Origin of the sequence: Mesorhizobium erdmanii (genome assembly GCF_013170725.1) — a bacterium.
Classification (GTDB): Bacteria; Pseudomonadota; Alphaproteobacteria; order Rhizobiales; family Rhizobiaceae; genus Mesorhizobium; species Mesorhizobium erdmanii.
The window spans coordinates 1029091-1083675 of sequence record NZ_CP033361.1 but is presented as its reverse complement, the minus strand read 5'-3'; the positions used below and the strand labels follow the sequence as shown (position 1 = coordinate 1083675).

At 63.8% G+C, this 54585-nt stretch carries 59 protein-coding genes (1 of these 59 only partly in view); 25 read left to right on the top strand and 34 right to left on the bottom strand.

What is annotated here, in order from left to right; all coding sequences use genetic code 11:
- Positions 1 to 339: 339 nt before the first annotated feature.
- The gene (gene rplS, locus EB233_RS05125; RefSeq protein WP_064991031.1) at positions 340 to 888 is read right to left on the bottom strand and encodes a 50S ribosomal protein L19; all 549 of its coding nucleotides are present in this window, start codon (positions 886 to 888) and stop codon (positions 340 to 342) included.
- 325 nt (positions 889 to 1213) lie between these two features.
- Here rplS and EB233_RS05120 point away from each other — a divergent pair, with 325 nt between their 5' ends.
- A complete protein-coding gene (locus EB233_RS05120; protein WP_064991030.1) occupies positions 1214 to 1966 on the top strand; it encodes a sulfite exporter TauE/SafE family protein in 753 nt (250 codons plus the stop codon).
- On the opposite strand, the gene trmD is transcribed toward EB233_RS05120, so the two are convergent.
- Positions 1948 to 2646, bottom strand: a complete 699-nt coding sequence (gene trmD, locus EB233_RS05115; protein WP_064991029.1) for a tRNA (guanosine(37)-N1)-methyltransferase TrmD — start codon at positions 2644 to 2646, stop codon at positions 1948 to 1950. The genes EB233_RS05120 and trmD overlap by 19 nt on opposite strands.
- A complete protein-coding gene (gene rimM / locus EB233_RS05110; protein ID WP_064991028.1) occupies positions 2643 to 3242 on the bottom strand; it encodes a ribosome maturation factor RimM in 600 nt (199 codons plus the stop codon). The genes trmD and rimM overlap by 4 nt, the downstream gene beginning before the upstream one ends.
- A gap of 118 nt (positions 3243 to 3360) precedes the next feature.
- Between rimM and EB233_RS05105 the strand changes: the two genes are divergently transcribed.
- Positions 3361 to 4299, top strand: coding sequence for a tyrosine recombinase XerC (locus tag EB233_RS05105; RefSeq protein ID WP_064991027.1), 939 nt, complete (start codon positions 3361 to 3363; stop codon positions 4297 to 4299).
- A 278-nt stretch (positions 4300 to 4577) separates the two neighbouring features.
- On the top strand, positions 4578 to 5648 hold the full coding sequence (locus tag EB233_RS05100; RefSeq protein WP_064991026.1) for a TraB/GumN family protein: 1071 nt from the start codon (positions 4578 to 4580) through the stop codon (positions 5646 to 5648).
- 3 nt (positions 5649 to 5651) lie between these two features.
- On the opposite strand, the gene EB233_RS05095 is transcribed toward EB233_RS05100, so the two are convergent.
- The 15 genes from EB233_RS05095 to EB233_RS05025 form a co-directional block, all read right to left on the bottom strand.
- Positions 5652 to 6128, bottom strand: a complete 477-nt coding sequence (locus tag EB233_RS05095; protein WP_064991025.1) for a DUF2867 domain-containing protein — start codon at positions 6126 to 6128, stop codon at positions 5652 to 5654.
- A gap of 378 nt (positions 6129 to 6506) precedes the next feature.
- A complete protein-coding gene (locus EB233_RS31640; protein WP_179948857.1) occupies positions 6507 to 6887 on the bottom strand; it encodes a hypothetical protein in 381 nt (126 codons plus the stop codon).
- 71 nt (positions 6888 to 6958) lie between these two features.
- Positions 6959 to 8365 carry a dihydrolipoyl dehydrogenase gene (gene lpdA, locus EB233_RS05085; protein ID WP_064991024.1) on the bottom strand — a complete coding sequence of 469 codons (1407 nt, stop codon included), beginning with the start codon at positions 8363 to 8365 and terminating at the stop codon, positions 6959 to 6961.
- Positions 8366 to 8389: 24 nt separating this feature from the next.
- Entirely contained in the window at positions 8390 to 9145 is a 756-nt protein-coding gene (locus EB233_RS05080; protein ID WP_064991023.1) for an SDR family oxidoreductase, read from the bottom strand.
- Positions 9142 to 9651: a hypothetical protein gene (locus tag EB233_RS05075; protein WP_027055135.1), complete on the bottom strand. Its 510-nt coding sequence runs from the start codon at positions 9649 to 9651 to the stop codon at positions 9142 to 9144. The genes EB233_RS05080 and EB233_RS05075 overlap by 4 nt, the downstream gene beginning before the upstream one ends.
- Entirely contained in the window at positions 9651 to 10379 is a 729-nt protein-coding gene (locus EB233_RS05070; protein WP_064991022.1) for a DUF4241 domain-containing protein, read from the bottom strand. The genes EB233_RS05075 and EB233_RS05070 overlap by 1 nt, the downstream gene beginning before the upstream one ends.
- Positions 10380 to 10395: 16 nt before the next feature.
- On the bottom strand, positions 10396 to 11667 hold the full coding sequence (odhB, locus tag EB233_RS05065; RefSeq protein WP_064991021.1) for a 2-oxoglutarate dehydrogenase complex dihydrolipoyllysine-residue succinyltransferase: 1272 nt from the start codon (positions 11665 to 11667) through the stop codon (positions 10396 to 10398).
- A 46-nt stretch (positions 11668 to 11713) separates the two neighbouring features.
- Positions 11714 to 14701, bottom strand: coding sequence for a 2-oxoglutarate dehydrogenase E1 component (locus EB233_RS05060; RefSeq protein ID WP_064991020.1), 2988 nt, complete (start codon positions 14699 to 14701; stop codon positions 11714 to 11716).
- A 136-nt stretch (positions 14702 to 14837) separates the two neighbouring features.
- Positions 14838 to 15740 carry a succinate--CoA ligase subunit alpha gene (gene sucD / locus EB233_RS05055; protein WP_064991019.1) on the bottom strand — a complete coding sequence of 301 codons (903 nt, stop codon included), beginning with the start codon at positions 15738 to 15740 and terminating at the stop codon, positions 14838 to 14840.
- A gap of 11 nt (positions 15741 to 15751) precedes the next feature.
- Positions 15752 to 16249: a DUF1579 family protein gene (locus tag EB233_RS05050; RefSeq protein ID WP_064991018.1), complete on the bottom strand. Its 498-nt coding sequence runs from the start codon at positions 16247 to 16249 to the stop codon at positions 15752 to 15754.
- A gap of 3 nt (positions 16250 to 16252) precedes the next feature.
- Complete coding sequence (locus EB233_RS05045) at positions 16253 to 16624, bottom strand: cupin domain-containing protein (protein WP_064991017.1); 372 nt, start codon at positions 16622 to 16624, stop codon at positions 16253 to 16255.
- 4 nt (positions 16625 to 16628) lie between these two features.
- Positions 16629 to 17822, bottom strand: a complete 1194-nt coding sequence (gene sucC / locus EB233_RS05040) for an ADP-forming succinate--CoA ligase subunit beta (protein ID WP_064991016.1) — start codon at positions 17820 to 17822, stop codon at positions 16629 to 16631.
- A 30-nt stretch (positions 17823 to 17852) separates the two neighbouring features.
- Entirely contained in the window at positions 17853 to 18821 is a 969-nt protein-coding gene (mdh, locus tag EB233_RS05035) for a malate dehydrogenase (protein WP_027055143.1), read from the bottom strand.
- A 354-nt stretch (positions 18822 to 19175) separates the two neighbouring features.
- The gene (gene zapE / locus EB233_RS05030) at positions 19176 to 20375 is read right to left on the bottom strand and encodes a cell division protein ZapE (protein ID WP_064991015.1); all 1200 of its coding nucleotides are present in this window, start codon (positions 20373 to 20375) and stop codon (positions 19176 to 19178) included.
- Positions 20376 to 20484: 109 nt separating this feature from the next.
- Complete coding sequence (locus EB233_RS05025) at positions 20485 to 21024, bottom strand: protease inhibitor Inh/omp19 family protein (protein WP_064991014.1); 540 nt, start codon at positions 21022 to 21024, stop codon at positions 20485 to 20487.
- 282 nt (positions 21025 to 21306) lie between these two features.
- Here EB233_RS05025 and EB233_RS05020 point away from each other — a divergent pair, with 282 nt between their 5' ends.
- The 10 genes from EB233_RS05020 to EB233_RS04975 all read left to right on the top strand — a co-directional run bounded on the left by EB233_RS05020 (position 21307) and on the right by EB233_RS04975 (position 29963).
- On the top strand, positions 21307 to 22311 hold the full coding sequence (locus tag EB233_RS05020) for an MBL fold metallo-hydrolase (protein WP_064991013.1): 1005 nt from the start codon (positions 21307 to 21309) through the stop codon (positions 22309 to 22311).
- 75 nt (positions 22312 to 22386) lie between these two features.
- A complete protein-coding gene (locus EB233_RS05015; RefSeq protein WP_064991012.1) occupies positions 22387 to 22953 on the top strand; it encodes a hypothetical protein in 567 nt (188 codons plus the stop codon).
- A 95-nt stretch (positions 22954 to 23048) separates the two neighbouring features.
- The gene (locus EB233_RS05010) at positions 23049 to 23210 is read left to right on the top strand and encodes a DUF1328 family protein (RefSeq protein ID WP_010912345.1); all 162 of its coding nucleotides are present in this window, start codon (positions 23049 to 23051) and stop codon (positions 23208 to 23210) included.
- A gap of 122 nt (positions 23211 to 23332) precedes the next feature.
- The gene (locus tag EB233_RS05005) at positions 23333 to 23770 is read left to right on the top strand and encodes a VOC family protein (protein ID WP_064991239.1); all 438 of its coding nucleotides are present in this window, start codon (positions 23333 to 23335) and stop codon (positions 23768 to 23770) included.
- A 73-nt stretch (positions 23771 to 23843) separates the two neighbouring features.
- Entirely contained in the window at positions 23844 to 24728 is an 885-nt protein-coding gene (dapF, locus tag EB233_RS05000; RefSeq protein WP_064991011.1) for a diaminopimelate epimerase, read from the top strand.
- Positions 24728 to 26068 carry a tRNA (N(6)-L-threonylcarbamoyladenosine(37)-C(2))-methylthiotransferase MtaB gene (gene mtaB, locus EB233_RS04995; protein WP_064991010.1) on the top strand — a complete coding sequence of 447 codons (1341 nt, stop codon included), beginning with the start codon at positions 24728 to 24730 and terminating at the stop codon, positions 26066 to 26068. The genes dapF and mtaB overlap by 1 nt, the downstream gene beginning before the upstream one ends.
- A gap of 12 nt (positions 26069 to 26080) precedes the next feature.
- Positions 26081 to 27883 carry a signal recognition particle-docking protein FtsY gene (gene ftsY / locus EB233_RS04990; protein WP_064991009.1) on the top strand — a complete coding sequence of 601 codons (1803 nt, stop codon included), beginning with the start codon at positions 26081 to 26083 and terminating at the stop codon, positions 27881 to 27883.
- Between the two features lie 45 nt (positions 27884 to 27928).
- Positions 27929 to 28603, top strand: a complete 675-nt coding sequence (locus tag EB233_RS04985) for a septation protein A (protein ID WP_064991008.1) — start codon at positions 27929 to 27931, stop codon at positions 28601 to 28603.
- A gap of 76 nt (positions 28604 to 28679) precedes the next feature.
- Positions 28680 to 29300, top strand: coding sequence for a pyridoxamine 5'-phosphate oxidase family protein (locus EB233_RS04980; RefSeq protein ID WP_064991007.1), 621 nt, complete (start codon positions 28680 to 28682; stop codon positions 29298 to 29300).
- Positions 29301 to 29417: 117 nt separating this feature from the next.
- The gene (locus tag EB233_RS04975) at positions 29418 to 29963 is read left to right on the top strand and encodes an NADPH-dependent FMN reductase (protein ID WP_064991006.1); all 546 of its coding nucleotides are present in this window, start codon (positions 29418 to 29420) and stop codon (positions 29961 to 29963) included.
- Between the two features lie 204 nt (positions 29964 to 30167).
- Here EB233_RS04975 and EB233_RS04970 read toward each other — a convergent pair whose 3' ends face one another.
- Both EB233_RS04970 and EB233_RS04965 read right to left on the bottom strand, forming a co-directional pair.
- Complete coding sequence (locus EB233_RS04970; protein ID WP_013892236.1) at positions 30168 to 30374, bottom strand: tautomerase family protein; 207 nt, start codon at positions 30372 to 30374, stop codon at positions 30168 to 30170.
- Between the two features lie 179 nt (positions 30375 to 30553).
- Entirely contained in the window at positions 30554 to 31474 is a 921-nt protein-coding gene (locus tag EB233_RS04965; RefSeq protein ID WP_064991005.1) for an SMP-30/gluconolactonase/LRE family protein, read from the bottom strand.
- Positions 31475 to 31767: 293 nt separating this feature from the next.
- On the opposite strand from EB233_RS04965, the gene EB233_RS04960 reads away from it, so the two are divergent.
- Complete coding sequence (locus tag EB233_RS04960) at positions 31768 to 31932, top strand: hypothetical protein (protein ID WP_081294228.1); 165 nt, start codon at positions 31768 to 31770, stop codon at positions 31930 to 31932.
- Between the two features lie 166 nt (positions 31933 to 32098).
- On the opposite strand, the gene EB233_RS04955 is transcribed toward EB233_RS04960, so the two are convergent.
- The 4 genes from EB233_RS04955 to ccmA all read right to left on the bottom strand — a co-directional run bounded on the left by EB233_RS04955 (position 32099) and on the right by ccmA (position 34455).
- A complete protein-coding gene (locus EB233_RS04955; protein WP_027055158.1) occupies positions 32099 to 32677 on the bottom strand; it encodes a DsbE family thiol:disulfide interchange protein in 579 nt (192 codons plus the stop codon).
- A complete protein-coding gene (gene ccmD, locus EB233_RS04950) occupies positions 32674 to 32844 on the bottom strand; it encodes a heme exporter protein CcmD (protein ID WP_027055159.1) in 171 nt (56 codons plus the stop codon). The genes EB233_RS04955 and ccmD overlap by 4 nt, the downstream gene beginning before the upstream one ends.
- A gap of 124 nt (positions 32845 to 32968) precedes the next feature.
- Positions 32969 to 33634: a heme exporter protein CcmB gene (ccmB, locus tag EB233_RS04945; protein WP_064991004.1), complete on the bottom strand. Its 666-nt coding sequence runs from the start codon at positions 33632 to 33634 to the stop codon at positions 32969 to 32971.
- A gap of 212 nt (positions 33635 to 33846) precedes the next feature.
- A complete protein-coding gene (ccmA, locus tag EB233_RS04940) occupies positions 33847 to 34455 on the bottom strand; it encodes a heme ABC exporter ATP-binding protein CcmA (RefSeq protein ID WP_064991002.1) in 609 nt (202 codons plus the stop codon).
- Positions 34456 to 34740: 285 nt separating this feature from the next.
- Between ccmA and acnA the strand changes: the two genes are divergently transcribed.
- Entirely contained in the window at positions 34741 to 37431 is a 2691-nt protein-coding gene (gene acnA, locus EB233_RS04935; protein WP_081294227.1) for an aconitate hydratase AcnA, read from the top strand.
- Between the two features lie 77 nt (positions 37432 to 37508).
- Here the strand turns inward: acnA and EB233_RS04930 are convergent, their stop codons facing one another.
- Positions 37509 to 38189, bottom strand: coding sequence for a ceramidase domain-containing protein (locus EB233_RS04930; protein WP_081294226.1), 681 nt, complete (start codon positions 38187 to 38189; stop codon positions 37509 to 37511).
- Positions 38190 to 38366: 177 nt separating this feature from the next.
- On the opposite strand from EB233_RS04930, the gene EB233_RS04925 reads away from it, so the two are divergent.
- Entirely contained in the window at positions 38367 to 39152 is a 786-nt protein-coding gene (locus EB233_RS04925) for a DUF1223 domain-containing protein (RefSeq protein ID WP_027055165.1), read from the top strand.
- Positions 39153 to 39726: 574 nt separating this feature from the next.
- Positions 39727 to 40113, top strand: coding sequence for a DUF2794 domain-containing protein (locus EB233_RS04920; protein ID WP_027055166.1), 387 nt, complete (start codon positions 39727 to 39729; stop codon positions 40111 to 40113).
- Positions 40114 to 40164: 51 nt separating this feature from the next.
- Here the strand turns inward: EB233_RS04920 and EB233_RS04915 are convergent, their stop codons facing one another.
- The 4 genes from EB233_RS04915 to EB233_RS04900 all read right to left on the bottom strand — a co-directional run bounded on the left by EB233_RS04915 (position 40165) and on the right by EB233_RS04900 (position 45089).
- The gene (locus EB233_RS04915) at positions 40165 to 40734 is read right to left on the bottom strand and encodes a GNAT family N-acetyltransferase (protein WP_064991001.1); all 570 of its coding nucleotides are present in this window, start codon (positions 40732 to 40734) and stop codon (positions 40165 to 40167) included.
- A 120-nt stretch (positions 40735 to 40854) separates the two neighbouring features.
- Positions 40855 to 41628, bottom strand: coding sequence for a Bax inhibitor-1/YccA family protein (locus EB233_RS04910; protein WP_064991000.1), 774 nt, complete (start codon positions 41626 to 41628; stop codon positions 40855 to 40857).
- 216 nt (positions 41629 to 41844) lie between these two features.
- Positions 41845 to 44394: an ABC transporter permease gene (locus EB233_RS04905; RefSeq protein ID WP_064990999.1), complete on the bottom strand. Its 2550-nt coding sequence runs from the start codon at positions 44392 to 44394 to the stop codon at positions 41845 to 41847.
- On the bottom strand, positions 44394 to 45089 hold the full coding sequence (locus EB233_RS04900) for an ABC transporter ATP-binding protein (protein ID WP_064990998.1): 696 nt from the start codon (positions 45087 to 45089) through the stop codon (positions 44394 to 44396). Before EB233_RS04900 ends, EB233_RS04905 begins: the two co-directional genes overlap by 1 nt.
- 86 nt (positions 45090 to 45175) lie before the next feature.
- Between EB233_RS04900 and EB233_RS04895 the strand changes: the two genes are divergently transcribed.
- Both EB233_RS04895 and thpR read left to right on the top strand, forming a co-directional pair.
- The gene (locus tag EB233_RS04895; RefSeq protein ID WP_064990997.1) at positions 45176 to 45820 is read left to right on the top strand and encodes an arylesterase; all 645 of its coding nucleotides are present in this window, start codon (positions 45176 to 45178) and stop codon (positions 45818 to 45820) included.
- 128 nt (positions 45821 to 45948) lie between these two features.
- Complete coding sequence (thpR, locus tag EB233_RS04890) at positions 45949 to 46545, top strand: RNA 2',3'-cyclic phosphodiesterase (RefSeq protein ID WP_027055172.1); 597 nt, start codon at positions 45949 to 45951, stop codon at positions 46543 to 46545.
- Here thpR and EB233_RS04885 read toward each other — a convergent pair.
- The gene (locus tag EB233_RS04885; protein ID WP_064990996.1) at positions 46449 to 46961 is read right to left on the bottom strand and encodes a low molecular weight protein-tyrosine-phosphatase; all 513 of its coding nucleotides are present in this window, start codon (positions 46959 to 46961) and stop codon (positions 46449 to 46451) included. The genes thpR and EB233_RS04885 overlap by 97 nt on opposite strands.
- Before the next feature lie 103 nt (positions 46962 to 47064).
- Here EB233_RS04885 and EB233_RS04880 point away from each other — a divergent pair, with 103 nt between their 5' ends.
- The 3 genes from EB233_RS04880 (at position 47065) to EB233_RS04870 (ending at position 48939) form a co-directional block, all read left to right on the top strand.
- Complete coding sequence (locus EB233_RS04880; RefSeq protein WP_064991238.1) at positions 47065 to 47358, top strand: 4a-hydroxytetrahydrobiopterin dehydratase; 294 nt, start codon at positions 47065 to 47067, stop codon at positions 47356 to 47358.
- A 441-nt stretch (positions 47359 to 47799) separates the two neighbouring features.
- Positions 47800 to 48162, top strand: coding sequence for a YkvA family protein (locus tag EB233_RS04875; protein WP_064990995.1), 363 nt, complete (start codon positions 47800 to 47802; stop codon positions 48160 to 48162).
- 273 nt (positions 48163 to 48435) lie between these two features.
- Positions 48436 to 48939 (top strand): invasion associated locus B family protein, encoded by a 504-nt coding sequence (locus EB233_RS04870; RefSeq protein ID WP_027055175.1) that lies wholly within the window; start codon positions 48436 to 48438, stop codon positions 48937 to 48939.
- Positions 48940 to 48992: 53 nt separating this feature from the next.
- Here EB233_RS04870 and EB233_RS04865 read toward each other — a convergent pair whose 3' ends face one another.
- Positions 48993 to 50363: a chloride channel protein gene (locus EB233_RS04865; RefSeq protein ID WP_064990994.1), complete on the bottom strand. Its 1371-nt coding sequence runs from the start codon at positions 50361 to 50363 to the stop codon at positions 48993 to 48995.
- A 124-nt stretch (positions 50364 to 50487) separates the two neighbouring features.
- A complete protein-coding gene (locus EB233_RS04860; RefSeq protein WP_064990993.1) occupies positions 50488 to 50787 on the bottom strand; it encodes a hypothetical protein in 300 nt (99 codons plus the stop codon).
- Positions 50788 to 51026: 239 nt separating this feature from the next.
- Here EB233_RS04860 and rlmN point away from each other — a divergent pair, with 239 nt between their 5' ends.
- The 3 genes from rlmN to EB233_RS04845 are packed head-to-tail and all read left to right on the top strand — an operon-like array spanning position 51027 to position 53187.
- The gene (rlmN, locus tag EB233_RS04855; RefSeq protein WP_064990992.1) at positions 51027 to 52262 is read left to right on the top strand and encodes a dual-specificity RNA methyltransferase RlmN; all 1236 of its coding nucleotides are present in this window, start codon (positions 51027 to 51029) and stop codon (positions 52260 to 52262) included.
- Positions 52259 to 52708 (top strand): hypothetical protein, encoded by a 450-nt coding sequence (locus EB233_RS04850; RefSeq protein WP_027055179.1) that lies wholly within the window; start codon positions 52259 to 52261, stop codon positions 52706 to 52708. Before rlmN ends, EB233_RS04850 begins: the two co-directional genes overlap by 4 nt.
- A complete protein-coding gene (locus EB233_RS04845) occupies positions 52705 to 53187 on the top strand; it encodes a hypothetical protein (protein WP_064990991.1) in 483 nt (160 codons plus the stop codon). Before EB233_RS04850 ends, EB233_RS04845 begins: the two co-directional genes overlap by 4 nt.
- On the opposite strand, the gene EB233_RS04840 is transcribed toward EB233_RS04845, so the two are convergent.
- Together EB233_RS04840 and EB233_RS04835 are read right to left on the bottom strand one after the other, a co-directional pair.
- The gene (locus tag EB233_RS04840; protein WP_027055181.1) at positions 53159 to 53800 is read right to left on the bottom strand and encodes a LysE family translocator; all 642 of its coding nucleotides are present in this window, start codon (positions 53798 to 53800) and stop codon (positions 53159 to 53161) included. The genes EB233_RS04845 and EB233_RS04840 overlap by 29 nt on opposite strands.
- Positions 53801 to 53864: 64 nt before the next feature.
- Positions 53865 to 54585: the final stretch of a putative bifunctional diguanylate cyclase/phosphodiesterase gene (locus EB233_RS04835; protein ID WP_064991237.1), read on the bottom strand. It continues 1334 nt past the right edge of the window; 721 of the gene's 2055 nt are visible here — the last part of the coding sequence; its start codon lies off the right edge, out of view; its stop codon occupies positions 53865 to 53867.

Here is a 54585-nt window from a genome sequence, read left to right as displayed (position 1 = left end):
CTTCGTCATTCTAGGGTGAAGCAGTCGCGAAGCGACGTCGCGGAAACCCTAGAATCCATGCCGTGACGGCCGGTACAAGCGCAGCGGCTCAGAATGAAGGTCGCGCTCACCGGAGCCAGTTCTGCGCCGTAGGATCGCACAGACGGCACGGAATGGATCCCCGGGTCTGCGCCGCGTCGCTGCGCTCCTTGCTTCGCCCGAGGATGACGAAGCACAGATGTCTCGGCCGATTGCCAAGGTGTCCACAAACACGAAAGACCATGGTCGAATGCCCTGCCTGTTCGCCAAAACGAAAAAAGGCGGCCGAAGCCGCCTTTTCAGAACTCGTCTCTCGAAACCTTATTCGGCCGGGGTCGCTTCAGCAGCCTTGGCAGCAGCTTCAGCCTCTGCGGCGGCCTTCTTCTCGGCGGCTTCCTTGGCGGCGGTCTCGGCGGCCAGCGCCTGGGCGGCCGCGACCTTCTCGGCCTCGATGCGCGCCTTCTCGGCGTTCAGCGCGTCGCGCTCCTCATCGTTCAGCTTGCGGGCGCGCACGCCGGTGTTTTCCGAAATACGGGCCGACTTGCCGCGACGATCGCGCAGGTAATAGAGCTTGGCACGACGCACCTTGCCGCGACGCACGATCTCGACGCCTTCGACCATCGGCGAGTAGACCGGGAACACGCGCTCGACGCCTTCGCCGTAGGAGATCTTGCGGACGGTGAAGTTTTCCTGGAAGCCGGAACCGGCGCGGGCGATGACAACGCCTTCATAGGCCTGGACGCGGGTGCGGGTGCCTTCGGTCACGCGGACCTGGACGCGCACGGTGTCGCCGGGCTGGAATTCGGGAAGCTTGCGCTTGGCTTCGATCTTGGCGGCCTGTTCGGCCTCGAGCTGACGGATGAGATCCATCTGGTAATCCACTTCTTGTTCTTCCGACAGTCAGAGCGCCCTACGCTCGCCTTGCAGTTCCATTGACCGCTCGGCTATGTCCTTTGCCTCTAAGACGTTCGTCCGCAAGACATCGGCAGGGGCGACTACACCGTCATTGTTGACGGGTCCGCAAGATTGTTCTTGCCGGTACGGGCGGGCACATACAGCTATTTCGGCCCTTTGTCACGCCCGGCCCAAGCATTTTTTGCCGGCATGGCATCATGGTAATTGCGCCGTGCCGGGTTGCGTCAGGCTTTCGTGCTGCCTAAGCCGGAACAAGTACAGTTTTCGGTGGCCGCTTTCCATGTCTGTTTTCGACGCCATCCTGCTTTTCCTCGCGGGCTTTGTGTCGGGCGCCGCCAACGCGGTTGCCGGCGGCGGCACCTTCATCACATTCGGCGCCATGACCTTGGTCGGGGTGCCGCCAATCGTCGCCAACGCCACCTCCTCGGTCACGCAATTCCCGGGCTATATCACCTCGACGCTCGCCTATTGGACCGACATCAGGCATTTCTGGCGCGGGGCCCTGCTGCTTTGCGTCATATCGGCGATCGGCGCACTGGCCGGCGCGCTGATCCTGTTGGCGCTGTCCAACCCATCCTTCCGCGTCATGGTGCCGTGGCTGCTGTTGGCCGCAACCGCCCTGTTTGCCGCCGGGCCGTGGCTTAAGCCGGCGCCAAAACCCGGCCATCAGGCGGCGGTCGGATCGCTAGCCGGATCGCTGGCGCAATTCGTCACCGCCATTTATGGCGGCTTCTTCGGCGCCGGCATGGGCGTGATGATGCTGGCGACGCTCGGCCTGACGCAGAGCGGCGACTACCACCGGCTGAACGCGCTGAAGAACATGCTGGCCGTGGTCATCGCGGCTGTCGCCATCATCGTCTTCGTCTCGGGTGGCGTCGTCGCCTGGCCGCAGGCGATCGTCATGATCCCCGGCGGCGCGCTCGGCGGCTATGCCGGCGTCTGGATCGCCAAGCGCGTGCCACAGAACGCCGTGCGCGGCTTTGTCATCGCCGTCGGCCTGTTTCTGGCGTTCTATTATTTCGGCAAGGGGTGAGCGCCGAGCAGATCCGGCCGCCGCTCCCTTGTCAGCGCTTCCGACTCCGCCCGCCGCCAAGCCGCGATCTTCTTGTGATTGCCGGAGATCAGCACCTCGGGAATCTCCCGCCCCTCGAACTCCTGCGGCCGCGTGTAGTGCGGATGTTCGAGCAGGCCGTTTTCAAAGCTCTCTTCCTCGCCCGACACCGCATTGCCCATCACGCCGGGCAACAGCCGCACCACGGCGTCGAGCAGCACGAGCGCTGCCGGTTCGCCGCCTGAGAGGATGAAATCGCCGACCGAGACTTCCTCCAGCCCCCGTGCCTCGATCAGCCGCTGGTCGACGCCCTCGAAGCGGCCGCACAGGATGACGGCACCCGGCCCCGCGGCAAGCTCGCGCACGCGCGCCTGCGTCAACGGTTTGCCGCGCGGACTCATCAGCAGGCGCGGACGCGGATCACCAGGCGGCGAGGTGTGGTCGATCGCCCTGGCCAAGACATCGGCGCGCATCACCATGCCGGCGCCGCCGCCGGCCGGCGTGTCGTCGACGGTGCGGTGTTTGTCCTGAGCGAAATCGCGGATCTGGATCGCCTCGAGAGACCACGTGCCGGCCTCCAGCGCCCGCCCGGCCAGCGACAGGCCGAGCGCGCCCGGAAACATCTCGGGATAGAGCGTCAGTACGGAAGCGGAAAAGCTCACCGGTTGCCCCCGGCGTCGCGCGGTCCGCGCGGCCTGCCTTTCGGGTCAAAATCCTCGTCGCGCGGCGCCTCGCCATCCTCGTCCTCGACCAGTCCTGCTGCCACCGGGTCGACGCGGACAAAGCCCTCCGATATCGCCACTTGCGGCACGGCGGCCTGCGTGAACGGGATCAGCACGCCCTTGCGACTGCCCAGCGTCACATCGAGAATATCGCCGCCGCCGAAATTATGCACCGCGACCACCTTGCCGAGCGCGGTACCGGTGTCGTCCCGAACCTCCAGTCCAACGAGGTCGGCATGGTAGAATTCATCCTCCTCGCCGTCGTCGGGCAGCATCGAGCGGTCGACGAACAGCTCGGTGCCGGCGAGCGCCTCGGCGGCGTTGCGGTCGCCGATGCCCTTGAAACGCACCACAACGACCGTGTTGGCGGGCCTTATATCAATGATCTGGAAGGCGCGGCCGTCCCTGGCATAGAGCGGCCCATAATCGGCCAGCGCCATCGGCTCGCCGGTGAAGGTCTTCACCCTGAGTTCGCCCTTGATGCCATGGGCGGCGCCGATCACGGCCATCTGGACAGGGTTTTGCGGCTTGGCCATCGGAAAAAGTCCTTTGGCCTGCTCTAACCCCAGCCCGGCGTCATTTCAATGATCGCCCTTGGCATTTCAATGACGCGCTCTTCACGCCTTCCTAACCCCGATACCCGAAAATGCCGCCATGCAGGAATTCCTCATCCCGGCAAAGCCCGATCTCCAGGCGGCACGCGAGAGCTGGTTGAAGATGCTGGCGCGTGAACGTCGCCTGTCGCCCGCGACAGTGGAAGCCTACGAGCGCGACTCACGTCAGTTCCTGCATTTCCTCACCGGCCATTGCGGCGGCTCGCCCGGCATTTCCGATATCGCCAATCTGCGCCCGGCGGACCTGCGTGGCTTCCTCGCGGCGCGCCGCAACGAAGGCGCCGGCGTTCGCACGCTTGGTCGAGGTCTGGCCGGCATCCGCTCGCTGCTGCGGTTCCTCGAACGGCGCGGCCTCGCCAATGCAGCGGGCGCCGCAGCACTTCGCGCGCCGCGTCAGCCCAAATCGCTGCCAAAACCTCTTACCGCGAGCGACGCCAGACAGGTCGTGTCGGTGGAAGGCCAGCTGGCGGAGGAGCCCTGGATCGCCGCCCGCAACGCCGCCGTGCTGACGCTGCTTTACGGTTCCGGCCTGCGCATTTCCGAGGCCCTGGGTCTTGCCGCCGCCGATCTGGCATCGGAGACCGACACCGTGCTGCGCGTCACCGGCAAGGGCGGCAAGACACGGCTGGTGCCGGTACTGCCGGTTGCGCTGAGAGCAATCGCCGAATACCGCCGGCTCTGCCCCTATCATCTCGATCCGAAGGGACTGCTGTTTCGCGGCGCGCGCGGCGGCCCGCTCAATCCGGCCATCGTCCAGCGCGATATGGCCAAGCTGCGCTCGGCGCTCAACCTGCCCGACACCGCGACGCCGCACGCGCTGCGCCATTCCTTCGCCACACATCTGCTCGGGCGCGGCGGCGATTTGCGCACCATCCAGGAACTGCTCGGCCACGCCAGCCTGTCGACGACGCAGATCTACACCGGCGTCGACACAGCAAGGCTGCTGGAGATTTACGAGGCAGCGCATCCGAGGGCGTGAGCTTGCCGCAGTCGCGATTGGCTGAAGCCTCCCAATTTCGTCATACTAGGGCGGAGCAGCGGCGTAGCGGAGACCCTGGTATCCATGCCGTGACAGTTGTCGAGGAATGCCACGGAGCGAATTTCTGCGCCGCGTCGCTACGCTCCCTGCTCCGCCAGTGGATGACGACCGGCGTTTACGCCAATCACCGGCCCATCAGCGTCAGCACATAGCCGGTCAGGACAATTTCTCGGCGCCAATTAACCGTTTTGCCGTTTTTTGCGCCTACGGATGATGTCATGAAACGCGTCATAGCCATCGCCGATCGTGCGGCGTCCCTGTCGCTGAAGCTGCTCGTTGCGCTCAACGTGCTGTTTTTCCTGTCCTTCCTCGCCGTGCTGCTGTTCGCTGCGGGCAGGGCGCATGCGGAAATCCCGACCTGCGGCGGCGCCGACATGCTGTCGGCCTTGCAGAAGAGCAATCCGGCCACCTACAGCAAGATCGAGGCGGAAGCTGCCGCCACGCTCAATGGCAAGGGCCTGCTGTGGAGGCTGGAAAAGCCGGGCGAACAGGCTTCCTACCTGTTCGGCACCATGCACATGACCGACCCGCGCGTCACCACGCTGCCGCCGGAAGCGCAAAAGGCGTTTGACGCCGCCGGCACCCTCATCATCGAAACCACCGACGTGCTCGACAAGCAGAAGATGATGACGGCGATGCTGAAAGAGCCGGACCTGATGATGTTCACCGACTCCACGACGCTGTCCTCATTGCTGACGCCGGACGAGGCGGCGGCGATGAATGCGGCACTCGACGCGCGCGGCATTCCGCCGGCGACCGTCGCCAAGATGAAGCCGTGGATGCTGTCGGCGATGATGGCGCTGCCGGCGTGTGAACTCGCCCGGCAGTCCGGCGGTGCGCCGGTGCTCGACGTCAAGCTGGCCGAAAGCGCCAAGGCGGCCGGCAAGCCGGTGGAAGGACTGGAAACGGCCGAGAGCCAGCTGCGCGCCATGGCCTCGCTGCCGCTCGCCTTTCACATGAAGGGCCTGGTCGACACGCTGAAGCTCGGCGACAAGGTCAACGACATCAACGAGACCATGATCGTGCTCTACCAGCGTGGTGACACCGGCATGTTCTGGCCGCTGTTCCGGGCCGCCATGCCCGAGGAGCAGAATGATGCGGCCGGCTATGCCGCCTTCGAGGAGACCATGATCACCAGCCGCAACAAGGTGATGGTCGATCATGCCGGGCCGATCCTGGCCAAGGGCAATGCCTTCATGGCGGTCGGCGCGCTGCACCTTCCCGGTCCGCAGGGACTGGTCGAGGATTTCCGCAAGGCCGGCTATACTGTCACGGCGGCGGGGCTTTAGCCCTTATTTGATCAAAACCTGAGCCAGCATCGCCGGAACGATGATCCGGTGAAACGGCATGATGACGGCAAGATATGTCCGCCCAAGCAGATTGTGTGTCTTGACGATCGTCGACACAGCCACCTGCTGACGGCCCGCGCCGAGGTCGTTCACCTCCACCAGGATGCGGAAATCGAGATGTCGGTCGTCCAGACCAAGGACGGCCCTGCCTTGTGCCTGGCTGATGAGCGGAAAGATGCCGATCCTGGTTTCCGGCGGCGCGTCGGGCTCCGCCCCCGCTTTCAGCCCAAATGGCCTCACGGCAAGATTGCGGAGCTGCGTAAGCCGGCCGACCCATCGCGGTGACCGCCCCAGGATGCGTTCGGCCGCGCCAATGGCGGTGAGGGCAAGACCATCGGTTGTCAGCACATATCGATCGGCGAACTGAGCCCCGGCAAGAGCGCTTTCGGGATCGGGAAAAATCTGTGCAGTGGGCGTCATGCCGGCAACTCCCTCGCAACCAACGATAGCATCGGTTGGCTTGGCTCGCTGCGTTGCGAAACGCCGCCAGTCAGGTTGCTCGAAATCAAGCTGGCGGGAGGCGTCATTTCCCCGGGCTTGGGCGACTGGTCGAGGATTTTCGCAAAGCCGGCTATACTGTCAACGCCGTCAATTGAGTCGGATGGCAGCGGGAGGCTCAAACGCCGCGTTTTCGGCGCTTTCCTTCGCTAGCGTGAAACCCATTCGACGCTTGCGCGTTGATGGCTGTTGATTGATCATTTTCATCCACGGAGGACACTTTTATGGCGAATCCATCGAACGACACTCCCAGGCCGAGCGGCGGGGGCGGCAGCCCTTGGCTGATTGCGCTGGTCGTCGTTATCCTGGCGATTGTCGCGTATTACGTTTTCGGAAGAAAGGGCGAGCATCCGGCACCGGCCGAGCCGCCAGCGGCCAGCACTCCGGCCCCGGCGCCCGCACCGGCTGAACCGATGAAGCCGGCCACGCCTGCTCCGGCACCTGCGCCCGCTCCGGCCCCTGCGCCAGCACCCGCGCCAGCCCCTGCTCCTGCACCGGCCCCCGCGCCTGCTCCGGCACCAGCACCGGCTCCGGCCAACTGATCGGCTCGATATCGAATACGAACGGTCCGCTGAAAAGCGGGCCGTTTTTTTGTAAGTCAGTGCCCTGAAAGGCCTTTCCAGAAACTCGCTCCGGTGAGTCAGCTGGTGTGGTTTTCGAGAACCGGAGCGCAGCGGACACTAGTTCCGTGAGCACCGGAAGCGCAGAAAACCGCGCCAGATGGCCACCGGAGTAGAGTTTATGAAAGGCCTTTAAATGTGGATCGGCTTGAAGAAGGTGGCCAGCGCCGCTTCCTTCACCGCTTCCGACATCGTCGGATGCGCATGGCAGGTGCGGGCGAGGTCTTCCGACGAGCCGCCGAACTCCATCAGCACCGCCGCCTCGTGGATCATCTCGCCGGCGCCGAAACCGACAATGTGCACGCCGAGCACGCGGTCGCTGACCTTGTCGGCGAGGATCTTCACGAAGCCGTCCGTGTGCAGCATGGCGCGCGCCCGGCCATTGGCGCTGAATGGGAATTTTCCTACCTTGTAGTCGATGCCGGCCTTCTTCAACTCTTCCTCGGTCTTGCCGACCGACGCAATTTCCGGGCTGGTGTAGACGACGCTCGGGATGACCTCGTAATTCACATGGCCAGCCTGGCCGGCAATGGTTTCGGCCACCGCCACGCCCTCGTCCTCGGCCTTGTGCGCCAGCATCGGCCCGGCGATGACATCGCCGATGGCATAGATGCCGGGGACATTGGTCTTGAGATGAGCGTCGGTCTTGACCCGGCCACGCTCGTCGACCTCGACGCCGGCTTCTTTCAGCTCCAGACTGTCCGCAAAGGCGCGGCGCCCGGTCGAGATCAGCACCACGTCGGCGTCGATGGTCTCGGCCGCACCGCCCTTCACCGGCTCGAAAGTAACGCTGGCGCCCTTTTTGGCCTTGGCGACGCCGGTGACCTTGGCGCCGAGCTTGAACTCGAAGCCCTGCTTGGCGAGCAGCCGCTGGAACTGCTTGGAGACCTCGCCATCCATGCCGCCGAGGATCGTATCGAGGAATTCGACCACGGTGACCTTGGCGCCGAGCCGCGCCCACACCGAGCCGAGCTCGAGCCCGATGACGCCGCCGCCGACCACCACCAGATGGCCCGGAACCTTCTCCAAGGCCAACGCGCCGGTCGACGACACAATCACCTTCTCGTCGAAATCGACCTTGACGCCGGGAATGCCGGCGACGTCGGAACCGGTGGCGATGACGATGTTCTTCGTCTCGATCTGCTCGACCTTGCCGTCCTCGGCGGTGACCGACACCTTGCCCGCCGCGAGCACCTTGCCGGTGCCGCGGAAACTATCGATCTTGTTCTTCTTGAACAGGAAGGCGACGCCGTTGACGTTGGACGCCACCGTCGCATCCTTGTGCGCCATCATCTTCTTCAGGTTCAGCTTGGGCGCGGCGATCTCGACGCCCAGCGTGTCGAAGGAATGGCCGGCCTCGGCGAACATTTCGGAGGCATGAAGCAGTGCCTTGGACGGAATGCAGCCGATGTTGAGGCAGGTGCCGCCGAAGGTGGCGTTCTTCTCGACCACCGCCACCTTCAGCCCGAGCTGTGCCGCCTTGATGGCGCAGACATAGCCGCCGGGTCCCGATCCGATGATAACGACGTCATAAGCCATGTTCGTTGTCCTCTTATTTGGCGCTCAGCGGCCGCCGCTGACATTCAGGATCGCGCCCGTCGTATAGGACGCGGCATCGGATAGAAGATAGAGAACAGCGCTGGCGACTTCATCCGCGGTGCCAGCTCTTTTCATCGGCAAGGTATCCTGGATCAGCGCCACCCGGTCCGGCTGTCCGCCGGAAGCATGGATGTCGGTGTCGATAATGCCCGGCCGCACGGCATTGACGCGCACGCCTTCGGCGGCCACCTCGCGCGCGAGCCCGACGGTGAACGTGTCGATGGCGCCCTTGGACGCGGCATAGTCGACATAATTGTCGGGCGCGCCCAGCACCGCCGCGGCCGACGAGATATTGACGATCGCTCCGCCCTTGCCGCCATGGCGGGTCGACAGGCGCTTGACCGCCTCGCGGGCGCAGAGAATGGAACCGACGACATTGATGCGCATCATGCGTTCCAGCCGTGCCGCGCTCATCTCGTCGACGCGCGCCTTGGCGTCGACGATGCCGGCATTGTTGACGAAGGCGTCGAGCCGGCCATAGGTGCGATCCACCGCCTCGAAGATGGCCAGGATATCGGCCTCGCTGCCGACATCGCCCTTGACCGCAAAAGCGTTGCCGCCGCCGGCCTTGATCTCGCCGACCAGCGCGTTGGCGGCCGCCTGGTTCGAAGCATAGTTGACGACGACGCGATAGCCGGCCTTGGCGCCGAGCCTGCAGACGGCGGCGCCGATGCCGCGACTGCCGCCGGTGACCAGCAGCACCTTTTGCACATCGCTCATTCCTGGCATCCCTTCAGCGTGAAAACATCCGACGGCACTTTCGAAAATCCACTGCCGCCATAGGCCGTGGACTGATGCAGCATCGGGCCGAGATCCGGCAAGATCAGCGTCTTCGGCGCCTCGACGCCTTCCGCCGGCAACAGCCCGATGCTGCCCTTGTCGTCCGACGTATAGATGACGCCGTGCCAGGGGGTACAGGCGGCGAGTTCATCGCCCGTGGTGTCGCCTTCCGGGCATTTGTACATCAGGGAGCCGTTCGGCCGCGCTTCACCCGAGCTCCACATGACGATGCCGTTCAGCACCACATTGTTGTCGAGGATCATCCGGAAGCTGTTGGTGACGGTGGCCGAGGTGCCGGTTGGGGTAAAATCGATCTCGCTGCCGCTCTGCGCGTCGCCATAGACGGCGAGTTCGATCGGACAGGCGGCATGGGCGGCGGAATTCGCCGCCGTGAGAGCCAGCGACCCGGCCACAAATCCAATCATAGGCGAGGCGGCATTGGTCATCAGTTCGTCTGGTTGCTTTCTCGGCCGTCAGCATTTTCGAGCACTTCGAAGTCGGTCATCAGGAGAAGTGGTTCGCCGGCCGCGTTCAATCCCCAGAAGGACCGATATGAGCCGTCGCCATAGCCGGTGTCGAACATGGCGACATTGAGGGGGTTGCCTTCAATCGGACTATCGATACAAAACCTGTCGATAGTGCAAGCGACATCGGCGAGATAGTCGTCGAGTTCCTGCTGGTCAGACATCAGCGTCAGGACCGATTTGTCCATGAATGACGCAACCGCGTCATCGACAATAAATTCAAGAAATTCCGACTTATAAACCGGTGCACGATCGGGAACGAAGGTCGCCAATTCCCAACGCATCGGCAAGCCAGGGCTGAATCGCAAGACCGCCGCGGCAACGCAGCCCTGTGCTTGAAGAAGCGTGACCGGGTAGCGCCCCGGCTTCACCTTGCGGCTGAAAGCGGGCCGGCTTAGTCCGGTAATGAGCGGATCGCAGGCGACGATTTCGCCGGTCGGCAGTTCAAGCTCACCGATCGTGATCGCGCTGATCTTCCGTTTAGCCATCTCAGCATCGCTGAGAGCGAAGACACCGAGATTACTGCTTCCTAGCGCTGGGCTCGATTCAAGCGATTTCGCCGGCGAAGCCGCAACGGCCGAGGCCGTTGGCCGAAAAGTCCGAAGAGCGCGACCCAGCGCAAACCCGAACCGTTCCAGCCAGCCGCTCATTGCGGATCAGCCCCGCTCACAGATCGAGCACCAGCCGCTCCGGATCCTCCAGGCTTTCCTTGACGCGCACCAGGAAGGTGACCGCTTCCTTGCCGTCGACGATGCGGTGATCGTAGCTCAGCGCCAGGTACATCATCGGCCGGATCACGATCTGCCCACCGACCACGACAGGACGGTCCTGGATCTTGTGCATGCCCAGAATGCCCGACTGCGGCGCATTGAGGATCGGCGTCGACATCAGCGAGCCATAGACGCCGCCGTTGGAAATGGTGAACGTGCCGCCCTGCATGTCGGCGACCGACAGCTTGCCGTCGCGCGCGGCGATGCCCAGCCGGCCGATGTCCTTCTCGATCTCGGCGATGGACATCTGGTCGGCGTCACGCACGACCGGCACGACGAGGCCCTTCTCCGTGCCGACGGCGACGCCGATATGGGCGTAGTTCTTGAAGATGATGTCAGTGCCGTCGATCTCGGCGTTTACCGAGGGAATCTCCTTCAAGGCATGGGTGACAGCCTTGGTGAAGAAGCCCATGAAGCCGAGCTTCACGCCATGCTTCTTCTCGAACACATCCTTGTACTTGCTCCGCAGCGCCATCACCGCCGACATGTCGACCTCGTTGAAGGTGGTCAGCATGGCTGCGGTCGACTGCGCTTCCTTGAGCCGCCGCGCAATGGTCTGGCGCAGCTTGGTCATGCGCACGCGCTCTTCGCGCGAGGCATCGTCGCCTTGGGATGGCGCACGCACCGCAATCGGTGCCGGTGCCGCCTTCGGCGTTTCTGCCGGCTGCGACGGCGCGCCCTTGGAAATGGCGTCGAGCACGTCGCCCTTCAGCACCTGGCCGCGCTTGCCCGAGCCGGAAAGCTGGTCGACCGACAGATTGTTCTCGGCGATCAGTTTCGCGGCGGCCGGCGCCGGCGGCATGGTGCGCGACTCGACCGCGCCGTCGCCGGCGATCTTGGCGGTCTCGGCCGCGGCCTGCCTGGTGGTCTGCGCCGCGTCGGGGCTGGAGGCCTGCGCCACCGCTTGCGGCTTGGTCACCGGGGCAGCGCCACCGGCCGAGATCGAGCCCAGCAGCGCGCCGACACCAACCGTCTCGCCTTCCTTAGCGACGATTTCGCCGAGCGTGCCGGCAGCGGCGGCGGGCACCTCGATCGTCACCTTGTCGGTTTCGAGTTCGACCAGCGGCTCGTCGGCGGCAATGGCATCGCCGACCTTCTTGAACCATTTGCCGATAGTCGCCTCGGTGACGGATTCGCCGAGAGTGGGAACGCGGATTTCGGTAGCCATTGTGCCTGTCCGTTATTTTCGGTTCTGTTCTTGTTCGCCCAGTTTTCTATTCGCCAAGCGCGTCTTCGAGCAAGGCAGCGAGCTGGGCAAGGTGCTTGGACATCAATCCGGTCGCCGGCGACGCGGCCGCCGGCCGGCCGGTGTAGCGCACCCGCTGATGCTTGGCGTCGATATGCGCCAGAACCCATTCCAGATACGGGTCGATGAACGACCAGGCGCCCATGTTCTTGGGCTCCTCCTGGCACCACACCATCTCGGCGTTGCGGAAACGCGACAGTTCGGTGATCAGCGCCTTGGCCGGGAACGGATAGAGTTGTTCGACGCGCAGCAGATAGATGTCGTTGATGCCGCGCTTCTCGCGCTCTTCGTAGAGGTCGTAATAGACCTTGCCCGAGCACAGCACGACGCGGCGGATCTTTGAGTCCTTGGTGAGCTTGATCGCCTGGTTGGGCAACAGCTGGGCGTCGTCCCACAGCAGCCGGTGGAACGAGCTTTCGCCCGAGATTTCCGGCAGCGTCGACACCGCCCGCTTGTGGCGCAGCAGCGACTTCGGCGTCATCAGGATCAGCGGCTTGCGGAAGTCGCGTTTCAGCTGCCGGCGCAGGATATGGAAATAGTTGGCCGGCGTCGTGCAGTTGGCGACTTGCATGTTATCTTCGGCGCAAAGCTGCAGGAAACGCTCCAGCCGGGCCGACGAATGTTCCGGACCCTGGCCTTCATAGCCATGCGGCAGCAGGCAGACGAGGCCCGACATTCTGAGCCACTTGCGCTCGCCCGACGAGATGAACTGGTCGAACACCACCTGGGCGCCGTTGGCGAAGTCGCCGAACTGCGCTTCCCACAAGGTCAGCGCCTTCGGCTCGGCCAGGCTGTAGCCATACTCGAAGCCCAGCACCGCCTCTTCCGACAGCATCGAGTTGATGACCTCGTAGCCGGCTTGCGCCGACGACAGATTGTTGAGCGGGATGTAGCGGGTCTCGTCGCGTTGGTCATAAAGCACCGAATGGCGCTGCGAGAAGGTGCCGCGCTCGGAATCCTGCCCGGAAAGCCGGATCGGGTTGCCGTCGAGCAGGATGGCGCCGAAGGCGAGCGCTTCGGCCGTCGACCAGTCGATGCCTTCGCCGGACTCGATCGCCTCGCGGCGGTTCTCGAGGAAGCGGATGATCGTCTTGTGCGCTTCGAAACCCTTCGGCACCTCGGTCAGCTTCTTGCCGATTTCCTTCAGCGTCTTGACCGGCACGGCGGTCTTGCCGCGCCTTTGTTCGTCCTGGTTGTCGGCCGTGCGCAGGCCCGACCAGGCGCCGTCCAGCCAGTCGGCCTTGTTGGGCTTGTAGTGCTGGCCGACTTCCCATTCGGATTCCAGATGCGCGCGCCAGTCGGCCTTGAGCTTGTCGAGCTCGGCCTGGCTGATGTGGCCCTCGGCGATCAGGCGCTCGCCATAGATCTGCACCGTCGTCTTGTGGGTGCGGATGTTGCGGTACATGAGCGGTTGGGTGAAGGACGGTTCGTCCCCCTCATTGTGGCCGAAGCGGCGGTAGCAGAACATGTCGACCACGACAGGCTTGTGGAACCTCATGCGGAATTCGATCGCCACCTTGGTGGCGTGGACCACGGCTTCCGGATCGTCGCCATTGACGTGGAAGATCGGCGCTTCGATCATCTTGGCGACATCGGAAGGATAGGGCGACGAGCGCGAGAAGCGCGGATTGGTGGTGAAGCCGATCTGGTTGTTGATGATGAAGTGCAGCGTGCCGGCGACGCGGTGGCCGCGCAGGCCCGACAGGCCTAGGATTTCGGCGATCACGCCCTGGCCGGCGAAGGCGGCGTCGCCGTGCAGCAGGAGCGGCAGCACCTTGGCCCGCTCTTCCAGCGGCACGATCTCCTCGCGGCCGCGGCCGAACAGATAATCCTGCTTGGCGCGCGCCTTGCCCATCACCACCGGGTCGACGATTTCCAGATGCGACGGGTTGGCCGTCAGCGACAGATGCACCTTGTTGCCGTCGAACTCGCGGTCCGACGAGGCGCCGAGATGGTACTTGACGTCGCCCGAGCCCTCGACCTCGTCAGGGGCCGCCGAGCCGCCCTTGAATTCGTGGAAGATGGCGCGGTGCGGCTTGGCCATCACCTGGGACAGCACGTTGAGCCGGCCGCGATGCGCCATGCCGAGCACGATTTCCTTCATGCCGAGCTGGCCGCCGCGCTTGACGATCTGCTCCAGCGCAGGGATCAGCGCCTCGCCGCCGTCGAGGCCGAAGCGCTTGGTGCCCTTGTACTTGACGTCGATGAACTGCTCGAAACCTTCCGCCTCGATCAGCTTCTGCAGGATCGCCTTCTTGCCGGTGGTGGTGAAGGAGATTTCCTTGTCGGCGCCCTCGATGCGCGCCTGGATCCAGGCCTTTTCCTCGGGATCGGAGATGTGCATGAATTCGACGCCGAGCGTCGAGCAATAGGTGCGGGTCAGGATCTCCAGCATCTGCCGGATGCTGCCGAATTCGAGCCCGAGCACATTGTCGAGAAAGATCGGCCGGTCGTAGTCGGCCTCGGTGAAGCCGTAATTCTCCGGCGACAATTCATTGTAATCCTCAAGCGGCTTGGCGATGCCGAGCGGATCGAGATTGGCGTGCAGGTGGCCGCGCATGCGGTAGGCGCGGATCATCATGATGGCGCGCACCGAATCGCGCGTCGCCTGGTGCACGTCGGCATCGGAAAGCACGACGCCATTGGTGACCGCCTTGTCCTTGACCTTCTTCTCCAGATGCTTCTCGACGATGCCCCAATTGCCGTCGAGCGCCGACACCAGCTCGCCATTGGCCTGCAGCGGCCAGGAGGGCTTGGCCCAGGAGGCGCCCTTGGCATTCTTTCGCACATCGCCGGCATCGTCCTTCAGGCCAGCGAAGAACTCCTGCCATTCGGGATTGACAGAGGCGGGATCATCCTCATAGGCGGCATAGAGCGCGTCGATGTAATCGGCGTTGCCGCCATAGAGGAATGAGGTGAGCGAAAATTGGTCGTTGGCCTGATCTTGTCTTGCCATGTCGTTTCAGCGGAGCAGCGCTCCGTCTCCTTACGTTTGCGGCAGAGCCGCGATAGTGGACGGTTCACCCGCCCTTCTTGTCCCCTCAAAAGCCAACGAACCGTCGCTGGCCCTCATTCCATAACCGGCGCCAGATTCAGCCCTTGATGGCTTCAACCAGCGTCGTGCCAAGCCGGGCCGGCGACGGCGAAACCTTGATACCGGCCGATTCCATTGCCGCGATCTTGTCCTCGGCGCCGCCCTTGCCGCCGGAGATGACCGCGCCGGCATGGCCCATGGTGCGGCCGGCCGGCGCCGTGCGCCCGGCGATGAAACCGGCCATCGGCTTCTTGCGGCCACGCTTGGCTTCGTCCTTGAGGAACTGCGCGGCGTCTTCCTCGGCCGAACCGCCGATCTCGCCGATCATGATGATCGACTTGGTCTCGTCGTCGGCGAGGAACATCTCGAGCACGTCGATGAACTCGGTGCCCTTGACGGGATCGCCGCCAATGCCGACGGCGGTGGTCTGGCCGAGGCCGACATTGGTGGTCTGGAACACTGCCTCATAGGTAAGCGTTCCCGAGCGCGAAACAACGCCGACCGAGCCCTTGCGGAAGATGTTTCCTGGCATGATGCCGATCTTGCATTCGTTGGGGGTGAGCACGCCCGGGCAGTTCGGGCCGATCAGCCGCGAGGTCGAGCGGTCGAGCCGCGCCTTGACCTTGATCATGTCCATCACCGGTATGCCTTCGGTGATGCAGATGATCAGCGGGATCTCGGCCTCGATCGCTTCCAGGATCGCTTCGGCTGCACCCGCCGGCGGCACATAGACCACCGACGCATTGGCGCCGGTCTTTTCCTTGCCCTCGGCGACGGTCGCGAAGATCGGCAGGCTCTCGCCCTTCGACCCGGTCCAGGTCTCGCGGCCCTTCTTGGGATGGATGCCGCCCACCATCTTGGTGCCGTGATAGGCCAGCGCCTGCTCGGTATGGAACGTGCCGGTCTTGCCGGTCAGGCCCTGCACCAGCACCTTGGTGTTCTTGTCGACGAGAATGGACATCGGAGCCCTTTTTAAAAACCGTTGAGTGTGGAAGGCAAAACGCGCCGGTAGAGCCCGCTCACCATGTCTTGCCAGCCATCGCTGCCGGCAGGTTTGAAATGCAATCGCATGCGGTAGGTATCTGCATCGTCGAAAACATAGGTCACGCGTGCGGCGCCGCGCGGCGACGAGCGTTCCAGAACCAGTTCGTCGCCGTTCCACGTGCCTGTCGCCGGCGAAGCCGGCACAAAGCCCATCGAATCGAACTGATGCATGGTGACGAGGCTGTTCTGCTGGTCGAAGCCGAACACTGAGTGCGATCCGAACGAGATCGTGCCGTCGCGGCGCTGGCGATAGCGCTGCACCACGAACTGGCCGCCGAACTCAGCCTCTGCCAGCACTTCAGACGTCGCTGGGCCGCCATCGGCCCATTGCGTGTCCGAGACCTCTTCCCCGCCGCGCCACGCGCCGACCAGCGCCTGCAGGCGTTTGTGACCGTCCGAGAGCGAAGAGAAGGACGCCGTGTTCATCGGTCAGAGCCGCTTCAGGTCGGTGACGGTGAGGTCGCTCTTGGCGTTGCCGGTGTTGAGCGTCGTCGCCGGCTCGAACATCAGCACCACGGGCTCTGGCGTCAGCGAACGCGGCCGGTGCTCGACACCGCGCGGCACGACGATGAAGTCGCCCTCGCCGAGCTCGACCGGACCGTCGCGGAAATCGATGGCGATCCTGCCGCGCAGCACGAGGAAGGCTTCGTCCTCATTGTCATGCGCGTGCCAATCGAAAGCCTCGCCGAACTTGGCGACCTTGGCCTGGCTGTCATTGACGTCGCCGGCGATGTGCGGATCGAAGACCTTGGCGATCTTTTGATCCGCTGCCTCGACGAGGCTTATCTTGCGCGGAGGCATCCGCTCAGCCCTTCACCGCCGCCACGATCTTCTTGGCCGCATCGTCGAGATCGTCGGCCGACACCACGTTGAGGCCGCTGTCGTTGATGATCTTCTTGCCGAGCTCCGCATTGGTGCCTTCGAGCCGCACCACCAGCGGCACCTTCAGCCCGACTTCCTTGACCGCGGCGATGACGCCCTCGGCGATGATGTCGCACTTCATGATGCCGCCAAAGATGTTGATCAGTATGCCTTTGACCGCAGGGTCCTTGGTGATGATCTTGAACGCCGCAGTGACCTTCTCCTTGGAGGCGCCGCCGCCGACATCGAGGAAGTTGGCCGGTTCGGCGCCATAGAGCTTGATGATGTCCATCGTCGCCATGGCAAGGCCGGCGCCGTTGACCATGCAGCCGATATTGCCGTCGAGCGCGACATAGGCGAGGTCGTATTTCGACGCCTCGATTTCCTTCTCGTCCTCTTCGGTGGTGTCGCGCAGTTCGAGCACGTCGGGGTGGCGGAACAGCGCGTTGTTGTCGAACGACACTTTCGCGTCGAGCACGCGCAGGCGGCCATTCTTCATGACGATCAGCGGGTTGACCTCGAGCAGGCTCATGTCCTTGTCGACAAAGGCCTTGTAGAGGATCGGGAACAGCGTGCCGCCGTCCTTGGCAGCAATGCCGTCGAGCTTCAACGCGCCGTTCAGTGCCTTGACGTCATCCGCCGTGACGCCCTTTTCCGGATCGATGGCGACGGTGATGATCTTTTCCGGCGTATCATGCGCCACCGATTCGATGTCCATGCCGCCTTCGGTCGAGACGACGAAGGCGATGCGGCCGACTGAACGGTCGACCAGGATCGACAGATAAAGCTCGCGCTCGATGTCGGCGCCGTCCTCGATGTAGAGGCGGTTGACCTGCTTGCCGGCCGGACCGGTCTGCTTGGTCACCAGCGTGTGGCCAAGCATCTCGTTGGCGTTGGCAACGACTTCGGCGACCGACTTCGCCAGCCGCACGCCGCCCTTGGCGTCGGGCGACAATTCCTTGAACTTGCCCTTGCCGCGGCCGCCGGCATGGATCTGGCTCTTCACCACATAGAGCGGACCGGGCAGTGCTTTTGCCGCGGCTTCCGCCTCGCTTGCCTTGAACACCGGCACGCCTTCGGCCACCGGCGCGCCAAAGCTCTTCAGCAGCGCCTTGCCCTGATATTCATGGATGTTCATTGGGGATTATCTCCAGGTCAGCGACTGGGTTTACTTCGAAGCGAGCTGCGGCGCGATCTTGACGCAGGCCTCAGTCAGGCCCTGCACCGTCGCCACCGAGCTGTCGAACATCTTCTGTTCGCTCTTGTTGAGGTCGATCTCGATGATGCGCTCGACGCCGCCGGCGCCGATCACCACGGGAACGCCGACATAGGTTCCCTTGACGCCATACTGGCCGGAGAGATGCGCCGCGCAGGGCAGCACGCGCTTCTTGTCCTTGAGGTAGGATTCGGCCATCTGGATCGCCGAGGCCGCCGGCGCGTAATAGGCCGAGCCGGTCTTCAGCAGGCCAACGATCTCGGCGCCGCCGTCACGGGTGCGCTGGACGATCTGGTCGAGCTTCTCCTTCGAGGTCCAGCCCATCTTGACGAGATCGGGCAGCGGAATGCCCGATACCGTTGAATAACGGATCATCGGCACCATGGAATCGCCGTGGCCGCCGAGCACGAAGGCGGTGACGTCCTCGACCGAAACCTTGAACTCCTCGGCCAGGAAGTAGCGGAAGCGCGCGCTGTCGAGCACGCCGGCCATGCCGACGACATGGGTCTTGGGCAGGCCCGAAAACTTCTGCAGCGCCCACACCATGGCATCGAGCGGGTTGGTGATGCAGATGACGAAGGCCTTCGGTGCGTACTTCTTCAAGCCGGCGCCGACCTGTTCCATGACCTTCAGATTGATGCCGAGCAGATCGTCGCGGCTCATGCCCGGCTTGCGCGGCACGCCGGCGGTGACGATGCAGACATCGGCGCCCTCGATGCCGGCATAGTCGTTGACGCCGGTCAGCCGGGAATCGAAACCATCGACCGGCGACGACTGCGCGATATCGAGCCCCTTGCCTTGCGGAATGCCCTCGGCAATATCGAACAGCACCACGTCGCCGAGATCCTTGAGGCCGATCATGTGGGCGAGCGTGCCGCCGATCATGCCCGAGCCGATAAGCGCTATCTTGTTGCGTGCCATGTGAGGATGTTTTCCCTTTGTCTGTGACTGCGCCCAAATCTTTGACGATCTGATGACGGTGCCGAGGAAGAGGCCGGAATGCTGCGGAAAACCCGCGAGATTTCGCCGCACCCAATAGCTCCGGTGCGGAATAAATTCAAACGATTATTTCGACCCCAGCATTTTCAATCGGTTAGATGGTTTGGGATTTACGTAAACGTCAAAGTCTGTGAGCCGACTTTCTAGATATTATACAACTAGGGTGACAATTGGAGGGCTTGAAGGGCCGATGACGCCGTTGTGATGGGCTTCGCCAAGGACGTGTTCCACTTGAGGACGTCCGCGGGACAGCGCGAAGGATCGCTACCTTCGTCTTTAGGCCTGCGCCTGCTGCGCTTCAGCCGCCGCCTTCGCGTTCCGCCGCTCCGCCCATTCCTCCAGCCAGTCGCGGCTCTGCATCTCGATCAGCCGGGAGGCCGTACGTTCGAACTCGAACACCTCGACGCCGCGCTTGGCCACATAAAGCTGCGGTGGCGGGGCCTCGGCGCTCACCACCAGCCGCGTGTGGTGGTCGTAGAGCGTGTCGATCAACAGGATGAAGCGCTTGGCCTCGTTGCGCTTGCCTTCGCCCAGCACCGGCACGTGATCGATGAAGATGGTTGAAAACCGCGCGGCGATCGCCAGGTAGTCGCGCGCGCCGAGCGGCTTTTCGCACAGTTCGGCAAAGGTGAACCGCGCCGCGCCATCCGCCGCGCGCGGCACGACCACCTGCCGCCCCTTGATGGTCAGCGACGTTGCCATGGCCGGCTCACCACGCGTCATCGTGCGCCATGCCTCGTCCAGCGCCCGGTCGGCGGCCGCGTCGGCCGGCGTGACGTAGACCGGCGTGCGGGCTAGCTTTTCCAGCCGGTAATCCTTGTCGCTGTCGAGCGACAGCACCAGCGCATGGCGTTCCAATATGCGGATGAATGGCAGGAAGAGCTGGCGGTTCAGCCCATCGCGGTAGAGATTTTCCGGCGCCACGTTCGAGGTGGCGATCAACACGACGCCATTGGCGAACAGCGCCGAAAACAGCCTGGACAGGATCATCGCATCGGCGATGTCGGTGACCGAGAATTCGTCGAAGCACAGCACCCAGGCCTGCTCGGCCAGCGCCTTGGCCACCGGTGGGATGGGGTCGTCTTCCTTGACGTCGCCATTCTTGCGCGCCTGCCGGTGTCTCTGGATGCGGTCCTGCACATCGGCCATGAAGTCGTTGAAATGGACGCGGCGCTTGCGCCGGACCGGCAGCAGCTCGAAGAACATGTCCATCAGCATGGTCTTGCCGCGGCCGACACCGCCATGGATGTAAAGGCCCCTGACGATGTCGCGCGTCTCGCGCTTGCGGGCAAATAGCCAGCCCAGCGCACTGGATTTGTGCGCCAACCTTTTTGCCGAGATTTCCGCTGTCAGCCGGTCGAGTGCCGCGGCGACGCGCTCCTGCGCCCCGTCGCGCTCGATCGCGCCGGTGTCCACCAGATGGTCGTACCGCTGCCTGACGGTCGCATGAGTCTGGAGGCCGTCACGCAGATGCATCGGTCACGTCGTTTGTTCAGAGCAGGAATGCTTCAGAGGGACTGGGGGTGCCAAGATTCAGGTCGGGCTGCGCGCAGGCCGGCATCACCTGAATATCTGCATACCTAGCCTACCTTGTAAGCGAAATCGGCTGACCGTTGGAAGTCTGGCCGTCGAATTTGGAGCCGCCCGAGGAATAGAGCCGGGCCAGCGAGCCGCCATTCTCATCATAAAGCGTCAGCTGCTTGCCAGCGACGTTCCAGGACTTGATGCCGTCGATAGGCGCCGGGCAGTGCAGCGGTCCGGCGCGGAAGCCGGCGCCGAACTTGGTCTGCGGCGTCGCGATCTTGCAGCTCTGGCCGGAAACGCTGGCATTCCAGACGCCGGCGACGCTTGCCGCGCTGAGATCCGAGGCACCGGCGGGCGCCGAGCCGTCTGGCGGCAGGGACGCGACCTGTGTGTTTGCCGGCGCGGTCGGGAATTGCGACGGATCGGTGGCGCCGGGCGAAGCTGGTGGCGGCAGCTGGTTGGAACTCACCTGGCCGGCCGGAGCAGCCGGCAGCGGTGCCGGCTGCTGGTCGTCCATCGACGAGAAGCGTGAGGTTGAGCAGCCGCTCGCAACGAGCGCAGCCAGCGATACGGCCACCAGGCCGCTTTTCGAAAAATTCATTCCAACCTCCGTCGGATCCGGCTGGGGGGGAAGCCGTCCGCGCAATATCGCCTCCACCAAGATGGAGAAGGTGGCGAAATTTCAACCCGATATGGTTAAAATTGGGTTTGCGGCAAGATTTGTTGCAAATTTATCGCAATCTCGGCGTGCCTGATCTCCCCGTCGCTCAAGTCCGTGGATGTCGACCGCTGCGGCGCCCGCTTCCGCATTCGCCTCGCGGATGCTTGCGCCAACCGGCGCAAGGCCTATGTCTAGGAGCCGAAATCCGCTGGAGCACAGACCTTGCCCGCGAGCAAAAGAGCCGCCAACCGCTATTACAGCGGCCCGCCCAGCGACCATTTCGACGGCGCCTTGTTCTTCAATCCCGGCGGCCAACTGCCCGGCCGCTTCACCGATCTGCTGAAATGGCAGTTCAACGGCCAGCGCTCGAAATGGCCGGCCGCCAATCCGAGCCCTTTCGCGCGGGCAAGGCCTGCCGCCCGGGTCGACGGCGCCGGCCTCACCATAACCATGGTTGGTCACTCGACGCTGCTGGTCCAGACCGCCGGGCTGAACATCCTCACCGATCCGGTCTGGTCGCAACGCACCTCGCCGTTTTCCTTCGTCGGGCCAAAGCGCGCCAACGCGCCGGGCATCGCCTTCGACGACCTGCCGCAGATCGACCTCGTTCTGGTCAGCCACAATCACTATGACCATCTCGACCTCGCCACGCTGAAGCGGCTGAAGGAAAAACACGATCCGCTGGTGGTGACGCCGCTTGGCAACGACACCATCATCGCCGCCGCCGTGCCAGGCATGCGTCTGGCGGCGCATGATTGGGGCGACAGGGTCGAGGTCGGCGCCCACTCTGCTATCCATGTCGAGCCGGCGCATCACTGGTCGGCGCGCGGCGGCCGCGATCGGCGCATGGCACTGTGGGCCGGCTTTGTTATCGAGACACCGGGCGGAAAGATCTATTTCGCCGGCGATACCGGCTTCCACGACGGCATCAACTACCGGCTGATGGCCGAGAAGCATGGCGGCTTCCGCTTCGCCATCCTGCCGATCGGCGCCTACGAGCCACGCTGGTTCATGGCGCCGCAGCACCAGAATCCGGAAGAAGCCGTGCAAGGCATGAAGCTGTGCGGGGCTGCCTTGGCCGCCGGCTGCCACTGGGGCACTTTTCAGCTCACTGACGAACCGATGGACGAGCCGGTGCGCAAGCTGGCCGGTGCGCTTGAGGCGGAAGGCCTGCCGCAAGAGTGCTTTCGCGCCTTGCAGCCGGGAGAGGTGTGGGACGTGCCTTGAGTTCCGGCAAGGTTTGACGTTTACCCCAGGGCGGTTTTCGCCCACCATGGGGTATCACGGAACGGAGAGGCGCTTATGAAATCGATCCTGGCTGCGCTGCTTGCCGCGGCAATCTCGACCTCGGTCGCCCATGCCGGCGACATCGCCGATCGCGCCGCCGACGCCGAAAAGGCGCTGCAGGCGGGTGACGGTGCCGCGGCGCTGGAGAAATTCCGCGGTGCCGAGGAGGCGCTTTGGAAGGCAATGCCGCTTGCCGTGATGAATGTCAGGCAGGTCGATTCGGCCAGCGGCTTCGGCATCTACAGCGAGCGGGCCAATCACATTTACAAGGCCGGCGAGAAGGTGGTGCTCTATATGGAACCGGTCGGCTATGGCTATGGCTCGGACGGCCTCGGCAACAGCCAGATCGGGCTTTCCGTCGACCTCACCGTGCTTTCCGAGGCGGGCGAGAAACTCGGCACATTCGAGAAGATCGGCAGCGTTCAGGTCGCGTCCCGCTCGCACAATCGCGAGCTGTTCTTCAAGCTGGATCTGTCCCTCGATGGCTTGCCGGCTGGCAAATACCGGTGCGACTTCCTCATGCACGACCAGAATTCCAGCAAGACGGCGCCATTCAGCACGGACATCGAGATCGCCGGATAATTCGCCGCTGGCACGCGTCGCGGCCAGTGGGAACCCAAGCCCGACAGAAACGTTTTGATGCGGTTTCAAGATCTATCGGCTTGCGAGGCATTCCCATGATCAAATGGATCATCATTCTTCTGATCGTCGCCGCCGCGGCGAGCCTTCTAGGCATGCCGGCATTGGCCGGAGCCGCCGCCACCGGCGCGCGCATCCTCATCGGCATCGTTCTGGTCATCTTCCTGCTGGTGGTGCTTGGCATTTTCGCGGTGACGTAAGCCCGGTGCCTTTACGTCCGACCGTTTGGCAATAGTGGCGGTTTGAGGCCGTCCATGGTTCAAGCTTCCGATGTGGGCGATAACGTAACGGCCGGATGGCCACCATCTTGGAGATTGCGATCATGGCGCTCAAGCGCATGGACAACGTGGGAATCGTTGTCGAGGACCTCGAAGCTACGATCGATTTCTTCCTCGAACTCGGCCTTGAGCTCGAAGGGCGTGCGACGATCGAAGGCGAATGGGCGGGGCGTGTCACTGGACTGGGCGATCAGCATGTCGAGGTCGCCATGATGCGCACTCCGGACGGCCACAGCCGGCTCGAACTCTCTCGCTTCCTCAGGCCGGCTGTCATCGCCGATCACCGGAACGCGCCGGTCAACGCCTTGGGCTACCTTCGCGCGATGTTCACCGTGGACAATGTCGACGATACGCTGGAAAGGCTGGGCACGCGCGGCGCCGAACTCGTGGGCGAAGTCGTCCAGTACAAAGACGTGTATCGGCTCTGCTATATCCGTGGGCCTGGAGGGCTTCTCATCGGACTTGCCCAGGAACTCGGCTGAACCGACGCCGGACTGGTAATTCCCGCCCGTTTCCGCCATATAGCGCCAAACGGACATGGAATGTCGCGGAGCCATGGCAAGCACTGCCCCTTTCGCCAAGATGAACGGCATCGGCAACGAGATCATCGTAGCCGATATGCGCGGCCGTGCCGACAAGGTGACGGCGGCGGCGGCCCTTGCGTTGAATGCCGATGCCGCGACCCGCTTCGACCAGATCATGGCGATACATGATGCGAAGACGCCGGGTACCGCCTATTATGTCGACATTCTTAATTCCGACGGCACCGGCGCGCAGGCCTGCGGCAACGGCATGCGCTGCGTCGTCCAGGCGCTCGCCGCCGAGACCGGCCAGAAGACTTTTACTTTCGAGACCCGTGCCGGCATCCTCAACGCCCGCGAACATGCCGACGGCACGATCTCGGTCGACATGGGCATTCCGCATTTCGGCTGGCAAGAGATTCCGCTGGCCGAGGAGTTCCGCGACACCCGCATGATCGAATTGCAAATCGGCCCCATCGATGCGCCGGTGCTGCATTCGCCTTCCGCCGTCTCGATGGGCAACCCGCACGCCATCTTTTGGGTCGACCGCGACGTCTGGTCGTATGAACTCGAACGTTTCGGCCCGCTGCTCGAAAACCACCCGATCTTCCCCGAGCGCGCCAACATCACCATTGCCCAGGTGACGTCCCCCGAGAGCATGATCATCCGCACCTGGGAGCGTGGCGCCGGCCTGACCAAGGCCTGCGGCTCGGCAGCCTGCGCATCGGTAGTGGCCGCAGCCCGCACCAGGCGGACCGGCCGCAGCGTCAGCCTTCTGACCCCCGGCGGCGGCACGCTGCATGTCGAATGGCGCGACGACGACCACGTCATCCTGACCGGCGCCGCCGAATGGGAATTTTCGGGCAGTTTTGATCCCTCGACCGGAACATGGGCCCGTGACACCGAAAGCGCGGCCTGATGTCGGTTGCTCTGTCCAAGAGCCCGGACTTCGACGGCTCTCGTTCCGGGGCCTCCAGCCGCATTGACGTGGTGACCTTCGGCTGCCGGCTGAACACCTATGAATCCGAAGTGATGCGGCGTGAAGCCGAAAGCGCCGGGCTCGGCGCGCTGCAAGGCGGCGCCGTCATCTTCAACACCTGCGCCGTCACCGGCGAAGCCGTGCGCCAGGCCAGGCAGGCGATCCGCAAGGCGCGCCGCGACAACCCTGAGGCGCGCATCATCGTCACCGGCTGCGCCGCCCAGACCGAGCCCGAAAAATTCGCCTCCATGGATGAAGTCGACCTCGTGCTGGGCAATGAGGAGAAGCTGAAGGCAAACGCCTATCGCGCTCTGCCGGATTTCGGCGTCAACGACACCGAGAAGGCCCGCGTCAACGACATCTTTTCCGTGCGCGAGACCGCCGGCCACATGGTCGACGCCATCGAGGGTCGCGCCCGCGCCTTCGTCCAGGTGCAGAATGGCTGCGACCACCGCTGCACCTTCTGCATCATCCCTTACGGCCGCGGCAATTCGCGTTCGGTGCCGATGGGCGCCGTGATCGAGCAGGTCAAGCGGCTGGCCGGCAACGGCTACGCAGAGATCGTGCTGACCGGCGTCGACATGACGTCCTTTGGCGCTGACCTGCCGGGCGCGCCGAAACTTGGTAAACTGGTGAAAACCATTCTCAGGCAGGTGCCTGACGTAAAGCGGCTGCGGCTGTCCTCCATCGATTCGATCGAGGCCGATGACGATTTGCTCGACGCCATCGCCACCGAACCCAGGCTGATGCCGCATTTGCATCTGTCGCTGCAGTCAGGCGACGACATGATCCTGAAGCGCATGAAACGCCGGCATCTGCGCGACCAGTCGATCCGCTTCTGCGAGGATGTGCGCAAATTGCGTCCTGCGATCGTTTTCGGCGCCGACATCATCGCCGGCTTCCCGACCGAGACCGACGCCATGTTCGAGAACTCGATAAGAATAGTCGAGGAGTGCGGCCTGACCCATCTCCATGTCTTCCCATTCAGCCCGCGCGAAGGCACGCCCGCCGCGCGCATGCCGCAGCTGCGCCGCGAAGTGGTCAAGCAACGCGCCGCTCGGCTGCGCGCCGCCGGCGAAGCCGCGTATGTCAGCCATCTGTCCTCGCTTGCCGGCACCCGCCAGTCGATCCTGATCGAGCGTGACGGCCTTGGCCGCACCGAAGGCTTCACGCTTGCCGCACTTGTCGTCGGCGCGCCGGGCGAAATCGTCGAAGCGACAATTACCGGCCACGATGGCGCCAGGCTGATCGCAGCCCCCCTTGCCGCCCGCGCCGCCTGAGAAACGCAAAGCATGGCTGGTTTTTTCAAGAAGATATTTTCGTTCGGCAAGAAAGAGGTTGTCGAGGAGCAGATCGACGAGACCGCGCCGCTGCCGCCGATCAAATGGGACCAGCTCGATGCGCTGAAGCCGGCGGCCGAGCAGGTTGTTCCGGAGTTCTTGAAACGCGAGGAGCCACAGCCCGCGGCGAAGGTAGCGCTGGCGCCCGCCGAGCAGGAGGTCGCCCTTTCACCCGAACCGGCACCTGTCGAGGAGCCGGTGCCAGAGCCCGCACCGACCATTCCGTCGGAGCCGGAACCGCTGCCGGTCCCCGTGCCGGAAGAAGAACCGGCACCCGCTCCAGCGATCCCGGAACCGCCGGCGCCCGAGGAGATTCCGCTTCCTCCGGCCGCTCCGGAGCCCAAGCCCGAACCGCTGCCGCAAGAAGTCCCTGCTCCCACGCCGGAAGAGCCAGAGATCGCGCCGCGTCCCGAAAGGCAGCCGGAACCGGCGCCGATCGAAGTGCCGGCTCCGCCTGTCGAGATTCCGGTTGAGCAGCCTGCGCCGGCCGAAGTACCGCTGCCGCCGTCGCCTTCCGTGCAACCAACTTTGGAGGCCGGCGCCGCCCCTCATCCGGCTGCCGCCACCTTCTCCCCTTATAGGGACGGGGCGGAGGAAGAAGTTCCGGCGCCCGCGCCCGAGCCGGAAGCCCCGGCTGCCGAAATCGCGCCACCCATCCGCCAGCCGGCGCCGGTCGAGCCGCAGCCCGTCATTGCCGAGATCGCGCCCGAGCCGCAGGCTGTCCCGCAACCGGCGCCCCAAGCCTCGGCGGAGCCGAAACCCGTTCCGGGCAAGGTGACCGTTAGCAAGAAAGTCGAGCAGAAGGCCGAGCCGGCGAAAGCGCCGGAGCCGGCGCCGCGGCGCTCCTGGTTCCAGCGCATGCGCGACGGGCTTGCCCGTTCGTCGCGCGAGCTCACCGGCAACATCGCCGGCGTCTTCACCAAGCGCAAGCTGGACGAGGACACGCTGCAGGACCTGGAGGACGTGCTGATCCGCGCCGATCTCGGCGTCGAAACGGCACTGCGCGTCACCGATTCGCTCGCTTCCAGCCGCTATGGCAAGGATGTCTCGGATTCGGAAGTCCGGGCTGTCATGGCGGCGGAGGTGGAGAAAGTGTTGACCCCGGTCGCAAGGCCGCTCGAGCTCGATCTCTCACACAAGCCGCATGTCATCCTGGTGGTCGGCGTCAACGGCACCGGCAAGACCACCACCATCGGCAAGCTGGCGGCAAAACTGACCGATGGTGGCCTGTCGGTGATGCTCGCCGCCGGCGACACCTTCCGCGCTGCCGCGATCGAGCAATTGAAGATCTGGGGCGAGCGCACGAAATCGCCTGTCATCGCCTCCAAGCTCGGCGCCGATGCCGCCGGCCTCGCCTATGATGCCTTCGAGAAGGCCAGGGAAGCCGGCTCCGACGTGCTGATCATCGACACCGCCGGCCGCCTGCAGAACAAGACCGAATTGATGGCCGAACTGGAAAAGATCGTACGCGTGCTCGGCAAGCTCGATCCGGAAGCGCCGCACACCGTGCTGCAGACGGTCGACGCCACCACCGGCCAGAACGCGCTCAACCAGGTCGAGATCTTCCGCAACATCGCCGGGGTCAACGGCCTTGTGATGACCAAGCTGGACGGCACGGCGCGCGGCGGTATTCTGGTGGCGATCGCGGCAAAGCACAAACTGCCGGTCTATTTCATCGGCGTCGGCGAACAGGTCGACGACCTCGAGCCTTTCTCGGCAAGCGAATTCGCCAGGGCGATCGCTGGAATGGCGTAACGGCGTGATCCCCTTTGACCGGGATCGTGCGTAAGAAGGAAGATCATGAACCCACCCATTCTCGAACGCGATCCGTCCGACCCGCAGAAAGAGAAGAAGGAAGGCGTCAACCCCGTGCTCAAGCTGGTGCTGGAGCTCGGGCCGCTACTGGTCTTCTTCTTTGCCAATGCGCGCGGCGAGTGGCTGGTGCAGAAATTCCCTGTCCTGGGCGAATTCGGCGGTCCGATCTTCGTTGCCACCGGGCTGTTCATGGCCGCCACGGCCATCGCGCTGATCGCCTCGTGGCTGCTGACGCGCACGCTGCCGATCATGCCGATGGTGTCGGGCGTCGTCGTCTTCATCTTCGGCGCGCTGACGCTCTATCTGCAGGACGACATCTTCATCAAGATGAAGCCGACCATCGTCAACACGCTGTTTGGCGGCGTGCTGCTCGGCGGCCTGTTCTTCGGTAGGTCGCTGCTCGGCTATGTCTTCGATTCCGCCTTCAAGCTGGATGCCGAAGGCTGGCGGAAACTCACCTTCCGCTGGGGCCTGTTCTTTATCTTCCTGGCCGTCGTCAACGAAGTGGTGTGGCGCAATTTTTCTACCGATGCCTGGGTTACCTTCAAGGTTTGGGGCATCATGCCGATCACGCTTTTGTTCACCTTCAGCCAGATGCCGCTGATCCTGCGCCATTCGCTGGACGACAAGGCAGGCGGGGAAGAGAAGGCCGGCAAGTAGGGTCTGCAAAAGCAATTCCAGGAAAGTGTGTAGCGGTTTTCCCACAGGAATTGCGTCAAAACCAAAGGGGAGAGCCATGGAATTCGTCACCACGCGCGAGGAATTGCGGACGATCTACAAGACGCCGCGCCCGACCGATGGCTCGATCCGCAAGGAGTTGACGGCGCTCGACGGCCATTGCCGCTCCTTCATCGGCAAGAGCCCTTTCGTGCTGATCGGCTCCTCTGACCGCGAAGGCAATGCCGACGTGACGCCCAAGGGCGACAAGCCCGGCTTCGCCGCCATTCTTGACGACCGGACCATCGCCATTCCCGACCGGCCCGGCAACAACCGGCTGGACACGCTGGAAAACATCCTGCGCAATCCCTCGGTCGGCCTGCTCTTCCTCATCCCCGGCATGAACGAGACGCTGCGCGTCAATGGCGATGCCCGCATCACCGTCGACGCCACCTTGCGCGAGCGCCTGGCCGTCGACGGCAAGGAGCCGCAAAGTGTCATCGTCGTCGCCGTCAAGGCCGCCTACATGCATTGCGCCAAGGCCTTCATGCGCTCCGATTTGTGGAAGCCCGACACCTGGTACGACCGCGCGACGCTGCCGACGCTCGGCCAGATCCTGCGGGACCAACTGGCGCTGGCCGATTCGGCCGAGGCCACCGACCGCTGGCTGGACGGGGAATACAAACAGACCATGTGGTAGGCTCGGAGCAATTCCGAGAAAAGTGTGAAATGGTTGTCCCGGAAAAGCGCGTAGCGTTTTGCCTCGGAATTGCGTCAAAACAAATAGACGGCGATTCGTCCTGACTGGGTCCATACCTTGCTGAACATCCTTGCCATCTCCGGCAGCCTGCGGGCAGCCTCCACCAATTCGGCCCTGGTCGCGGCGCTGGCCCGCAATGCGCCTTCAGGCTGCAGCGTCACCGTCTATGACGGCCTCGGCCACGTGCCCATCTTCAACCCCGACGATGAGGGCGAGCGGACGCCGCATGAGGCCGCCGCGCTGATCGACGCGGTGACGCGGTCCGACGGCATCGTCGTCTCCTGCCCCGAATATGCCCATGGCGTGCCAGGCGGGCTGAAGAACGCGCTCGACTGGCTGGTCTCGCGCGACGCCGCCATCGCCAAGCCGGCCATGCTGGCACACGCCTCGCCGCGCTCGCTGTTCGCCCGTGCCGCCCTTGCCGAGATCATGCGGACCATGTCGTTCGCGCTTTGCGAGGGCGAGCTGGAGATTGCGCTGCTGGGGAAGAAGCCGCCGGAGGTGGAGATGATTCTAGGGGAGGAAGCGAACCAGCAGGCCATGCGGGAAGCACTGCAGGGCTTTGTGAGTTTTATACGCGCAAACGCAACTTCGTCATCCTAGGGCGGAGCAGCCGCGAAGCGACGCGGCGCAGACCCCTGGAGCTGCTCCGCAGCCCAAGGGATCCATGCCGTGACCCTAAAGCGTTGCAACGGTTACAGATTCTGCGCCGCTGTGCTTGACGTCAGAGACCACGGCATGGATCCTCGGGGCAAGCCCGAGGAGGACTAAAAAAGGGAGCGCCCGAACCCCAAACGTGCCGGCGACCTACCCCTTACGCAACGTCTCGACATCGGTCTTGCCGACATACCAGTCGCGGGCATTGACCTCCTCGAAGACCACCCAGACATCGTCATTGCCGAGGCCGGTGGCGTCCATGATCGCCGCCGTGACCTTCTTGGCGATGTCAGCCTTCTTGCCGGCCGGATCGGCGGCGATCACTTCCTTGACGATGCGGATGTTGACGAATGGCATGACGTCCTCCCCTTCAAATAGCTAACACCGGCAAGAGACCGTTTCGAAATTCGCTCTGGCGAGTCATATGGTGGTGGTTTCGAGAACCGGAGCGCAGCGGACATTCGGGTCCGTGAGCACCGGAAGCGCAGAAAACGCCATCAGATGGCCGCCAGAGTAGAATTTCCAAACGGTCTCACTCAAAAAGTCTTGGCCCCGTTGACCATCAGCCGCACCGAGTAGAGCGAGGTGGTGCCGGCGATGTAGAGACAGTTCAGCTTGGCCCCGCCGAACACGCAATTGGCGGTCACCTCCGGCACCTTGACCTTGCCGATCAGCGTCCCGTCAGGATCGTAGCAATGGATGCCGTCGGCGGCGCTGGTCCAGATGCGCCCGTCGGCGTCGAGCCGGAAGCCGTCGAACAGGCCTGACGTGCAGTCGGCGAACACTTTTTCGCCGGACACCTTCTTGCCGTGCTTGCCGACATGGAACACCCGCATATGCGCCGGGTTCTCGGCGCCATGGGTACGGCCGGTGTCCACGACATAGAGCAGGCTCTCGTCGACCGAGAAGGCAAGCCCGTTGGGCCTCACCATGTCGGTGATGACAGCCTCGATCTCGCCGCTATCGGGATCGACCCGGTAGACATGACAGGCGCCGATCTCGCTCTCGGCCTTGTCGCCCTCATAGTCGGTGTCGATGCCGTAGGTCGGGTCGGTGAACCAGATCGAGCCATCGGACTTCACCACCGCGTCGTTGGGCGAGTTCAGGCGCTTGCCTTTCCATTTGGCGGCGATGGTGGTGACCGAGCCGTCATGCTCGGTGCGGCTGACGCGGCGGCCAGAATGCTCGCAAGTCACCAGCCGGCCCTGCCGGTCGACGGTGTTGCCGTTGGAATTGCCCGAGGGTTGGCGGAAGACGCTGACGCTGCCGTCGGTCTCGTCGTAGCGCAGCATGCGGTTGTTCGGAATGTCGGACCAGACCACGTAACGGCCGGCGGCGAACCAGGCCGGTCCTTCCGCCCAGCGGCATCCGGTGAACAGCTTGTCCACCTGCGCGTTGCCGTTGAACAGGCGCGCGAAGCGCGGATCGAGAATCTCATAATAGTCTGCGGCCGCCATGCATTTCCTCCCGGCATCACGTGACGCCGGATCAAGCCAGCCCGCGATCGATCTGGCAAGACGGGGCCTTCGCAATTTGTATGACAAAACAGAGAGGAAGCGCCGCCCGCCCTGGTTCAGCGGTGCTCGCTTGGGCGCGAAGCGCTTTAGGACGCCATTAACCGGCTATGCGTCCAGTGCAATGGTGCATTGCAACATCTTCTTTTTGCAACGCACCATTACTATGTCATGCTTCGAACTGATCAAGGGAGGAACAACCAGCCGCGAAAATGCGGTGCAAAAGGGAACTCGCTATGATCTCCGACCTCATGACCCGCGCTCGCAACAGCATCGCCAAGCGCAAGCACTACAACCGCCTCGTCGCCGAAATCGACAGCTTCACCAGCCGTGATCTGGCCGACATGCGCGCCGACCGCTCGGAAATGCTCTACCAGATCCACAAGCAGATCTACGGCTGAGCCCTACCGCGCTTCGTAATCCTCGGGCTCGACCCGAGGATCGCGGCGAAGAGTCCCTAATCCTGAACCGCCTTGCCTGTCACGACTGTCGCGGCATGGATTCTAGGGTCTGCGCGGCGTCGCTTCGCTCCTTGCTTCGCCCTAGAATGACGAAGAAGGGCTGCGCCTAACCCGGCGCCGCCAACGCCTTCTCGATCTGCGGCAACAGCAAATCCCGCGCCGACTCCGCCGTCAGCGGGCCGACATGCTTGTAGGCGATCTTGCCGTCCTTGCCGATGACGAAGGTTTCCGGCACGCCATAGACGCCCCAGTCGATCGCCGTGCTGCCTGCTTCGTCGACGCCGATCGCCTGGAACGGATTGCCGAGGTCGCCGAGGAATCGGCGGGCATTTTCCGGACGATCCTTATAGTTCAGTGCCGCCATCACGAACCGTTTGTCCTGCGACAGCGCCAGAAGCACCGGGTGCTCTTCGCGGCATGGCGCGCACCATGACGCAAACACATTGACCAGCGTGACCTTGCCGGCAAAGGCTTTCGAAGCGAGCCCGGGCAGGTTCGACCCCTCCAGCGCCGGCAGATTGGTCTGCGGCGCCGGCAGGCCGATCAGCGCCGACGGCACTTCCGAGACATCGCGGCCGGACAGCAGTTGCGACAGGAACAGGCCGGCAAGGCCGAGAAAGATCAGCAGCGGCAGCAGCACGAACAGGCGGCGGCTGGGTGGTGGCGTTTCGGTTTCGCTGCTCACGGCTTCGCACCCGTCTTGTCGGAACGCCGCCGCACCCCGGCGGCTTCAAGCTCGGCAAGCTCGCGCTTGCGCGCCCGCTGGTCGACCAGGATCCAGCCGATCAGCCCGGCCAGCACGATCGCGGTGATGCCGTAAGCAGCGGTGACATAGAGCGCATGAGCACTCATGCGAGGCACCCCACATCGCCTTCCGCTGTTGCTTCGCCGTGATTGATCATGGCCTTCCTTAGCTTCACGCCACAGGCTGCGCAATCGGACGCCGCGTCGCGGCCTTCATAACGCTGCGGCCACATCAATCCGTTCCATGACGCAGCGCCAGCGCCGCAGAAACCGGCCCCAGCACGGCAAGAAACAACGTCAGCGCGGCAAGAATGAGGAAAGGCTGCAGGAACGGGTCTGGATCGGCAGTTGCGCCGTAGCTCGCCGAAACGCCGAAGATCAGCACCGGGATGGTCAGCGGCAGCACCAGCACCGAGATCAGCAGCCCGCCGCGCGGCAGCGCCACCGCCACGGCGGCACCCGCGGCCCCGATGAAGGTGATGGCCGGGGTGCCGACCAGCAGCGTCAGCGCCGTGGCGCCTATTGCCACCGGCTCCATGTTCATGAACAGGCCGAGCAGCGGCGCGGCTATGACCAGCGGCAGCACGCTGCCCGCCCAATGCGCCAGGCATTTCACCAGCACCGTCAGCGCCAGCATGTGGCGATCGTTGCCGAGCACCAGGAGATCGAGCGAGCCGTCCTCGCGGTCGGCCTGGAACAGCCGGTCGAGCCCGAGCAGGCAGGCAAGCAGCGCGCCGATCCACAGGATCGCCGGACCGATGCGGGCAAGCAGCTTCAAATCCGGTCCGACGCCGAACGGAATGGTGGCGATGACGGCAAGGAAGAAGATCACGCCGGTCAGCGCGCCGCCGCCGGCACGGATCGAAAGGCGGATGTCGCGGGCGAAGAGGGACCACATTTACGATATGGTCCCTAGTTGAGGCTGGTGTTCCTTCGCGCCCCCCTCTGTCCTGCCGGACATCTCCCCCACGCGGGGGGAGATTGGCAGCTTCGGCGCTCCGCTCACCTTTGCGACGCTGGTCATTGGCGAAATCGCCGGAGACAGCTGATCTCCCCCCTTGTGGGGGAGATGTCCGGCAGGACAGAGGGGGGCGCCGTAGAGTGCTGTCATCAAGACGCCTGCCCCATCCTCAATTCCTTCGCCCCTTCCAGCCCCAACGGCAGATGCGTCGCCGCAACGATCATCCCACCCCCAGCGCAATGTTTCCCCATCAACCCGGAAAACCGCCCCTCCGAAGCCTTGTCCAACCCCGCTGTCGGCTCATCGAGCAGCCACAACGGCCTAGGGCTGACCAGAAGCTTGGCGATCGCCGCCCGGCGCCTTTGCCCTGTCGAGAGGTAGCCGAACGGAAGATGGCCGATGCCGGCTAGCCCGACGGTTTCCAGCGCGTCTTCGACGCTCGCATCGCCACCGCCATTGAAGTCGCGCCAGAATCGCAAATTTTCCGCCACGCTGAGCGCCGGCTTCATCGCGTTCTGATGACCAAGATAATGACAGGCCGCGGCGATCGAAGGAAAGTCGTCGCCGCCCCCTTCGATCCGCAGCTGGCCTTCGGCCTTCGGCAGCAGCCCGGCGATGATCCTGAGCAAGGTCGATTTGCCTGACCCGTTCGGCCCTGTCACCACCAGCGCCTGCCCGTCCTCGAGCGCAAAGCCGGTGCCGGAGAAAACCGTCTCGCCGCCGCGTTCGCCGCCCAGATTTTCGGCGATAAGCCGCATCCCTCGCCTGCCCTGAAAACAATGTTTCGCGAGCGCTGCCGCATCGCACAAATTTGCTCTCCAACTGTCTAGAACTATTCCAGAAAATTCTCTATATGCGGTGCATCCGTGCCAGCGGTCGGCGCGGGAACAGAATTTGCGCCGAACCAGCGCACGCGCCGCCTTGAACGGCTCGGGTTGCTTGGGAACGGACAGCGGAAATGGCCGTACCCGCACCTTTGCGCGTGATTGCATGCCATCGGCGTCCGTTCCCTTTCAGGCTGAACAGACAAGGACGGATCGCACGTGTCAAAATCCCTCGATAGCTTCAATTGCCGCCGCACACTGACCGCGGGTGGCACCGAATATGTCTATTTCGACCTCGTCGAGGCCGAGAAGAACGGCCTCACCGGCATTGCCCAGCTACCCTATTCGATGAAGGTGCTGCTGGAGAACCTGTTGCGCAACGAGGACGGCCGCTCCGTCACCAAGGAGAGTATCCAGGCGGTTGCCGGCTGGCTGACCGACAAGGGCACCGCCGGCGTCGAGATCGCCTATCGCCCGGCCCGCGTGCTGATGCAGGATTTCACCGGCGTTCCGGCCGTGGTCGACCTCGCCGCCATGCGCGACGCCATGGCCTCGCTCGGCGGCGACCCGCAGAAGATCAACCCGCTGGTTCCCGTCGACCTCGTCATCGACCACTCCGTCATCGTCGACGAGTTCGGCACGCCGATGGCCTTCGCTCGCAATGTCGAGCTCGAATATGAGCGCAACGAGGAACGCTACAAGTTCCTGAAATGGGGCCAGCAGGCCTTCCGCAACTTTCGCGTCGTGCCGCCCGGCACCGGCATCTGCCACCAGGTCAACCTCGAATATCTCGGTCAGGTGGTGTGGACCAACAGCGAGGACGGCGAAACGACAGCCTACCCCGACACCTGCGTCGGCACCGATTCGCACACCACCATGATCAACGGCCTTGGCGTGCTCGGCTGGGGCGTCGGCGGCATCGAGGCCGAGGCCGCCATGCTCGGCCAGCCCGTTTCGATGCTGTTGCCCGAAGTCATCGGCTTCCGCCTCACCGGTAAGCTGAAGGAAGGCGTCACCGCCACCGATCTCGTTCTCACCGTCACCCAGATGCTGCGCAAGAAGGGCGTCGTCGGCAAGTTCGTCGAGTTCTTCGGCCCCGGTCTTTCCAACATGACGCTGGCCGACCGCGCCACCATCGGCAACATGGCGCCGGAATATGGTGCGACTTGCGGTTTCTTCCCGGTCGATTCGGAAACCATCCGTTACCTGACAATGTCCGGCCGCAGCGAGGACCGCATCGCGCTGGTCGAAGCCTATTCGAAGGCGCAAGGCATGTGGCGCGAGGCTGGCTCCGCCGACCCGGTCTTCACCGACCTGCTCGAACTGGAGCTGAGCAGCGTCGTCCCGTCGATGGCAGGCCCCAAGCGCCCCGAGGGCCGCGTCGCGCTGGAAGGCATCCCGGCTGGCTTCGCCAAGGCCATGGAGACCGAATACAAGAAAGCCGCCGAGATTTCCAAGCGCTACGCCGTCGAAGGCACCGACCATGATCTCGGCCATGGCGACGTCGTCATCGCCGCCATCACCTCCTGCACCAACACCTCGAACCCGAGCGTGCTGATCGGCGCCGGCCTCCTGGCGCGCAACGCCAACCGCCTCGGCCTCAAGCAGAAGCCATGGGTCAAGACCTCGCTGGCCCCGGGCAGCCAGGTGGTCGCCGAATATCTGGAGAAGTCGGGCCTGCAGAAGGAGCTCGACCAGATCGGCTTCAACCTGGTCGGCTTCGGCTGCACCACCTGCATCGGCAATTCCGGCCCGCTGCCGGCGCCGATCTCCAAGACCATCAACGAGAAAGGCCTGATCGCCGCCGCGGTGCTCTCCGGCAACCGCAATTTCGAGGGCCGCGTCTCGCCCGACGTCCAGGCAAACTACCTCGCCTCGCCGCCGCTGGTCGTGGCGCACGCGCTGGCTGGAACCGTGACAAAGGATCTCACGTCAGAGCCGCTCGGCGAGGACAGGAACGGCAACCCGGTCTACCTCAAGGATATCTGGCCGAGCTCGGCCGAGATCCAGGAGTTCATCGAGAAGAACGTCACCCGCGAGCTGTTCGCCCGCAAATATGCCGACGTCTTCAAGGGTGACGAACACTGGCAGAAAGTCCAGGCGCCGGAAGGCCAGACCTATGCCTGGGACGACAATTCGACCTATGTGCAGAACCCGCCCTATTTCGCCGGCATGACCGCCGGGTTCGGCAAGATCGGCGACATCAAGGGCGCCCGCGTGCTCGGCCTGTTCGGCGACAAGATCACCACCGATCACATCTCGCCGGCGGGTTCGATCAAGGCCGCTTCCCCGGCCGGCAAGTACCTCACCGATCATGGCGTCGGCGTTGCCGACTTCAACCAGTACGGCACGCGGCGCGGCAACCATGAAGTGATGATGCGCGGCACCTTCGCCAATATCCGCATCCGCAACCACATGCTGGGCGAGAACGGCAGGGAAGGCGGCTACACCATCCACTACCCCAGTAAGGAAGAGGAATCGATCTACGACGCGGCGATGGAATACAAGAAGGAGGGCGTGCCGCTGGTCATCTTCGCCGGCGTCGAATACGGCAACGGCTCATCGCGCGACTGGGCGGCCAAGGGCACCAACCTGCTCGGTGTCCGCGCCGTCATCGCCCAGTCCTTCGAGCGCATCCATCGCTCGAACCTGGTCGGCATGGGCGTCATCCCCTTCGTCTTCGAGGACGGCACCTCATGGGCCTCGCTCAACCTGAAGGGCGACGAACTGGTCGAGATCGACGGCCTGAGTGCCATCAAGCCGCGCCAGACGATGACCGCCAGGATCACCTATGGCGACGGCACGGTGAAGAACGTGCCGATCATCTGCCGCATCGATACGCTGGACGAGCTCGACTACTTCAAGAACGGTGGCATTTTGCAGTACGTGCTGCGAGACTTGGCTGCCTAAGGCAGCAAGGGAATAAGGCAGTAGGGCAGTAAGGCAGTAGGAAAGAGGACACCCTACTGCCCTACTGCCCTACTGCCCTACTGCCCTACTATCCTCCCTTTCGGCGCCCCATACCGCGCCGTCGCCGCCAGCAGCACCCCCAGCATCAGCCCGTTGAAGATGTGCCAGAGGAAGTGCGTGCCGAGCGGAAAGCTGGCGCAGACCACCGGGTCGATCATGCGGCAGATGGCGGACACGATGAAGATCGCCGACCCCGTCAGATTGTACCAGCCGGCCCGGTTGCCGGTGGCCGTCACCCAGAGACCGAAGAAGGCGAGCGCCAGGAATGGCGGCAGGTAGCTCGTCGTGCCGTTCGACGCCTGGCGCAGCCAGTCCGGCACGGCGAAGGTGAGCGCGCCGGCCACTGCGTAGAAGATGACGAAGATCGCGATCGCCTTGCCCCAGCCCATGCCGAGGAAGCGGCGCAGGTTGAACAGCGTATAGGCGAGCGTGAAGCCGGCGATCGGCAGGATGTCGGCCCAGATCGTGCCCCTGGTGGCAAAGGTATGGAAGATGGTCGAGCCGACGCCGATCGCCACCACCCACCAGGCCAGCACCTCCGAGAATGTACCGGCCTTGCATCGCCGTACTTCCCGCACACCCCATAATCCTGCCGCAATGAAAACGAGGTTGGTCAAAGCATTCGTCGGCTCGGCCCAAAGTTCCGGCCCGGTCCGCTCGCAATAGAGATCGACCGGGGTCAGGAGAGTTTGCCACATGGTGATGATGCCACTCCCAATCGAACCGCGCCGTGAAATGCAATGTCACTCCTATTGCGGCCTTACCTGTGGCTGCAATGGCAAAATTTCACCGCAACGTGACTTCCCGTTGACTTCCGCTTCTGCCACATATTTCAGACAATCAGAACAAAGCCGGCGCCACCGGCGGGAATTGGAATGATCATGGCCTGGCGAAGATCACTTTGGCTGGCGGCTTTTGCGCTGGCCTTACCGGCTTTTGCCGGCGCCGGCCATGCCGGCGAGGCCGAAAGAACTCAGGCCGAAAAATCCCTACCCGACAAGCCGCTCGGCGTGGTGGAACTGTTCACCAGCCAGGGCTGCAGTTCCTGCCCGCCGGCCGATGCATTCTTCGCCGAACTCGCCACCAAGGAAGACATCGTCGCGCTCTCCTATCACGTCGACTATTGGGACTATCTCGGCTGGAAGGACACGCTGAGCCGCAAGGAAAACACCGAGCGGCAAAATGACTACATGCGTGCCTTCGGCAGCCGCTCGGTCTATACGCCACAGGCAGTGCTCAATGGCCGCGTGCACGTCAACGGCGCCAATCGCGGTGAGGTCGACGGCGCGCTCGCCCGCATGGCGAGATCCGGCGAAGGCATGCATGTGCCGGTCAAGGTCAGCCGCACCAGCGACCGCGTGATCATCGATGCCGGCGATGCCGGCGCCGGTCCGAGCGACGCCCATGTCGTGATCGTCTATTTCGATGCGCCGCAGACGATCAAGATCGCCCAGGGCGAGAACTCCGGCCGCAAGATGACTTACTGGAACGCGGTCACCGGCATCCAGACCGCCGGCATGTGGCACGGCAAGGCGCAACGCTATGAATTGCCGCTGAGCGAGATCACCAAAAAGGGCGGTTGCGCCGTGCTGTTGCAGTCCGTCGGCAGGGACGGCATGCCGGGGCCCATCCTCGGCGCCGCCGTTGTTCATAAGCCGTAGAGACGCCCTTGTCCTTCTCCCTTGTGGAAGAAGGTGGATCCGCGCGCAGCGCCGAAACGGTTGAGGGGTGCGTGACGGATTGAGGCGGCGACGATTTCAAGCAAATCGCCAAGCTGGAACGCCGCTCATCCGACCTCGCTTCGCGAGGCCACCTTCTCCCGCAAGGGGAGAGGGACAGGCGGCGCCGGAACCCGCTCAACAAAAAACCGACGTCAGCTTGCTTCTGACGCCGGTCATTTAGGTTTTGGGATCGTCGCACCCGATTCTTCCGAGGAAAAACCGAGGTTGGTTCGATCCGACGCAGACCCGTGGGCGGGGGGCTTGGGGTTTACGAGCCGGTGCCGGACCGAACCGTCTCAGGCAACGCCGGTAAATTCGTCGGACATTGGGGCATGAGCGCGGATAAAAAAAGGCAGAAATGTGGCGAAGCATCACCAATTCCAACAAGCAACGTTACAAAAGTGACTGGACGCATCGGAAACCGCGCACCCCTGCCCTCTCGCCACGGCTCTTGCAATTGCAGCGCGAAGGGGCCAATTTTGGCTGGCAAAGATTCATTTTGAAGGATCGAGGCATGACTGACGACAGCGGCGGGACGGGGGATGGTGACGCATCCGCGATATTGATCCCGCTGCACGAGGCGCGCAGCGCACGCCTCGACCAGCCGGTGCGCTTCGATCGGCGTGAACTGGACCAGATCCTCAGGCTCTACGGACGCATGGTCGCCGCCAATGAATGGCGCGACTACGCCATCGACCATCTCACCGACAGGGCGGTGTTTTCCGTCTTCCGCCGCGCCAGCGAAGTGCCGCTGTTCCAGATCGTCAAGGATCCGAAACTGGCCCGCAAACAGGGCGCCTTCGCCGTCATCGCTGCCGGCGGGCGCATCCTCAAACGCGGCCAGGAGCTTGGCCGCGTGCTTGGCGTCTTCGACAGCAAGCTCAGGGTTGTCGAGGCTTGAGCTGGAAGGCGAAAGAGGACATCCGTCAGTCTTCAACTCCCTTCCTTTCAATTACCTTCCCTGCCGAAATCTCCGTTCCGGCAGCGAATCCGGATCGGGCGCGACCGACGCGCCGCCATTCAGCGACAGCTGCATGAACACCGTATCCAGCCAGCGTCCATGCTTGTAGCCGGAGCCTTCGAGCCGGCCCGAATGGCGAAAGCCGAGCTTTTCGTGCAGCCTTACCGAGGCGCTGTCGGGATGCCCGTCGCCGATCACCGCGACGATCTGGCGGAAGCCTGCCACCTCGGCCGCGGCGATCAGGCCCTTCATCAGCTGGAGGCCGACGCCCTGGCCCTTGGCCTCGGGCGCGACATAGACCGAATCCTCGACGATGAAGCGATAGGCCGGGCGTGGCCGGAAGGCGCCGGCATAGGCGTAGCCCAGCACCGCGCCGTCCTTCTGCGCCACCAGATACGGGAAGCCGCCGGCCGTGAGCGTGGCGAATCGCGTGCCCATCTCGGCGCGGCTGGGCGGCTCCAGCTCGTAGCTCGCCGTGCCATGCGTCACCGCGTCGGCATAGATTTCGGTGATGGTATCGAGGTCGGCCGCACTGGCCGTCCGAATGACGATATTGCTCATTCTTTATGCAAGCCTTCTGTCTGCCTCGGATAACAGCAAACACCGGCGCAAAAGAAAAGGGCGGCCGTTGGGCCGCCCCTTCAAACCCGATGGTCCAGTCAGACCACGATGCGGACTGCCTTAACGGCGGTCGCCCATGAACTGCAGCAGGAACATGAACAGGTTGATGAAGTCGAGGTAGAGCCTCAGCGCGCCCATGATGGCCTTGCGGCCGGCGACATCGGAAGCGTCTCCGTCGAAATACATCTCCTTGATCTTCTGCGTGTCGTAGGCGGTGAGGCCGGCGAACACCAGCACGCCGATCGCCGAGACGGCGAAGGACAGCGCCGACGACTGCAGGAAGATATTGATCACCATGGCGATGATGATGCCGAACACGCCCATGATCAGGAACGAGCCCATCGCCGTCAGGTCGCGCTTGGTCGTGTAGCCGTACAGCGACAGCGCGCCGAAGGCGGCGGCGGTGGCGAAGAAGGTCTGCGAAATGCTGGCCGTGGTGTAGACCAGGAAGATCGACGACAGCGACAGGCCGACGAGGCCGGCATAGACCCAGAACGTGGTCTGCGCGGCGGCGACGCTCATCGACTGGATCCTGAACGACAGGAAGAACACGGCGGCCAGCGGCGCCAGCATCACCACCCAGCGCAGCGGCGAGCCGAAGATCGCGTAGCCGAAGGAGGTCAGCATTTCGCCGCTCGGCAGCGTTGCGACAGCCGAGGCCGGATCGGTGGTGGTGGCCAGCATGATCGTGCCGATGGCGGCAAGGCCGGTGATGACGAGGCCGAGCCCCATCAGATTGTAGACCTTGATCATGTAGGCGCGCAGGCCCTGATCGATGTCTGCGCGAACGCCGGGCACCGCCGACGTCTGATAGTTGCGAATGGGATCAGCCATTGGAATCCTCTATTGCTTCTGTCCCGTCCGGTGTCGGGCCTCTTGCGGACCCAGGCGCCGCTGGCGGGACTCCAGCATGCCTGTGGCGAAATATGATGGTTATTCGCGTCAAGAACAAGACCGTAACGGCATGTAACGGTTCGTGAGGCCCCAAATCGCGGTTTCCGGGGCTTTCCAGCCCGCATCCTTACCAAGATTTAATCCGCGACGGCCGCTTTAGAGGTCGCGAAGCACCGGTGCTGCCTTGTGGCCAAGCACCCGCCATGTGCCGGCGAGGCCGATGCCGACCGTGATCACCAGCGCAAAGACGATGGTCGCCACCGCCACCTCCGGCATGAAATGCGACGGCAGGGTCATGATGCGGGCGACGATGTACCAGGCCGCGATGCCGCCGGCCGCCAGGGCGAAGACAGCCGTGGCCAGGCCGATCAGCATGTATTCGAGCGAGAATGCCGCGATCAGCGTGCGCCTGGTGGCGCCGAGCGTCTTCAGCACCACCGCGTCGTGGATGCGGGCGCGGTTGCCGGCGGCCAGCGCGCCGGCCAGCACCAGCACCGAGGCGATCAGCGCCACCCCGGCCGCGGCGCGGATCGCCGTGCCGAGCTGGCCGACCAGCCGGTTGACGACGTCGAGCGCGTCCTTGACCCGCACTGTCGTCACCGCCGGAAAGGCGCGGGTGACGGCATTGAGGATGCGCGCGTCGTCGGCCGTGGTGGCACTCTTTTCGGTCAATGTCGCCATCCAGCCATGCGGCGCGCCGGCAAAAGTGTTGGGGGAGAACACCATGACGAAATTGACGCCCATCGTTTCCCATTGGACCTGGCGGAAATTGGCGATCCTGGCCGTCACGTTGCGGCCAAGCACATTGATGGTGACGGTGTCGCCGAGCTTCAGCCCTATCTCCTTGCCTTCCTGTGCCGAGAACGAAACCAGCGGCTCCCCGGCATAATTGTCCGGCCACCATTTGCCCTCGGTCAGCGTCGCATTTTGCGGTTGCCTGGCGTCATAGGTCAGGCCGCGATCGCCTTTCAGCACCCAGGCGCCTTCGGCCGGCACCTTGACCTTGTCGACATCGACGCCGTTCAGCGCCATCACCCGGCCGCGCAGCATCGGCACCTTGGCCAGCGTTCCCTGCGGCGCCTCTTTGCCGATCAGCGCGGAGAAGGCATCGACATCGCTGCCCTGAATGTCGACGAAGAAGAAGTTCGGCGCCCGCTCCGGCAGGCTGCCGGAGATCTGCTGCCGCAGATTCCCATCGATCAACGCCAGCGTCACCAGCAGTGTCAGCCCGAGCCCCAGCGACAGCACCACCGACGGCGTCAGCGCGCCAGGCCGATGGATGTTGCCGACGGCCAGCCTGAGCGCCACGAAACGCACGCGCGGGCTGTTTTTGGCGACCCACTGAACCAGCGCACCGACCAGGCGCAGCACCAGGAAGGCAAAGATCGTAGCGCCGACGAAGATCGAGGCGATGCGCTGGTCGCCGGAGAACAGGATCGCCAGCGCGGCCAGCAGCAGCGCGATGCCTATGGCCGATGCGACATAGATCGGACGCGGCAAGCCACGGCCTTCGAGCCCCATCTCCCGGAACAGTGCGGTTGCCGGCACATCGCGGGCGCGGCCGAGCGGCAGCAGCGCGAAGGCCAGCGTCACCAAAAGGCCGAACAGCGCCGCCATGCCGAGCGCGCCGGGATAGAAGCCGCCCTCCGCTGGTACCGGAATGATGGATTGAAGTGCGGCGCTTGCCACGAAAGGCATCAGCGCGCCAAGCACCAGGCCGGCAACGATGCCGAGCGCGGCAATGATCAGGATCTGCACGAGATAGACGGCAAAGACGAAGCCGCCGGAAGCACCGAGGCTCTTGAAAGTGGCGATGACGCCGCGCTTGCCGTCGAGATAGGCGCGCACCGCATTTGCGACGCCGACGCCGCCGACCACCAGCGCCGTCAGCCCGACCAGCGTCAGGAATTGCGAGAAGCGTTCGATGTTGGACGACAGCGCGGGTGCTGCATCGCCGCGCGTGCGGATCGACCAGCCGGCCTCGGGAAAATCCTTCGCGGCCTGATCCTGGATGGCCTTGAGCCGCGCCTCGTCGGCGTCGGCGGGCAGCCGCACCTTGTAGGCATTTTCGACCAGACTGCCCGGCTGCACCAGTCCGGTGGCGGCCAGGCCTTCGGTCGAGATCATCAGCCTTGGCGCGAAGCCGAAACCGTCGGACACGGCGTCCGGTTCGGTGACCAGCCTGGCCCGCAGTTCGAACGTGGCGGTGCCGAGTTTCAGCCGGTCGCCGAGCTTGAGATGCAGCCGTTCGAACAACAGATCGGGCGCCGCCGCACCGAAGACGCCAAACTCCTCGCCGAACAGTTCCTGCTTCGACAGCTTCGGCTCGGTTTCCAGCATGCCGTAGAGCGGATAGGCTTCATCGACCGCCTTCGCCTCGACCAGCGCCTGGTCCGAACCGTCGGCCAGACGCGCCATCGAGCGCATGCTGGCGGTGCGTGAAACGGTGCCCAACCCATCGAGGAATCCGCGCTCCGCTTGGCTGGCATCGCGCTGGTTGATCTGGAAACGAAGATCGCCGCCGAGAAGCGTCTGGCCCTGGTCGGCGACGCCGGCACTGATTGAGCGCGCGACCGAATTGACGCCGCCGATCGCCGCGACGCCGAGCGCGATACAGGCGAGGAAGATCAGGAAGCCGGACAGGCCGCCGCGCATCTCGCGCAGCGAGAAGCGGACCGCGAGCTTCAGCGTCTGCGCCAGCGGCATCAGGCAGTGACCTTCAAGGGCGCCGGCGCCTCGATCCGTCCCGAGCGCATCGAAACCTGGCGCGTGCAGCGCGCCGCCAGCGCGGGATCGTGGGTGACCAGGACCAGCGTCATGCCGCGCTCCGCCGCCTTGGCGAACAGCAGGTCGGCGACCTGCCGCCCCGTTGCCTGGTCGAGATTGCCGGTCGGCTCGTCGGCGATGAGGATGCGCGGTGACGGCGCCAGCGCCCGGGCGATCGCCACGCGCTGCTGTTCGCCGCCGGAGAGTTCGCCGGGATAGTGGGTGACGCGGTCGGAGAGGCCGACTGCCGCCAGTTCTCGCGCCGCCACCGAAAACGGATCGGCATGGCCGGCCAATTCCAGCGGCACCGCGACATTTTCGAGCGCTGTCATGTTCGGGATGAGGTGAAAGGATTGGAACACGATGCCAATGTTTCGGCCACGAAACGAAGCAATCCGGTCCTCGCTTTTGCCGTTGAGCAGCTCGCCGGCGATCCGTATCGTACCCGAATCGACCCGTTCCAGGCCCGCCAGCACCATCAGCAAGGTCGACTTGCCGGACCCCGACGGACCGACGATGCCGGTGGCCTCGCCGAGCGCCACCTCGAGGCTGACACCCTTCAGCACGTGGACCGACGAAGCGCCTTCGCCGAGTGTCAGGGATACGTCTTTCAGCGCGATGACGGCTTCTGTCAAAATGAAAGCGTCCTATATCAGGGATGAAGGCTCTGCTTGCCGGAAGCCGTCGCCGGAAGAGTTTTCTGTCATATGGGGCCTGCCGCATGTCTTTCAAACGCCAGATAGCCGCAGGCTTGATCGTTCTCCTCGCCATTTGCGGCGCCATTTCGTCGGCGCGGGCCGAGCCGTTCAAGATCGTCGGCTTCGGTGACAGCCTGATGGCCGGCTTTGGCCTCGGCCCCGGCGAGGGCTTTACCGACAAGTTGCAGGCCGCCCTTCAAGCCAGGGGCCATGATGTGACCGTCGCCAATGCCGGCGTTTCCGGTGACACCACGAGCGGCGGCCTGGCGCGGCTCGACTGGTCGGTGCCGGACGGCACCCAGCTGGTCATCCTCGAACTCGGCGCCAACGACATGCTGCGCGGCGTCTCGCCTGATATCACGCAAAAGAACCTGGATGAGATGCTGGGCAAGCTCAAGGAGCGCAAGATTGCCGTGCTCTTGGCCGGCATGCGCGCCGCGCCCAATCTCGGTGCCGACTATCAAAACAGCTTCGACGCCATCTTTCCGCACCTGGCCGGGAAATACGATGTTTCGCTCTACCCGTTCTTTCTCGACGGCGTTGCCGGCCAGCCTGGCCTGCAACTCGAGGACGGAATGCATCCGAATGCCCAGGGCGTCGACAAGATGGTCGAACGCATCCTGCCCACCGTCGAAAAGGCCATCGCGGCGGCATCGGGAGGTTCGTGAGGCCGACTGGACCTGTTTCCGTTAGGGAAGCTTTTTGACAAGGACTGTGGCCAACAAACCTCTTGCTCCGTTTGACTATCGATGATTCGCTATGGATGACAGTTCGATTCGAGGAAGGGAGGCTCTTCATGCCGCGTCTTTTCACCGCCCTCGAAATTCCGCGTGACGCTGCCCTTTCGCTGTCCCTGCTCCGGGGCGGCCTGCCCGGGGCGCGCTGGATCGACGTCGAAAACTACCATCTGACGCTGCGCTTCATCGGCGATGTCGAGGGCCATGTCGCCGACGAGATCGCCAACGCGCTGGACCGCGTCCACCGCCCCTCGTTCTCGCTGACCTTGTCCGGCGTCGGCGCTTTCGGCCAGAAAAAGCCGCACGCTGTGTGGGCCGGCGTCACCCCGTCACCGGATCTGAGCGCCCTGCAGGGCGAGATCGACCGCATCTGCCAGCGGCTTGGCCTGGCCGCCGACCCGCGCAAGTTCACGCCGCACATCACTTTGGCGAGGCTGCGCAATTCGAGCCCGCTGGATGTCGCCCAATATCTGTCGGCGCGTGGCAATTTCTCGACAATGCCGTTCCGCATCGGCCGCTTCGTCCTGATGTCGTCGCGCGATTCGGTCGGCGGCGGCCCCTATATCGTCGAAGAGGCCTGGCCGCTGTCCGGCACCGATGCCCGCGCCGCCAGCCGTGTCGCCAGCGCCTCCGACGCTTCGCGGATCATGCGATAGACCTCGGCAAAGGCTTGCTGGTCCTCATAATAGGGATCGGGCACGTCGCGCGCCTGTCCATGCGCGAACTCTAAAAACAGGTGCACCCGGTCCCGCGCGGGCGCCAACGTCTTGAGATCGGCGACATTGGAGCGGTCCATGCCGAGGATCAGGTCGAAACGGGAGAAATCCTCCGGTCTGACCTTGCGCGCCCTCTGCCCGGAAATGTCGATCCCGTGACGCAAGGCAATCGCGATCGAGCGCTGATCGGGAGCCGAGCCGACCTCCCAGCCGCTGGTGGCCGCTGAATCGAGCACCATATCGCGGCCCCGGCCACGCTCCGCCCAGACGGCGCGAAAGACGCCCTCGGCCAGCGGCGACCGGCAGATGTTGCCGAGACAGACGAAAAGAATGGAATTTATCGGCTTTATGCTCATTCGATATGCGCCGTTCGTGCATTTGGAACCCCAAAACCGCAAAACACTTTTGGGCGACTTGCAGTATGCTGAGGCCAAATTCGAGATAGCACGGGAAATCATCATGACGAGAGAAAAACTCAGCAAGGACGCCATCACCATTGCCCTTGCCGAACTCGGCGGCTGGTCGCTGGCCACTGACGGCGCGTCGATCAAACGCAGCTTCGTCTTCAAGAACTTTTCCGAAGCCTTCGCTTTCATGACCCGCGTCGCACTGGCCGCCGAGAAGATGGACCATCATCCCGACTGGTCCAATGTCTACAAGACGGTCGACGTGACGCTGAACACGCACGACGCCGGCGGCGTCACCGCGCTCGACATTGCCCTGGCGAAGAAGATGAACGGATACGTTGGTTAGGCATCCGGCGACCTGTCAGCGCAGCAGCCTAACCTTCGTCATCCCAGGGCGAAGCAGCCGTGCAGCGGCGTCGCGGAGACCCTGGGGTCCATTCCGTGACCTCGACTTGGGGCACAGCGGAGCAGAATTCTGGACCGCGGCGATGCGTTGGAATCCCGGCATGGATCCCTTGGGCTGCGAGAGCAGCTCCAGGGGTCTGCGCCGCGTCGCTTTCGCTCCTTGCTCCGACCGTGGATGACGACGAGAGAGGTGTTTCAGCTAAACTCCAAAGTTGGCGCTGGCCAACCGGAGCCACTTGAGCGTCACGCAAACCGAAAAGCATCCATTCCGATTTCGGTCAGGTAATCGCACCGGCATCTTGTACCCGGGTTCCCCTTTCACCACATTTTCCGTCGCGAGGCATGAGCCAGGACGCGCGTGGCGACCCGCAAGGAGTGATTGATGGCGCAACAACCCGGTTTTGATTTCTTCGGCTTCGGCGACAGGCTGGGCGGCGAGAGCGAAGTGCGTGAGAAATTCTGGCGCACCGCCAAGAAGGCCGCGCGGCAGATACCGTTCATGGAAGAGGTCGTCGCCGCGTACTATTGCGCCATGGACAAGAACACGCCGTTGCGCGCCAAGGGCATATTGGTGGCGGCACTTGGCTATTTCGTTCTGCCTGTGGACCTCATCCCCGACTTCATTTTCGGCCTCGGTTTCACCGACGACATCGCCGTACTGACCGCCGCGATCACCGCCGTCGGCGCGCACATCACGCCGGCGCATCGGCAGGCTGCGAAGGACGCCATCGCCGACAAGGGCTGAGCGTCTTTGCGCCGCACGAGCCTTCCTGATGGAGCGGCCCGGCGGCTGGCTGAAAAGTCAAACTCTTGCCGCTTTCGTGGCCTCCAAGTCGCCGAAGGGACGTCGCGCCGGCCGCTGACAAGGCGGCGGCGCGGGAATGGCGGCGGTTTCCTGGGGTGAGCGTCCTTTTGTTGAGGGAAATTCACCGTTTGGTAACCCAGATTAAATCAAAATGAAGCGACGGCAGGACGCCATGCGGCCCGCCTCCGCACCATTTGGAATACGGGAAAAACGATGCGCGGATTGATTGCAGTAGTCTCGAGTCTGGCCCTGGTGGCCTTCGCAGCGCCGGCGCTGGCGCAGCAGGCGACCAAGATCGGCCAGCACAATGCCTGGGGCACCTACAGCTACCAGGCGTCGGGCGGCAAGGTCTGTTATGTCTTGACCGTGCCGACCGACAAGCAGCCGCCGACGCTCGACCATGGCGACATGTTCTTCTTCGTCAGCCAGCGGCCCGGCCAGCAGGTGTCCTATGAGCCGCAGTTCATCGCCGGCTACAATTTCCAGGAAGGTTCCAAGGCCACCGTCACGATCGACAAGAAGTCGTTCTCGATGTTCACGCGCGGCAAGTCGGCCTGGGTCGAGAACGCTGCCGAGGAACCGGTGCTGATCGCCGCCATGAAGACCGGCACCGACATGAAGGTGACGGCGAAGTCCGGCCGCGGCAACCCGACCTCCTATGTCTTCTCGCTGAAGGGCATCTCAGCGGCGCTGACGTCGATCGCCAAGTGCAAATAGGCAAAGCCTCGTTTTGAAACCAAGGGCCGGGCCGCAAAGCCCGGCCTTTGCTTTCAGCCATGGCCTTGTTCTGGCGCGGCTTCCGCCCGCCGGCGCCGGATCGCCTCGGCGATGAATACCCGCGACAGCGCGTGATAGAGTGGCTCGTGCGAGATCATCCGCGCCGTGCCATAGCCGAGCATCGAAGCCAGCATCAGCGCGATGACATTGTCATGATTGCCGGTCATCTCGAGGATGATGACGAAAGCTGTCATCGGCGCCTGCACCACGCCGGCGAAATAGCCGGCCATGCCGAGCAGCGCCGCCGCACCGGTGCTAGCGCCAAGGATGAGGCCGAGCGAACTGCCGATACCGGCGCCGACCGCCAGCGACGGCGCGAAGATACCGCCGGGAATGCCCGAGACCATCGACAGCAAACCGGCCGCGAATTTTTCGGCGAAGAAGAACCATGGCAGCGGCGTGCCCTCGACGGCGCCGCGCGCCTGTGTGTAACCGGTGCCGAAGGTCAGTCCGCCCGAGGCGATGCCGATCACCGCGACGCCGAACCCGCAGACGGCGGCCACCAGCAAGGCGCGCTGCAAGGGCTGCTGCGTGTGCCAGCGCCGGATCCGCCGCGTGACCTTCAGCGCCAGCAGCGAGAACAGCGCGCCAAAGCCGCCGCCGATGACGCCGCAGGCGATCACCAGCGGCCATTCGACCGCAAACGAGATCGTGTCCTTCGAAACGCCGAAATAGGTGTAGTTGCCGAGCAGGCCGAGCGAGGCGAGGCCAGCCAGGATCACCGCCGTCAGCACCAGTCCGTTGGTGCGTGCTTCATACGTCCGGCCCATTTCCTCGATGGCGAAGACGATGCCGGCGAGTGGCGTGTTGAAGGCGGCGGCGATGCCGGCGGCGGAACCGGCCAGGATCAGCCCGCGCGCCTGCGCCATCCCGCCCCAGCGCGCCGCCTGCAGCATCAGCGATGCGCCGACCTGTACGGTCGGACCCTCGCGGCCGATGGAAGCGCCGCAGAACAGACCCACGATGGTGAGCACGATCTTGCCCACCACCAGCTTCAGCGACAGGATGTGGCTGCGGTCTTCGTCGTCGCGCAGGTGCCGAGCGGCGATCGCCTGCGGAATGCCGCTGCCTTGCGAGCCGGGAAAGAAGGCATATGCCAGCCACGCGCACAGCACGAAACCCAGCGGCGTGACGATGAGCGGCAGATAGAAACGCCAGCTGCGCCCGTCACCAATCATCAGGTCGCCGATCATCAGGTGGAACAGCGCCTGTGCCTTGTCTGCGAGGACCGCGAACAACACGCTGATCACACCGATGCCGATCGCGCCGGCCCAGAACACCAGCCGCGGCTGCCAGACGCGCCGTGAGCCGAGCATGGCGCGCGAACGCCGCAGCATGGGAAATTTTCGCGATGTGCCGGCCATGTCCGTCCTTCAGGTGAAGGCCAAGGCCTAACACAGGCGTTGCGGCGATCAAACCTCCGCAATCAAGTCCGTGCGGACGTTGAGCCATGCCGTCGGCCGACTACCCACAGCATGGCCCTGGCCCTTACATGGCCATTTTTTCACATTCGGCCTGGGCCTTCTTTGTCGACGTATCGATCATGTAAGTTTTGCCCTTGGCGTCGGTCATCAGCATCATGCAGTGCTTGATCGGCTTGGCCATCTTCATCATTTCGGCGCCCATTTTCGCATCCGGCGTCATGGTTCCCATATGCCCGTCCGGCATTATGGCCGTTACCTGCCCACCTTTCATCATGGTCATCGTGCCCATCGTGTCTTCGGCAAATGCCTGTGAGACACAGAGGCCCATAAGACCGATGACAACGGCGATGTTTTTCGAATTCATCCTGCATACTCCCGTTTTTGAAGGGCACTTTTGCCCTATCCCAGGCTTCGACCGGTGAAGGGCGGTCGTTACATCAACACGACTATGTGATCGGCACCGCGCGTCGGCACGTGGAGGGTCCACCGAAACGGGGGCAGGCCGACGCCGCATGACTTCGTACTCAACCTGTGCTATGCGCCGCGCTTCATATCAGGCACGATGGATGAAATCGGCCGCAAACCGCTTATATCCGTGGAACCATGACCCTTTCGCTTGACCTTACCGCCGAAGGCGCCCGCGACGCGTTGCGCAGCCGTGCCGCGACGGCCGAAAAACCGTCGCTGATCGGCTTGACCCGCGCCGAGCTCGCCGCCGCCCTCATCGAATCCGGCACCGTGCCCGAGCGCCAGGCCAAGATGCGCGCCCAGCAGCTCTGGCACTGGATGTATGTGCGCGGCGTTTCCGATTTCGCCGGCATGTTCAACATCTCCAAGGACCTTCGCGCCGAGCTCGACAAGCATTTCACTGTCGCCAGGCCCGAAATCGTCGAGGAGCAGATTTCCGCCGACGGCACGCGCAAATGGCTGTTCCGCTTTCCGCCGCGCGGCGCCGGGCGGCCGGTCGAGATCGAGACCGTCTACATCCCCGAGGAAGGCCGCGGCACGCTGTGCATCTCCTCGCAGGTCGGCTGCACGCTGACCTGTTCGTTCTGCCACACCGGCACGCAGAAGCTGGTGCGCAATCTCACGGCCGAGGAGATCCTGGCGCAGTTGCTCACCGCCCGCGACCGGCTCGGCGATTTCCCCGACCGTGACACGCCGGATGGCGCCATCGTGCCGGCCGAAGGCCGCAAGGTCTCCAACATCGTCATGATGGGCATGGGCGAGCCGCTCTACAATTTCGAAGCGGTGAAGAAGGCGCTGCTGATCGCTTCCGACGGCGATGGGCTTTCCTTGTCCAAGCGCCGCATCACGCTGTCGACCTCCGGCGTCGTGCCCGAGATCCTGCGCACCGGCGAGGAGATCGGTGTCATGCTGGCGATCTCGCTGCACGCCACCAATGACGATCTGCGCGACTTGCTTGTGCCGATCAACAAGAAGTATCCGCTGAAGGAGCTGATCGCGGCTTGCCGCGCCTATCCCGGCCTGTCCAACGCCAAGCGCATCACCTTCGAATATGTGATGCTGAAGGACGTCAACGATTCCATCGAGGACGCCAAGGGGCTGATCAAGCTGCTCAAGGGCATTCCGGCCAAGATCAACCTGATCCCGTTCAATCCGTGGCCCGGCACCAACTACCAGTGCTCGGACTGGGAAACGATCGAGAAATTCGCCGACTACATCAACAATGCCGGCTACGCCTCGCCGATCCGAACGCCGCGCGGCCGCGACATCCTTGCCGCCTGCGGCCAGCTGAAGTCCGAATCCGAGCGCATGCGAAAGGTCGACCGACTGGCGCTGGAAGCCATGATGATCGCGGGGCACGGAGAGGCGTGAGCCGTCTCGTCGCCGGACTCAAACGCATCGCCATCATAGCAGTCGGTTACATCGCCGGCGTGCTGACCTCGATCCTGGTGCCTGTGCTGCTGATCACGCTCCTGGAAGGGATCGAATATGGCAACTGGTCCCTGGTCTTCACCTTCGACTGGCTGGGCTCCTTCCCGCTGGCGGTGCTCACCGTGGCGGTCTGCGCGCTGCTGATCGTCGGCCCCGCGATCTTCATCGCCGAACGGTTGTCACTGCGCGGATGGTTCTATTTCGCGGTCACCGGGGCGGTCACCTCCATCGCCTTTGGCGTTCTTATCCCGGGCTCGGCCGGCGGGTTTGTCTTCAATCCTGGCTTTCTCGGTTTCCTGGCCACGGCCGGCACCGCCGCCGGTTCGGTCTACTGGTTGGTTGCCGGACGCCGTTCGGGCCGTCTCATGGGCCGAGATCCCCAATGACCCGCTTCGTCGCCTATCTCGTCCGCTTTGCCGTCATCCTGTTTGGCTATGCCGTCGCCTCGCTGGCGGCGAGCGCCTTCCTCAACGTCCTGTTCCTGGCCTCGCTCGGCTATACGCCCGACCACACGCACCCGACGATGACGGCTTCGCTGTATGTGTCGATCCCCTTCGTCGCTTTGTTCGTGGCCTATTTCGCCTTCTTGCCGTCGGTGATCGTCATCCTGGTTGCCGAAATCATCGGCCGGCGCGACTGGCTGTACTACGCGCTGGCGGGCGCGGTGGTCGCGGGCGTCTTCCTCGGCCTCGTCGACCACGCCCAAGAGTCCATCTTCGCGGTGAAGGAGACCGGCGCGATCATGGCCGTGATCGGCGGCGGCATGGTTGGCGGCATCTTCTATTGGCTCGCCGCCGGCCGCTGGGCCGGAAGCCGGTGGACCGATGAGAACCCGCCTATTTCGCCTGCGCCGTCAGGATCTTGAGCGCGAAAGCGGAAAAAACACCGGCGAAAAGATAGTCGACCACCCGCGTGACGCGCGGGCTGGCCTTCATAGCCGCCGAGAATTTCTCCGCCGCCAGCACCATCGGCGCCGTCACCGGGATCGACAGCACGATGAACATGGCGCCAAGGAAGAACAGCTTTCCCTGCGCGTGCGGGTCATGCGCTGAGACGAACTGCGGCAGGAAGGTCATGAAGAACAGGATGATCTTCGGGTTGAGCAAATTGACGCCCAGCCCCGCCGCCCAGCTGCGCAACAGCGAGATTTGCGGTCCTGTCTTCTTCTCCGGCGAAAACGCCGAGCCCTTGGCGATCGCCTGCCATGCGAGGAAGACGAGATAGCCCGCGCCGAAGATTTTCAGCACGAAGAAGGCCATCGGCGAGGCGACGATCAGCGCCGAGACGCCGACCACCACCAGCGTGGTGTGGATCAGCGTGCCGCACAACGCGCCGGCCATCGAGGCAAAACCGGTGGCGCGCCCCTGGCTCAGGGTGCGAGACACGAACAGCGTCATGTCAGGCCCGGGCGTGATCGCCAGGATCACGGTGGCGATGGCGAACTGGATCAGCGTGGCGGTATCGGGAATGAAGGACATGTGCGGCCCCTAGGAGAACATGGGAGCCTATACGGGACGCGCGGCATCGGCGCCAGACGGCAGGTCAGGCCGCCGACTGGTCCATCTCGGCCAGCATGACGGCTGCCGTTCCGGTCAACAGGATCTGATCGATCGGCTTGGGACGGCCAAGGAAATAGCCTTGCGCCTCGTTGCAGCCTTCGACTTGCAGGATGGTCAGCTGGACATGGGTCTCGACGCCTTCGGCCAGCACGGGGATGTCGAGGCTGCGCCCCAGCGTCAGCACGGCGCGAATGATCGCCTTGGCCTGCGGGCTGCGCTCGACATCGGCCATGAAGGAGCGGTCGAGCTTGATCTTGTCGAACGGAAACGAGCGCAGCGTGTCGAGCGAGGAATAGCCGGTGCCGAAATCGTCGATGGCGATCGTCACGCCGAGCGCCTTGATCTGGCGCAGCACGTGCAACGTGCGCACCTTGTCGGCGACGATCGTCGATTCGGTCAGCTCGAGCTCGAGACGCTTCGGCGAGAGACCGGTCTCGACCAGTATCTGATGGACGAGCTTGGCGAGATCAGCATGGGCGAGCTGCACCGGCGACAAATTGACCGCGATCTTGTGGCCATTGTCCCAGGAGGCCGCCTGCCGGCAGGCGGTGCGCAGCACCCACTCGCCGATCGCCAGAATGGAGCCATTCTCCTCGGCGATCGGAATGAATTCGACGGGCGGGACCATGCCGTGCACGGGATGGGTCCAGCGCAGCAGCGCCTCGTAGCCGCAGGTGGCGCCGGTCTGCACCGAGGTCTGCACC

What these genes read in the sequence shown, in the direction of transcription:
- rplS (WP_064991031.1), bottom strand. Translation starts at nt 888, where the DNA reads ATGGATCTCATCCGTCAGCTCGAGGCCGAACAGGCCGCCAAGATCGAA.
- EB233_RS05120 (WP_064991030.1), top strand. Translation starts at nt 1,214, where the DNA reads ATGTCTGTTTTCGACGCCATCCTGCTTTTCCTCGCGGGCTTTGTGTCG.
- rimM (WP_064991028.1), bottom strand. Translation starts at nt 3,242, where the DNA reads ATGGCCAAGCCGCAAAACCCTGTCCAGATGGCCGTGATCGGCGCCGCC.
- EB233_RS05105 (WP_064991027.1), top strand. Translation starts at nt 3,361, where the DNA reads ATGCAGGAATTCCTCATCCCGGCAAAGCCCGATCTCCAGGCGGCACGC.
- EB233_RS05100 (WP_064991026.1), top strand. Translation starts at nt 4,578, where the DNA reads ATGAAACGCGTCATAGCCATCGCCGATCGTGCGGCGTCCCTGTCGCTG.
- EB233_RS05095 (WP_064991025.1), bottom strand. Translation starts at nt 6,128, where the DNA reads ATGACGCCCACTGCACAGATTTTTCCCGATCCCGAAAGCGCTCTTGCC.
- lpdA (WP_064991024.1), bottom strand. Translation starts at nt 8,365, where the DNA reads ATGGCTTATGACGTCGTTATCATCGGATCGGGACCCGGCGGCTATGTC.
- EB233_RS05080 (WP_064991023.1), bottom strand. Translation starts at nt 9,145, where the DNA reads ATGAGCGATGTGCAAAAGGTGCTGCTGGTCACCGGCGGCAGTCGCGGC.
- EB233_RS05075 (WP_027055135.1), bottom strand. Translation starts at nt 9,651, where the DNA reads ATGACCAATGCCGCCTCGCCTATGATTGGATTTGTGGCCGGGTCGCTG.
- EB233_RS05070 (WP_064991022.1), bottom strand. Translation starts at nt 10,379, where the DNA reads ATGAGCGGCTGGCTGGAACGGTTCGGGTTTGCGCTGGGTCGCGCTCTT.
- odhB (WP_064991021.1), bottom strand. Translation starts at nt 11,667, where the DNA reads ATGGCTACCGAAATCCGCGTTCCCACTCTCGGCGAATCCGTCACCGAG.
- EB233_RS05060 (WP_064991020.1), bottom strand. Translation starts at nt 14,701, where the DNA reads ATGGCAAGACAAGATCAGGCCAACGACCAATTTTCGCTCACCTCATTC.
- sucD (WP_064991019.1), bottom strand. Translation starts at nt 15,740, where the DNA reads ATGTCCATTCTCGTCGACAAGAACACCAAGGTGCTGGTGCAGGGCCTG.
- EB233_RS05050 (WP_064991018.1), bottom strand. Translation starts at nt 16,249, where the DNA reads ATGAACACGGCGTCCTTCTCTTCGCTCTCGGACGGTCACAAACGCCTG.
- EB233_RS05045 (WP_064991017.1), bottom strand. Translation starts at nt 16,624, where the DNA reads ATGCCTCCGCGCAAGATAAGCCTCGTCGAGGCAGCGGATCAAAAGATC.
- sucC (WP_064991016.1), bottom strand. Translation starts at nt 17,822, where the DNA reads ATGAACATCCATGAATATCAGGGCAAGGCGCTGCTGAAGAGCTTTGGC.
- mdh (WP_027055143.1), bottom strand. Translation starts at nt 18,821, where the DNA reads ATGGCACGCAACAAGATAGCGCTTATCGGCTCGGGCATGATCGGCGGC.
- zapE (WP_064991015.1), bottom strand. Translation starts at nt 20,375, where the DNA reads ATGCATCTGCGTGACGGCCTCCAGACTCATGCGACCGTCAGGCAGCGG.
- EB233_RS05025 (WP_064991014.1), bottom strand. Translation starts at nt 21,024, where the DNA reads ATGAATTTTTCGAAAAGCGGCCTGGTGGCCGTATCGCTGGCTGCGCTC.
- EB233_RS05015 (WP_064991012.1), top strand. Translation starts at nt 22,387, where the DNA reads ATGAAATCGATCCTGGCTGCGCTGCTTGCCGCGGCAATCTCGACCTCG.
- EB233_RS05010 (WP_010912345.1), top strand. Translation starts at nt 23,049, where the DNA reads ATGATCAAATGGATCATCATTCTTCTGATCGTCGCCGCCGCGGCGAGC.
- EB233_RS05005 (WP_064991239.1), top strand. Translation starts at nt 23,333, where the DNA reads ATGGCGCTCAAGCGCATGGACAACGTGGGAATCGTTGTCGAGGACCTC.
- dapF (WP_064991011.1), top strand. Translation starts at nt 23,844, where the DNA reads ATGGCAAGCACTGCCCCTTTCGCCAAGATGAACGGCATCGGCAACGAG.
- mtaB (WP_064991010.1), top strand. Translation starts at nt 24,728, where the DNA reads ATGTCGGTTGCTCTGTCCAAGAGCCCGGACTTCGACGGCTCTCGTTCC.
- ftsY (WP_064991009.1), top strand. Translation starts at nt 26,081, where the DNA reads ATGGCTGGTTTTTTCAAGAAGATATTTTCGTTCGGCAAGAAAGAGGTT.
- EB233_RS04985 (WP_064991008.1), top strand. Translation starts at nt 27,929, where the DNA reads ATGAACCCACCCATTCTCGAACGCGATCCGTCCGACCCGCAGAAAGAG.
- EB233_RS04980 (WP_064991007.1), top strand. Translation starts at nt 28,680, where the DNA reads ATGGAATTCGTCACCACGCGCGAGGAATTGCGGACGATCTACAAGACG.
- EB233_RS04970 (WP_013892236.1), bottom strand. Translation starts at nt 30,374, where the DNA reads ATGCCATTCGTCAACATCCGCATCGTCAAGGAAGTGATCGCCGCCGAT.
- EB233_RS04965 (WP_064991005.1), bottom strand. Translation starts at nt 31,474, where the DNA reads ATGGCGGCCGCAGACTATTATGAGATTCTCGATCCGCGCTTCGCGCGC.
- EB233_RS04960 (WP_081294228.1), top strand. Translation starts at nt 31,768, where the DNA reads ATGATCTCCGACCTCATGACCCGCGCTCGCAACAGCATCGCCAAGCGC.
- ccmD (WP_027055159.1), bottom strand. Translation starts at nt 32,844, where the DNA reads ATGAGTGCTCATGCGCTCTATGTCACCGCTGCTTACGGCATCACCGCG.
- ccmB (WP_064991004.1), bottom strand. Translation starts at nt 33,634, where the DNA reads ATGTGGTCCCTCTTCGCCCGCGACATCCGCCTTTCGATCCGTGCCGGC.
- ccmA (WP_064991002.1), bottom strand. Translation starts at nt 34,455, where the DNA reads ATGCGGCTTATCGCCGAAAATCTGGGCGGCGAACGCGGCGGCGAGACG.
- EB233_RS04930 (WP_081294226.1), bottom strand. Translation starts at nt 38,189, where the DNA reads ATGTGGCAAACTCTCCTGACCCCGGTCGATCTCTATTGCGAGCGGACC.
- EB233_RS04925 (WP_027055165.1), top strand. Translation starts at nt 38,367, where the DNA reads ATGATCATGGCCTGGCGAAGATCACTTTGGCTGGCGGCTTTTGCGCTG.
- EB233_RS04920 (WP_027055166.1), top strand. Translation starts at nt 39,727, where the DNA reads ATGACTGACGACAGCGGCGGGACGGGGGATGGTGACGCATCCGCGATA.
- EB233_RS04915 (WP_064991001.1), bottom strand. Translation starts at nt 40,734, where the DNA reads ATGAGCAATATCGTCATTCGGACGGCCAGTGCGGCCGACCTCGATACC.
- EB233_RS04910 (WP_064991000.1), bottom strand. Translation starts at nt 41,628, where the DNA reads ATGGCTGATCCCATTCGCAACTATCAGACGTCGGCGGTGCCCGGCGTT.
- EB233_RS04905 (WP_064990999.1), bottom strand. Translation starts at nt 44,394, where the DNA reads ATGCCGCTGGCGCAGACGCTGAAGCTCGCGGTCCGCTTCTCGCTGCGC.
- EB233_RS04895 (WP_064990997.1), top strand. Translation starts at nt 45,176, where the DNA reads ATGTCTTTCAAACGCCAGATAGCCGCAGGCTTGATCGTTCTCCTCGCC.
- thpR (WP_027055172.1), top strand. Translation starts at nt 45,949, where the DNA reads ATGCCGCGTCTTTTCACCGCCCTCGAAATTCCGCGTGACGCTGCCCTT.
- EB233_RS04885 (WP_064990996.1), bottom strand. Translation starts at nt 46,961, where the DNA reads ATGAGCATAAAGCCGATAAATTCCATTCTTTTCGTCTGTCTCGGCAAC.
- EB233_RS04880 (WP_064991238.1), top strand. Translation starts at nt 47,065, where the DNA reads ATGACGAGAGAAAAACTCAGCAAGGACGCCATCACCATTGCCCTTGCC.
- EB233_RS04875 (WP_064990995.1), top strand. Translation starts at nt 47,800, where the DNA reads ATGGCGCAACAACCCGGTTTTGATTTCTTCGGCTTCGGCGACAGGCTG.
- EB233_RS04870 (WP_027055175.1), top strand. Translation starts at nt 48,436, where the DNA reads ATGCGCGGATTGATTGCAGTAGTCTCGAGTCTGGCCCTGGTGGCCTTC.
- EB233_RS04865 (WP_064990994.1), bottom strand. Translation starts at nt 50,363, where the DNA reads ATGGCCGGCACATCGCGAAAATTTCCCATGCTGCGGCGTTCGCGCGCC.
- EB233_RS04860 (WP_064990993.1), bottom strand. Translation starts at nt 50,787, where the DNA reads ATGAATTCGAAAAACATCGCCGTTGTCATCGGTCTTATGGGCCTCTGT.
- rlmN (WP_064990992.1), top strand. Translation starts at nt 51,027, where the DNA reads ATGACCCTTTCGCTTGACCTTACCGCCGAAGGCGCCCGCGACGCGTTG.
- EB233_RS04845 (WP_064990991.1), top strand. Translation starts at nt 52,705, where the DNA reads ATGACCCGCTTCGTCGCCTATCTCGTCCGCTTTGCCGTCATCCTGTTT.
- EB233_RS04840 (WP_027055181.1), bottom strand. Translation starts at nt 53,800, where the DNA reads ATGTCCTTCATTCCCGATACCGCCACGCTGATCCAGTTCGCCATCGCC.